Annotated in this window: 39 protein-coding genes and 1 tRNA gene; 14 read left to right on the top strand and 26 right to left on the bottom strand. The window is 73.9% G+C overall.

The annotated features are described in order from the left end of the window. Positions 1-202 precede the first annotated feature (202 nt). Positions 203-568, top strand: a complete 366-nt coding sequence (trxA, locus tag Q4C85_RS08925; protein WP_303141411.1) for a thioredoxin — start codon at positions 203-205, stop codon at positions 566-568. Positions 569-678: 110 nt separating this feature from the next. Next, entirely contained in the window at positions 679-1,170 is a 492-nt protein-coding gene (locus Q4C85_RS08920; protein ID WP_303141410.1) for a Dps family protein, read from the top strand. A 134-nt stretch (positions 1,171-1,304) separates the two neighbouring features. On the opposite strand, the gene Q4C85_RS08915 is transcribed toward Q4C85_RS08920, so the two are convergent. From Q4C85_RS08915 to Q4C85_RS08885, 7 genes are all read right to left on the bottom strand, one after another. Then, positions 1,305-1,550: a PspC domain-containing protein gene (locus Q4C85_RS08915; protein WP_303141409.1), complete on the bottom strand. Its 246-nt coding sequence runs from the start codon at positions 1,548-1,550 to the stop codon at positions 1,305-1,307. Positions 1,551-1,649: 99 nt separating this feature from the next. Further along, on the bottom strand, positions 1,650-3,074 hold the full coding sequence (locus tag Q4C85_RS08910) for a glutamate-1-semialdehyde 2,1-aminomutase (protein WP_303141407.1): 1,425 nt from the start codon (positions 3,072-3,074) through the stop codon (positions 1,650-1,652). Positions 3,075-3,283: 209 nt separating this feature from the next. Then, positions 3,284-4,429 (bottom strand): porphobilinogen synthase, encoded by a 1,146-nt coding sequence (gene hemB / locus Q4C85_RS08905; RefSeq protein ID WP_303141405.1) that lies wholly within the window; start codon positions 4,427-4,429, stop codon positions 3,284-3,286. Next, positions 4,426-5,268, bottom strand: a complete 843-nt coding sequence (locus Q4C85_RS08900; RefSeq protein ID WP_303141404.1) for a uroporphyrinogen-III synthase — start codon at positions 5,266-5,268, stop codon at positions 4,426-4,428. Before Q4C85_RS08900 ends, hemB begins: the two co-directional genes overlap by 4 nt. After that, positions 5,265-6,386: a hydroxymethylbilane synthase gene (gene hemC, locus Q4C85_RS08895; RefSeq protein ID WP_303141403.1), complete on the bottom strand. Its 1,122-nt coding sequence runs from the start codon at positions 6,384-6,386 to the stop codon at positions 5,265-5,267. The genes Q4C85_RS08900 and hemC overlap by 4 nt, the downstream gene beginning before the upstream one ends. Positions 6,387-6,428: 42 nt before the next feature. Beyond that, complete coding sequence (locus tag Q4C85_RS08890; protein ID WP_303141402.1) at positions 6,429-8,105, bottom strand: NAD(P)/FAD-dependent oxidoreductase; 1,677 nt, start codon at positions 8,103-8,105, stop codon at positions 6,429-6,431. Next, positions 8,102-9,448 carry a uroporphyrinogen decarboxylase gene (locus tag Q4C85_RS08885; RefSeq protein WP_303141401.1) on the bottom strand — a complete coding sequence of 449 codons (1,347 nt, stop codon included), beginning with the start codon at positions 9,446-9,448 and terminating at the stop codon, positions 8,102-8,104. Before Q4C85_RS08885 ends, Q4C85_RS08890 begins: the two co-directional genes overlap by 4 nt. A gap of 254 nt (positions 9,449-9,702) precedes the next feature. Between Q4C85_RS08885 and Q4C85_RS08880 the strand changes: the two genes are divergently transcribed. The 3 genes from Q4C85_RS08880 (at position 9,703) to hemQ (ending at position 13,395) form a co-directional block, all read left to right on the top strand. Then, complete coding sequence (locus tag Q4C85_RS08880) at positions 9,703-11,124, top strand: glutamyl-tRNA reductase (protein ID WP_303141400.1); 1,422 nt, start codon at positions 9,703-9,705, stop codon at positions 11,122-11,124. Further along, entirely contained in the window at positions 11,121-12,443 is a 1,323-nt protein-coding gene (locus Q4C85_RS08875; RefSeq protein WP_303141398.1) for a ferrochelatase, read from the top strand. Before Q4C85_RS08880 ends, Q4C85_RS08875 begins: the two co-directional genes overlap by 4 nt. Positions 12,444-12,597: 154 nt before the next feature. Then, positions 12,598-13,395, top strand: coding sequence for a hydrogen peroxide-dependent heme synthase (hemQ, locus tag Q4C85_RS08870; RefSeq protein WP_303141396.1), 798 nt, complete (start codon positions 12,598-12,600; stop codon positions 13,393-13,395). 188 nt (positions 13,396-13,583) lie between these two features. Here hemQ and Q4C85_RS08865 read toward each other — a convergent pair whose 3' ends face one another. The 7 genes from Q4C85_RS08865 to Q4C85_RS08835 all read right to left on the bottom strand — a co-directional run bounded on the left by Q4C85_RS08865 (position 13,584) and on the right by Q4C85_RS08835 (position 21,704). Then, positions 13,584-14,159 (bottom strand): NifU family protein, encoded by a 576-nt coding sequence (locus tag Q4C85_RS08865; protein ID WP_303141394.1) that lies wholly within the window; start codon positions 14,157-14,159, stop codon positions 13,584-13,586. A gap of 3 nt (positions 14,160-14,162) precedes the next feature. Continuing rightward, complete coding sequence (locus tag Q4C85_RS08860; protein ID WP_303141393.1) at positions 14,163-16,334, bottom strand: ferrous iron transporter B; 2,172 nt, start codon at positions 16,332-16,334, stop codon at positions 14,163-14,165. Beyond that, positions 16,331-16,612, bottom strand: a complete 282-nt coding sequence (locus tag Q4C85_RS08855) for a FeoA family protein (RefSeq protein WP_303141392.1) — start codon at positions 16,610-16,612, stop codon at positions 16,331-16,333. The genes Q4C85_RS08860 and Q4C85_RS08855 overlap by 4 nt, the downstream gene beginning before the upstream one ends. A gap of 366 nt (positions 16,613-16,978) precedes the next feature. Next, complete coding sequence (locus tag Q4C85_RS08850) at positions 16,979-17,473, bottom strand: NUDIX domain-containing protein (protein WP_303141390.1); 495 nt, start codon at positions 17,471-17,473, stop codon at positions 16,979-16,981. A gap of 358 nt (positions 17,474-17,831) precedes the next feature. After that, the gene (locus Q4C85_RS08845; RefSeq protein WP_303141388.1) at positions 17,832-18,653 is read right to left on the bottom strand and encodes a type 1 glutamine amidotransferase; all 822 of its coding nucleotides are present in this window, start codon (positions 18,651-18,653) and stop codon (positions 17,832-17,834) included. Beyond that, complete coding sequence (locus Q4C85_RS08840) at positions 18,650-19,996, bottom strand: Mur ligase family protein (protein WP_303141387.1); 1,347 nt, start codon at positions 19,994-19,996, stop codon at positions 18,650-18,652. The genes Q4C85_RS08845 and Q4C85_RS08840 overlap by 4 nt, the downstream gene beginning before the upstream one ends. 151 nt (positions 19,997-20,147) lie before the next feature. Continuing rightward, positions 20,148-21,704 (bottom strand): YegS/Rv2252/BmrU family lipid kinase, encoded by a 1,557-nt coding sequence (locus Q4C85_RS08835; RefSeq protein WP_303141386.1) that lies wholly within the window; start codon positions 21,702-21,704, stop codon positions 20,148-20,150. A 1,114-nt stretch (positions 21,705-22,818) separates the two neighbouring features. Between Q4C85_RS08835 and Q4C85_RS08830 the strand changes: the two genes are divergently transcribed. Beyond that, complete coding sequence (locus Q4C85_RS08830) at positions 22,819-23,046, top strand: AlpA family transcriptional regulator (protein WP_303141384.1); 228 nt, start codon at positions 22,819-22,821, stop codon at positions 23,044-23,046. Positions 23,047-23,488: 442 nt separating this feature from the next. On the opposite strand, the gene Q4C85_RS08825 is transcribed toward Q4C85_RS08830, so the two are convergent. The 3 genes from Q4C85_RS08825 to Q4C85_RS08815 all read right to left on the bottom strand — a co-directional run bounded on the left by Q4C85_RS08825 (position 23,489) and on the right by Q4C85_RS08815 (position 27,029). Then, positions 23,489-23,562: transfer RNA gene (locus tag Q4C85_RS08825), tRNA-Pro, on the bottom strand. Positions 23,563-23,677: 115 nt separating this feature from the next. Beyond that, the gene (locus Q4C85_RS08820; protein WP_303141382.1) at positions 23,678-24,730 is read right to left on the bottom strand and encodes a metallophosphoesterase; all 1,053 of its coding nucleotides are present in this window, start codon (positions 24,728-24,730) and stop codon (positions 23,678-23,680) included. A 1-nt stretch (position 24,731) separates the two neighbouring features. Beyond that, entirely contained in the window at positions 24,732-27,029 is a 2,298-nt protein-coding gene (locus tag Q4C85_RS08815) for a transglycosylase domain-containing protein (protein WP_303141381.1), read from the bottom strand. Between the two features lie 290 nt (positions 27,030-27,319). Between Q4C85_RS08815 and Q4C85_RS08810 the strand changes: the two genes are divergently transcribed. Together Q4C85_RS08810 and Q4C85_RS08805 are read left to right on the top strand one after the other, a co-directional pair. Continuing rightward, positions 27,320-27,646 carry a WhiB family transcriptional regulator gene (locus tag Q4C85_RS08810; protein ID WP_303141380.1) on the top strand — a complete coding sequence of 109 codons (327 nt, stop codon included), beginning with the start codon at positions 27,320-27,322 and terminating at the stop codon, positions 27,644-27,646. A gap of 132 nt (positions 27,647-27,778) precedes the next feature. Beyond that, entirely contained in the window at positions 27,779-27,937 is a 159-nt protein-coding gene (locus Q4C85_RS08805; RefSeq protein WP_303141379.1) for a DUF4177 domain-containing protein, read from the top strand. Positions 27,938-28,023: 86 nt separating this feature from the next. Here Q4C85_RS08805 and Q4C85_RS08800 read toward each other — a convergent pair whose 3' ends face one another. Then, a complete protein-coding gene (locus Q4C85_RS08800) occupies positions 28,024-28,701 on the bottom strand; it encodes a Crp/Fnr family transcriptional regulator (protein ID WP_303141377.1) in 678 nt (225 codons plus the stop codon). A gap of 242 nt (positions 28,702-28,943) precedes the next feature. On the opposite strand from Q4C85_RS08800, the gene nth reads away from it, so the two are divergent. After that, positions 28,944-29,603: an endonuclease III gene (gene nth / locus Q4C85_RS08795; RefSeq protein WP_303141375.1), complete on the top strand. Its 660-nt coding sequence runs from the start codon at positions 28,944-28,946 to the stop codon at positions 29,601-29,603. A 141-nt stretch (positions 29,604-29,744) separates the two neighbouring features. On the opposite strand, the gene Q4C85_RS08790 is transcribed toward nth, so the two are convergent. From Q4C85_RS08790 to Q4C85_RS08770, 5 genes are all read right to left on the bottom strand, one after another. Beyond that, the gene (locus Q4C85_RS08790; protein WP_303141374.1) at positions 29,745-30,665 is read right to left on the bottom strand and encodes an alpha/beta fold hydrolase; all 921 of its coding nucleotides are present in this window, start codon (positions 30,663-30,665) and stop codon (positions 29,745-29,747) included. Between the two features lie 96 nt (positions 30,666-30,761). After that, positions 30,762-31,085: a branched-chain amino acid transporter permease gene (locus Q4C85_RS08785; RefSeq protein ID WP_303141373.1), complete on the bottom strand. Its 324-nt coding sequence runs from the start codon at positions 31,083-31,085 to the stop codon at positions 30,762-30,764. Further along, entirely contained in the window at positions 31,079-31,891 is an 813-nt protein-coding gene (locus Q4C85_RS08780) for an AzlC family ABC transporter permease (RefSeq protein WP_303141412.1), read from the bottom strand. The genes Q4C85_RS08785 and Q4C85_RS08780 overlap by 7 nt, the downstream gene beginning before the upstream one ends. 113 nt (positions 31,892-32,004) lie before the next feature. Then, on the bottom strand, positions 32,005-33,603 hold the full coding sequence (locus tag Q4C85_RS08775; RefSeq protein WP_303141372.1) for a hypothetical protein: 1,599 nt from the start codon (positions 33,601-33,603) through the stop codon (positions 32,005-32,007). Between the two features lie 73 nt (positions 33,604-33,676). Continuing rightward, positions 33,677-34,669, bottom strand: a complete 993-nt coding sequence (locus tag Q4C85_RS08770; protein WP_303141371.1) for a hypothetical protein — start codon at positions 34,667-34,669, stop codon at positions 33,677-33,679. Positions 34,670-34,728: 59 nt separating this feature from the next. Between Q4C85_RS08770 and Q4C85_RS08765 the strand changes: the two genes are divergently transcribed. Further along, positions 34,729-35,688 (top strand): Fic family protein, encoded by a 960-nt coding sequence (locus Q4C85_RS08765; protein ID WP_303141369.1) that lies wholly within the window; start codon positions 34,729-34,731, stop codon positions 35,686-35,688. Positions 35,689-35,710: 22 nt separating this feature from the next. Here the strand turns inward: Q4C85_RS08765 and Q4C85_RS08760 are convergent, their stop codons facing one another. Beyond that, complete coding sequence (locus Q4C85_RS08760; RefSeq protein WP_303141368.1) at positions 35,711-36,595, bottom strand: HAD family phosphatase; 885 nt, start codon at positions 36,593-36,595, stop codon at positions 35,711-35,713. Positions 36,596-37,075: 480 nt separating this feature from the next. Between Q4C85_RS08760 and Q4C85_RS08755 the strand changes: the two genes are divergently transcribed. The 4 genes from Q4C85_RS08755 to Q4C85_RS08740 all read left to right on the top strand — a co-directional run bounded on the left by Q4C85_RS08755 (position 37,076) and on the right by Q4C85_RS08740 (position 41,525). Next, a complete protein-coding gene (locus Q4C85_RS08755) occupies positions 37,076-38,182 on the top strand; it encodes a cellulose synthase operon protein YhjQ/BcsQ (RefSeq protein ID WP_303141367.1) in 1,107 nt (368 codons plus the stop codon). Then, positions 38,179-39,468, top strand: a complete 1,290-nt coding sequence (locus Q4C85_RS08750; protein ID WP_303141366.1) for a TadA family conjugal transfer-associated ATPase — start codon at positions 38,179-38,181, stop codon at positions 39,466-39,468. The genes Q4C85_RS08755 and Q4C85_RS08750 overlap by 4 nt, the downstream gene beginning before the upstream one ends. Then, positions 39,465-40,796 (top strand): hypothetical protein, encoded by a 1,332-nt coding sequence (locus Q4C85_RS08745; RefSeq protein ID WP_303141365.1) that lies wholly within the window; start codon positions 39,465-39,467, stop codon positions 40,794-40,796. Before Q4C85_RS08750 ends, Q4C85_RS08745 begins: the two co-directional genes overlap by 4 nt. A 216-nt stretch (positions 40,797-41,012) precedes the next feature. Further along, a complete protein-coding gene (locus Q4C85_RS08740) occupies positions 41,013-41,525 on the top strand; it encodes a PH domain-containing protein (RefSeq protein WP_303141364.1) in 513 nt (170 codons plus the stop codon). A 100-nt stretch (positions 41,526-41,625) separates the two neighbouring features. Here Q4C85_RS08740 and Q4C85_RS08735 read toward each other — a convergent pair whose 3' ends face one another. Together Q4C85_RS08735 and Q4C85_RS08730 are read right to left on the bottom strand one after the other, a co-directional pair. Then, entirely contained in the window at positions 41,626-42,156 is a 531-nt protein-coding gene (locus Q4C85_RS08735; RefSeq protein WP_303141363.1) for a carboxymuconolactone decarboxylase family protein, read from the bottom strand. A 38-nt stretch (positions 42,157-42,194) separates the two neighbouring features. Beyond that, the gene (locus Q4C85_RS08730; protein WP_303141362.1) at positions 42,195-42,776 is read right to left on the bottom strand and encodes a peroxiredoxin; all 582 of its coding nucleotides are present in this window, start codon (positions 42,774-42,776) and stop codon (positions 42,195-42,197) included. Positions 42,777-43,299: the final 523 nt, after the last annotated feature.

Raw genomic sequence — 43,299 nt, 5'->3', positions numbered from 1 at the left:
CACCCATTCAGCTCCCCCTCCACCCGAGATCGGGACATATGGCACCGCGAGATCGCCGCATCTGGCACGTGCCGGGTGCCCCGCACCCAGGCAGCCGGGCCTCTGCCCGCCCCTGCGCCGATGAGCCGGCGCCAGTGGAATAGGTACCCTCGCCAGGCTGTTGCCTGGACGATCGGATCACCGTCTGAAAGGGACGTAGCAGATGGCCACCACGAACATCACCGGCGAGCAGTTCAACGAGACAGTGCGCGGCGAGGGCATCACCATCGTCGACTTCTGGGCCTCCTGGTGCGGGCCGTGCGTGCGCTTCGCGCCCGTGTTCGACAAGGCCTCCGAGGCCAACCCGGACATCACCTTCGCCAAGGTCAACACCGAGGAGGAGCAGGGGCTCGCCTCGGCCCTGGGGATCTCCTCCATCCCGACCCTCATGGTCTTCCGCGACGACGTCCTGGTCTACCGGGAGGCCGGCGCGCTGCCGGCCAAGGCCCTGGACTCCCTCATCGAGCAGGTCCGCGGCCTGGACATGGCCGAGATCAAGGCGCAGATCGACAAGGAGGCCCACTCCTGAGGCCCCGGGCCACGGCCCGGCTCCGCCCGTCGGCGGAGGGCCGCGGTGGGTGCGACGCACCCGGCTATAGGGGTAGATATTGAGTGGGTCCCGATCGTAAACTGGGGTCCATGAGCATCAAGGCTGTCAAGAACCCTGCCGTCATCCCCTCCTTCACCGCCTCCGAGACCCTTGCCGCCGACCTCCAGCGCGCGCTGGTCGACATCACCGCCCTGAGCCTGGTCGGCAAGCAGATCCACTGGAACGTCGTGGGTCCCAACTTCCGCGACCTCCACCTCAACCTCGACGAGGTCGTTGTCATCGCCCGTGAGGGCTCCGACACCCTGGCCGAGCGCATGCGCGCCATCAACGTCTTCCCCGACGGGCGCCCCGGCACCGTCGCGGCGCAGACAAGCGTGCCGGTGGCCCCCGAGGGCGCCGTCATCACCTCCGACGCCGTGGACTACATCGTCGCCGCGATCAACGCGGTGGTCACGACCCTGCGGGAGATCCACGACGCGGTCGACGAGGCCGACCCCTCGTCCTCGGGGATCCTGGAGGACTTCACCCAGCGCCTCGAGCAGCAGAGCTGGTTCCTGTCCGCCCAGAACTACAGCGCCTGAGCGGAAGGCACCTGACACGCGGCCCGCGCGGCTACCCGCGCGGGCTGGTGCATATGTGGCGCCCGGGGGTCGACAGGCGTCGTTCCCCCGGGCCGCAGGTTCGGGCCGGCACGGGGCGGCTCCGTGCCGGCGTCTTAGCGGCCGTCGGCGTCGGGCATGATGATCCAGCCCACGACATAGGCCACCCACATGGGGCCGGGCAGCAGGGCAAGACCGAGGCAGGCCAGGCGCACGAGGGTGAGGCTGACACCCCACTCCTGGGCCAGGCCGCCGCACACCCCGGCGATGAGGCGACGGCGCGAGCGGCGCGGCAGGCCGGCACGCCACGACTCGGTGCGGTTGGAGGCGGAGGACGGCGGGTACTGGTACTGCGTGCTCATGGCATGAGCATGCCGGACTCGCCGGTGACCCGGTATCCGGGCTTCCCCTGAACCTCCCCTGAACCGGTGCGGCTCGCCCGGACGCACCGGCGGGAGCCGTCATGCCGGGGGCGCGGCCTGCGCCGCCGCCCGGGCCGCTGCCCCGGCGGCCCGGGCGATGAGCTCGACCTCGTCCTCGCCGTGCGCGGCCGAGACGAACCATGCCTCGAAGACGCTGGGCGGCAGCGCGACGCCCGCCTCGCGGAAGGCGTGGAAGAACGGTGCGAAGCGCCAGGTCTCCTGGGCCTGGGCGTCCTCGTAGCTGTGCACCCCCCGCTCGGCGGCCCGCTCACCGAAGAACACCGAGAACAGGGAGCCCGCATGCTGCACCCGGTGGGGCACGCCCTGAGCCTCCAGCGCCTCGTCAACGAGTTGAGAGATCTGCCCGGCGCGCCGCACCACGGTCGCGTAGACCGCCTCGTCGGCCAGGGTCAGGGTGGCCAGCCCCGCCGCGGTGGCCAGGGGGCTGCCCGACAGGGTGCCCGCCTGGTAGACCGGCCCCAGGGGCGCCAGCAGCTCCATGAGCTCGGCGCGCCCCCCGAGGGCCGCCAGGGGAGCGCCCCCGCCGACGACCTTGCCGAAGGTGAGCAGGTCGGGCACCCAGGCGGCGCGCTCCCTCCACGCGGTGCCGGGCCAGGTGGGCCGGGCGCCGGCGCCCTCCTGCGTGCGGTCCCACCCGTCGAGGGCCTCCAGCCCCCAGAACCCCGCCGGGCCGACCCGGAAACCGGTGAGCACCTCATCGGTGATCATGAGGGCGCCGTGCGCGGCGGTCACCCGGCGGATCGCCTCGTTGAAGCCGGGGGCCGGCGGCACGACCCCCATGTTGGCCGGCGCGGCCTCGGTGATGACGGCGGCGATCCGCTCCCCGTGCGCCGAGAAGCAGGCCTCAAGGGCCTCGACGTTGTTGTAGGGCAGGACGATCGTCAGGCCGGCCACGGCGGCGGGCACGCCCGCCGAGCCGGGCAGGCCGCCAGTGGCCAGTCCCGAGCCGGCCTCGGCGAGCAGGCCGTCGCTGTGGCCGTGGTAGCAGCCGGAGAACTTGACGACGAGATCGCGCCCGGTGGCCCCCCGGGCCAGGCGCACGGCGGTCATCGTCGCCTCGGTGCCGGTGGACACGAAACGCAGCTGCTCGGCGGCGGGCACGCGGGAGCGCACCGCCTGGGCCAGCGCGGTCTCGGCCGCCGTGGGGGCGCCGAAGGACAGCCCCCTCCCAGCGGCCTGGCGCACGGCCTCGACCACTTCGGGGTGGGCGTGGCCGAGCAGCGCCGGGCCCCAGGACCCGACGAGGTCGACGTAATCGCGGCCCTCGGCATCACGCAGCCGTGCGCCGCCAGCGGACTCGATGAAGGCGGGCACCCCGCCGACCGACCCGAAGGCACGCACCGGGGAGTCCACGCCCCCGGGAATGACGGCGCGCGCCGCCTCGAAGAGCGCGGCGTTGGTCGCGGGGCCGGCGCGGTGCGCGGGGGAGGTTGTCGGTGTCATGGTGGCTCTCCTGGATGGTCGTCCTCGTGGCCAGCCTACGGGGCCGGGCGGGTGTCTCTGGGACGCGAACCGACTCCTCCGCGGGCCCGGCAGGGCGGGAGCCTTCCTGTGGGTGCCCGGGAGTGTGTGTTGCACATGATTGAGCCCCGGATCTGGGGCGGATCCGCAGAATTTCAGCGTTTAATGATCGTTTTGTCGCACCAGGCGCCTCAGCGCAGGCTGCCACGGCTCTCGGCGATCTCGCGCGCCCAGTAGGTCAGGACCGTGCTCGCCCCAGCGCGCACGATGCCCAGGACCGACTCGGCGATGACCCGCTCCCGGTCGATCCAGCCGCGTGCGGCGGCGGCCTCCACCATCGCGTACTCCCCGGAGACCTGGTAGGCGGCCACCGGCACCGGGCTGGCGGCGGCCACGTCCGCGATGACGTCGAGGTAGGGCCCGGCCGGTTTGACCATGACGATGTCGGCCCCCTCGGCGATGTCGAGCAGCGCCTCGCGCAGGCCCTCACGCCGGTTGGCCGGGTCCTGCTGGTAGGTGGACCGATCGCCGACGAGGGTCGAGCGCACCGCCTCCCGGAAGGGGCCGAAGTAGGCCGAGGCGTACTTGGCCGAGTAGGCCAGGATCGCGACGTCCTCGTGGCTGGTGGCATCCAGGGCCGCCCGGATCGCCGCGACCTGCCCGTCCATCATCCCCGAGGGTGAGACCATGTGGGCCCCGGCCTCCGCCTGCGACACCGCCATCGCCTGGTAGAGGGCCACGGTGGCGTCATTGTCGACCTCGCCGGCGCGCGGGCCCTCACCCCGCAGGACGCCGCAGTGGCCGTGGCTCGTGAACTCATCGAGGCAGGTGTCGGCGCACACGACGAGGGCGTCGCCCACCTCGGCTCGTACCGCCGCCAGCCCCCGGTTGAGGATCCCTGCCTCATCCCAGGCGCCCGAACCCACCGCGTCGCGGTGCTCGGGCACCCCGAACAGGACGATCCCCCCGACCCCCGCCTCGGCGCAGGCCGCTGCCTCCCGCCGCAGGGAGTCCAGGGTGTGCTGAACGACCCCGGGCATCGCCTCCACCGGGGCGGGCGACTCGATGCCCTCGCGCACGAAGACCGGCTGGGCGAGCTGGGCGGGCGCCAGTCGGGTCTGGGCGACCAGGCCGCGCAGCGCCGCCGTGGTGCGCAGCCGCCGGGGACGCGCGACGGGGGGTGCGGGGGTCGGGATGCCGCGCGCGGCCAGAAACCCGGCCGCGGGAGAGGCGGTGGGGGGCTCGGCCGCGGGGGAGCGGTGCGCCGGCCGAGCGGCGTGGTCGGCGGCGGCTCCCGCAGCGGTGGGCGCCTGGCTCAGGTCGTGAGCATTGGTCATGGGGTCTCCTGTCCTCCACAGTGGTTCAGCGCGGACACGACGGCCTCGCGCACCTGCGCGGGCAGCGGCGCCGCGGCCACTGCGTGCGGGCTCAGGCCGAGCCGGCGCGCCCGGGCGGCCGTCGAGGGGCCCAGGGCCACGACGCGTGTGCCCGGTGGGGGCGGTCCGAGCAGCTCGATCAGCGCCTGCGCGCTCGAGCCCGCGGTCAGGACGACGGCGTCGAACCGGCCGCCGCGCCATGCCCGGCGCAGCCCGGCGCTCACCTGCGCGGGATCGGCGGTGGCCGTCGTGTAGACGGGCAGGACCTCGACCCTCCAGCCCCGTTCGCGCAGGCCCCGGGCCAAGCGGTCCGGGGCGATGGCCGAGCACGGCAGGACCACCCTCCCGCGCCCCCGCGGCGCCGACAGGGCGGGCTCGGACAGGAGGGCTGCGGCGCTGCCGGCCGCGACAAGGTCGGGGCTCCGGCCGGTCAGCTCCCGCAAGGCCTCGGCGGTGGCCGGCCCGACGGCGGCCACCGGCATGGCGGCGGGCAGGTCGCCGGGGTCGAGCGCCTCGAGGGCGCGGGCGCTGGTGAGCACGAGCCAGGTGTCCTCGCCGTCCTCGCCCGCGCTGTCGCTGTCGGTGTCGGGGTGGCGCCCGGTGCTGTCCAGCGCCGCGGACAGGGCCGCCCGGGCGCCGGGCACGGGCACAGTCACGGCCAGTTCGGCGGTGAACACCTCGGCGCCGGCCTGCCGCAGCGCCCCGGCGAGCCCGTCACGCCGCCGGGTCCGGGGCAGGAGCACGCACCGTCCGGCCAGGGGGCTCGGCGAGTCCTCCGGGCTCTGGGCGCCGGGGCTCATCGGCGGCTCCTGCCGGGCCAGCCCGCACCGAGGTCGGCCAGCTCGGAGGCCCCGGCCGCGACGAGCTCGTCGGCCACCGCCTCCCCGAGCACCTGGGCAGCGCCGGGCAGCTGGTCGCCCGCGGCGAGATCCAGGGGGGCGTGGCCACTGCGGCGTACGAGGGCCGAGCCGTCCACCGCGGCAATGACCGCCTCGAGCCGCAGGCTCCTGCCCTCGACCGTCGCCAGCGCCCCCACCGGCGCGGCACAGCCCGCCTGGAGGCGGTGCAGGACGGCGCGCTCGGCGGTCACGGCCGTCCGCGTCGCGGCATCGTCGAGCGCGGCCAGCAGCGCGGCCACGTCGGGGTCGGTCTCGACCAGCTCGGTGCGCACCTCGACCGCCAGAGCCCCCTGACCCGGCGCCGGCACCATGACCGGGCCACCCGGCCCGCGCGGGACGGCCGGTCCGGCCTCCGGGTCCTGTGCCGGCGCCGCCCACGGGCCGTCCACGGCGGGCAGCACCTGGCTGACATGGTCCTCCAGGTCCAGCCGCCGCAGCCCGGCCAGCGCCAGGACGACCGCGTCGAGGTCGGCCTCGCGGGCCCCCATCGGGCCGTCGGGGCGGGCGCTCGCCCCGGTGACGCGTGCCAGGCGGGTGGGGACATTGCCCCGGATCTCGACGATCCGCAGGTCCGGGCGCGCGGCGAGCAGCTGGGCGGCGCGCCGCGGGGACCCCGTGCCCACACGCGCCCCTGGCGGCAGGTCGGCCACCGTCAGGCCCTCCGCCGCGCCCCCGGTGGCGCACAGCGCGTCACGGGGGTCCTGCCGCGTCGGCACCGCCACGAGGGTCAGCCCGGGGGCCGGCACCACCGGCAGGTCCTTGAGGGAGTGGACGGCCAGGTCGCACCGCCCCTGGAGCAGTGCCGTGCGCAGCGCCGCGGTGAAGACCCCCGCCCCGCCCAGGCGGGCCAGGGCGGTGGGGTCGACGTCGCCCTGGGTGCGCACGAGGGACCGGGAGACCTGGAGGTCGGCCCCGGCGCGCTCGGCGACTGCGGCCAAGGCCTGGGCGACATGCCCGGACTGCGCCCGGGCCAGGGTGGATCCGCGGGTTCCCAGGCGGAGTGTGCGGGTAACGGCCATGGTGCCCTCCGTTCTCGTGCCGCGAGCGGGTCGCGGGCTGTGTCAGCCTACCGGCGCCCCGGGGGCGGCGGTCAGTGCGGCGGCCCGCCTGCGGGCGTGGGTCAGCACCGCAGCGATCCCGGTGCCGGCCACCCACTCGCCGGTCACCGCCAGCCCCGGCACGGCTGCGACCGCGGACTCGAGGCGATCGAGGCCCTCGCGGCGCTCAGGGGTGGCCGGCGGCGGCCTGCCCTGCCAGATGACGCGCGTGGAGTCGATGACCTCATGCGCTGCGATCCGCACCCCCGTGAGCTTGTCAATGTCGGCCAGGGCCCGTGGCAGGTCGACAGGTGGCGCTCCGGCCCTGCCTGCCGCGCCCGCAGCGGCGCCGGCCCGCCCGTAGGACAGGCGCAGGGCGTGGACGTGCTCGCCGTGGGCCTCGCGCAGCGCCTGGGCGATCCACGGCCACTTGACCGACAGGTGGGTCAGCGCGGTGACCGCCGCCCGGTCCGGGTCGGCTGTCGGGGAGCCCCGGCGCCCATCGGCCACGAGCGCGCCCGGCCCCAGGGGCGCGTCGTCCAGTCCGGCGGCCCGCGCCACGACGATGAGGCGGGACACTGGCGTTCCCGCCCTGGCTGCGACCCCGGGGTCGAGGTCGACCACACCGGTCAGCAGCCGCAGCGCCTCGGCCATCGGGCAGGCCAGGACCACCGCGCCGGCGCTGACCGCGCGCCGGGGGGCCTCCTCCGCCGTGGGCGCCAGGCCCAGCGACCAGGAGTCCCCGCCCCCGCGGCGCAGCCACTGCACCGTGGTGCCGGTGGACACCCGCCCGCCCGCGGCCTCCACGGCGCGACGCAGCTCCTCGGCGAGGCGGAACATCCCGCCGCGCGGGGCCAGGGCCGCGGCCCCGCCGCCGCGGCGGGACCGGGTCGCGACGAGCTCGGCGACCGCCGCCTGGAGCGAGCCCAGGCGCGCGGTGGCCTCCCGCAGCCCCGGTGCGACGGCCTGGGTCGCCAGGACCGAGGCCGGCGAGCCGTGGATGCCCGTGACGATCGGGTCGACGAGCCGCTCAACGACCCCGGGCCCCATGCGTGCGCCGACGAAGGAGGCCAGGTCGGCCGGGTCGTGGGGGCCGGTGCCGACCTCGCCGGGCAGCTGTGCGTCCTGGGCGGCCCGGCGTGCGGCCTCCTGACCAATGATCGACACGACGTCCTCGGCCAGGGGGGCTGCCGGGATGCCGAGGTAGGAGTCGCGCGGGAAGGGGTGGGACCGCCAGCCCCGCTCGGGCGCCCCCGGCTCGGGCACCAGCAGGCAGGACCGGCCCCCCGCCGGTGCGAGGAGCTCGAGGCCGAGGTCGTCGACGGCCTGGGTGACTGCTTCCCCCCGCAGGACCAGGGACTCGGCGCCGAGGTCGACCCGCACTCCCGCGACGGTCCCGGCGCGCAGAAGCCCGCCGACCTCGGGACCGGCCTCGACCAGCAGGGGCCGCATGCCCGCGCGGGTCAGCTCCCAGGCGGCCGACAACCCGGCCGCCCCCGCGCCGACGACGACCGCGTCCCAGGCGCCCGGCCCCGACCCGGCCCGGTCGACCAGTGAGCCCGACCCCGACCCGGCCCGGTCGACCAGTGAGCCCGACACAGACTCGGCCTGGTCGGCCTGATCGGCCACAGCCCCGGCCACCGACCCTCCCGGGCCGGAGTGGTCGCCGGCCCCGCCGTGGCGAGCCTGCCGCCCGCTCACGCCGCGTCCTCCAGGTCCCGCCAGTCGTCCCACGACTCCCACCCGTCGACGGCCGTGCGCTCCCACCCCGGCGAGCCGTGCACCCGTGCCACGATCCGGGTCAGGACGTCCGGATCGGTTGACGGCGGCACCCCATGGCCGAGGTTGACCACGTGCCCCGGCGCGCGCCGCCCGGCCTCGAGGCAGGCGTCGACGGCCTCGCCCAGCACCTCCCACGGCGCGGCCAGGAGCGCGGGGTCGATGTTGCCCTGGACGGGGCAGGGACCCTCGGAGTCCTGGCTGAGGGCGGTGATCGCCTCGACCAGGTCGGTGCGGTTGTCGATCCCGACGGCCTGCGCGCCGGCCCGGCGCATCTCGGGCAGGATCCGCGCCGTCCCCGTGCCGAAGTGGATGACCGGCGCCGGCCTGCCGGTTGTGGGCGACATGGCCCGGCTCACGATCCGCAGGGTGAGGGCCGAGTAGGGCAGGACGCGCTCGCGGTAGTCCGCGGGCGACAGGGATCCGGCCCAGGAGTCGAAGAGCTGGACGGCGCTGGCGCCCGCGTGCACCTGGGCGGTCATGAAGGCCGCCGTCGTCCTCGCGCACCAGGTCATGAGCGCGTCCCAGGCGGCGGGGTCGGAGTGCATGAGCGTGCGCGCCGCCAGGTGGTCCCGGCTCGGCCGGCCCTCGACGAGGTAGGCGGCCAGGGTGAAGGGGGCGCCGCCGAAGCCGATGAGCGGGGTCCAGCCGGCGTCGCCACGGGACTCCCGGGCGCCCGCGAGCCGGCGCTCGGCGAAGGCGGGGTGCTCCTGCCCTGACCTGCCCGCGCCCCAGACCCCTGCGCCGGCGGCCCCCGGGCGTGGGGGGGCGGCCGGGGAGCCGAGCTCGTCGACCACCATCGACACGGCATCGCCGATGGCCTGGGCGCCCAGGGCCCCGGCCTCGTCGTCGCCGAAGGAGCGGGCCGTCAGCCCGGCCACCTCCCTGCCGCCACGGACCGGCTCGGCGATGACCGGCCCCGTGCCCGGCTCGATCCGCACCCCCACCCCGGCCAGCCGCAGCGGCACGACGATGTCGGAGAAGAGGACCGCGGCGTCGACGCCGTGGCGGTGGACGGGCTGGACCGTGGCCTGGGCGGCCAGCGCCGGGGTCAGGCAGGCGTCGAGCATGGAGACCCCCGCCCGCCGGCGCAGCGCCCTGTACTCGGGCAGCGAGCGCCCCGCCTGACGCATGAACCACACCGGCGTACGCCGGGGGCGGCGCCCGGCGAGGGCCTCGAGCAGCGCCGGCGCGGGCGGGTCCTGCCGGCTCGGGGCGTTCCGGCCAGTGTCCGGGCGCGGGTGCCTCCGGTTGTCGTCGATCATCGCGAATGCTCCTCATGTGCGTGCGACGCGCATTCCGTGCGTCGCACCGCGTGCAACCCCGTGCTATCGAGGACGCCGCTGTGCGCAGGCTTGGAAAAACCTGGTGGAATGCGGTGTTTGAGGCGATGGGAAGGTGATCGGAATAACAATGTTCCGCTTCCCGTCGCTTTTTCTGATGACGCGTCGTAATAAACTTCCGATGGGCTCATGCGCATTATGCCTCATTCGGTGGGCTGTGATTGACTGAGCCGGTTATGACGCTTCATCTGTTGTCCTGCGACCACCGGACGCATGGCCTGGACACCGTCGCGCGCCTGGGATCGGCCGCCGCGTCCTGCGCTCCCGACCTGCTCCGGGAGGTTGCGGGCCTGCGCGGCGCCCTGGTCCTGCGCACGTGCAACCGGCTGGCCCTCCTCCTCGACGCCCCGGACGGGGTGCCCGTCGAGGCCCTGCGCGAGGGGGTCGAGGACGTCCTCCTCTGCCGCCCAAGCGCCTCCGGCGGCCCGCTCGCCCCAGAGCCCGACGACGCCCGAGGACCCGGCGCGCTGGGCGGGGCGGCTGGGGAGCGGGTGCGTCTGCGCACCTGGTCGGGCACGCAGGCCCACCGCGAGCTCTTCGCCACCGCGGCGGGCCTGGAGTCGATGGTCGTCGGGGAGCGGGAGATCGCCGGCCAACTGCGCCGGGCCCTGGCTGTGGCCGCCCAGGAGGGGACCGTGACGGGGGGCATCGCCCGCGCCGTCGAGCACGCCTCCTCGGCCTCCCGGCGCGTGGCCCGCGAGACCGGGTTGGCGGGCGCGGGACGGTCGGTCGTCGACGTCGGCATCGCCCTGGCCTCCCCCTACCTGCCCGCCCTGCCCGACACGCGCGTCCTCGTGGCGGGCACCGGCGCATACGCCGGCGCCACGGTGTCCTCCCTGCGCAGGCACGGGGTCACCGACATCCGTGTCCACTCCCGCTCGGCGCGCGCCGAGTCCTTCGCCCGCAAGCGGGGGCTGCGGGCGGTCGCCCTTGAGGAGCTCCCCGGCGCCCTGGGTCAGGCCGATCTCGTCGTCACCTGCCGCGGCCTGGACGCCCCCGTGCTCAGCCGCGAGCTCGTCGCCGGCGTCCTGGCGGACCGGCCGCCGGCACGCGGGGACCTCGTCGTGCTCGACCTGGCCCTGACCCGCGATGTCGAGGAGTCGGCCGGGGACCTGCCCGGCATCGTGCTCATCGACCTGCCCGCCGTGCAGCGGGGCGTGCCCGAGGCGCAGGCCTCCCAGGTCGAGGCGGCGCGCGCGATCCTCGACGAGGAGCTCGAGCTCTACGAGCGGGTGCTCTCGGGGCGGCGGATGGACCCGGTCGTGCGCACCCTGCGCTCCCACGTCGAGGGCGTCGTCGAGGAGGAGATCGCCCGCCTGCCGGTCGACGGCCTCGTCGAGGTCGACGAGGCCGCGCGGGCCCTGCGCCGGGTGGCGGCGCGTCTGCTCCACCTGCCCACCGTCGCCGCCCGGACGGCGGGCGAGCAGGGGAGGGCCCAGGCCTATCTCGACGCCCTCGAGCTCGTCGTCGGATCGAGCGCGGCGGCGGCCCTCCACCACGAGGCGGCGCGACCCGACCCGCTGGGAACCGACTCCGGGCCGACCCGGCGCGCCCGGGCCGGCCATGGTGCCGCGACGGCCGGGACGGAGGGGGCGTGAACGACCCGCTGGCGCCCTACGACGCCATCCTCATCCTGTCCTACGGGGGGCCGGACGGGCCCGAGGCCGTCCTGCCCTTCATGCGCAACGCCACCGCGGGGCGGGGCGTACCGGACTCCCGCCTCGTCGAGGTCTCCGGGCACTACCGGCGCTTCGGTGGCGTCTCGCCGATCAACGCCCGCAACGCCGAGCTGCGCCGCGCCCTGCGGGCCGAGCTGGTCACCCGGGGCTCCCGGCTGCCGATCGTCGTGGGCAACCGCAACTGGCACCCCTTCGTCTCCGAGGCCCTGCGCTCCCTGGCCGACAGGGGAGCCCGCCGGGTCCTGGCGATGACGACGGCGGCCTACGCCTCCTACTCCGGCTGCCGGCAGTACCACGAGGACCTCGCGGGGGCCCTGGCCCTGCTGGCGGCCGGCGCTGACGGCCGGACCGGGCGCGGTCCCGAGGCCGACGCCGCCGCCCGCGTCGGCGGCCCCGGCGGCCCGCCCGTCGAACTCCTCGTCGACAAGACCAGGCCGCCCTTCAACACTCCCGGGATGCTCCAGGCCAACGCCGAGGCGATCGCCGAGGCCTTCGCCGCGCTCATGGCCCAGGGGGTCCAGGCCCGGGAGATCCGGCTCGTGTGCGTCACCCACTCCATCCCCGAGGCGATGGAGCGCCTCTCGTCGCCCGCTCCGGGAAGCAGCGGGACCTCGCCGGCCCTGCACGGCGGGGAGCCGGCCGCCCCGCAGGGCAGGCCGGCGCCGCCCGGGGAAGCCTACCGGCCCGACCCGGCGGCCTGCCCGGGCCTGGCCGTGGACCTGAGCACCGAGGTCTCCTATGTGACCCAGCACGAGCAGCTCATCGCCGCCCTCCTGCCGGTCCTCACCGAGATCCTCGGCCTGGCGGAGCCCCCCGCGACCGATCTCGTCTACTGCTCCCGCTCCGGCCCCCCGCAGGCCAGGTGGCTCGAGCCCGACGTCAACGACCACCTCACCGCCCTGGCGGCCGGAGAGCTGACCGACGGCCGACGGGTGTCCGTGCCCACCGGCGTCGTCCTGGCCCCCATCGGCTTCATCTCCGACCACATGGAGGTCGTCTTCGACCTCGACACCGAGGCCGCGGGCACGGCCGCCTCCCTCGGCCTGCCCTGCCACCGGGCCGCCACCGCCGGCACGCACCCCGCCTTCGTCGCCTCCCTGGCCGACCTGCTCCTCGAGCGGGCGGCCGCGGCCAGGGGCGAGGCAGTGACACCGGTGTCGACCACCGGCACCGGCCCCTTCCACACCGTCTGCCCACCGGGCTGCTGCCGGCCCGCCCCAGCACGCCCGCGGCACTGAGGCCGCGCACTGAGATGGCAGCACAGAGGCTGTGGCACCGAGGCCGCGGGCAGACACGGCGGCTGAGCGAGGCGGCGGCCCCGCCACCACCCACGACCTCCGGAACACCGACCGCAACGAACCTACCGAAACACGGCAGACAAGGAGCCGCATCATGACCGGAACGAAAGAGACGACGGGCACGGCCGGCGCGCCCGGCGGGCTGCACCGCTTCGAGGACGAGGAGCGCCGCCCGCACCGCGACCCGCGCGATGCCGTCGACGTCGACTTCGACGCCATCAACACGGGCACCCACTACGCCCTCTACGCCGTCCTGCGCCTGTCCTCGGCCCTGCCGGGCCGGGCCGAGGACAGGGACGCGCTCGTCGACGAGGCGGTCCGGGCGGTCGACGGCACCGGCGTGACCACCCGCGGCTGGTACGACGTTGCGGGTCTGCGCGCCGACGCCGACCTCATGGTCTGGTGGCTGGCCGAGGACCCGCTCGTGCTCCAGGAGGCCTTCCACCGCCTGCGGGCCTCGGCGCTGGGGCGCCACCTCGAGCCGGTGTGGTCCTGCATGGGCCTGCACACCCCGGCTGAGTTCAACCCCCGGCACGTCCCCGCCTGCCTGGCCGGGGTCGCCCCGCGCGACTGGTGCATGGTCTACCCCTTCGTGCGGTCCTACGAGTGGTACCTCCTCGACGCCCAGGAGCGCTCGCGGATCATGGCCGAGCACGGCCGCCACGGCTTCACCGCCTACCCCGACGTCAAGGGCTCGACCCTGGCCACCTTCGGGCTGAGCGACTACGAGTGGATCCTCGCCTTCGAGGCCGACTCCCTCGACCGGCTCGAAGGGGTCATCCACCACCAGCGCTACACCGAGGCGCGCCTCCACGTCCGCACTGACGTGCCCTTCTACACCGGGTGCAGGGTCGACCTGCACCAGTGGGCCGAGCGCCAGCCACAGGTCTGAGCCGTGGGGCGATGCTGCGGCGCCCGGGCCGGTGTCGGCGCGGGCGCCGCAGCATGACCGCGAGACGACACCGGCCGGGATCGGGGCCGGTACGGCCGGCGCCGTGGCGGCCCGCCCTCAGCCGACGACGGGTCAGCCACCGGTCGGTCTGTCGACCAGCAGCGGCCGCCGACATGAACGGCCCGCCCTCAGCCGACGGATACCGGTGGCCCGAGACTCGAGGCCGCCGCGCCGGCATGCTGGCGCACCTCGACCAGCCAGGGGCAGCGGCGTCGCAGGAGGTGGGCGAAACGGGCCTGCATCGTGACGACCGCTGCCGGGCAGTCGTGGCAGGCGCCCTCGAGCGCCACCTCGACGACGCCGTCGCGCACCTCGACGACGGTGAAGGACCCGCCGTGGCTCGCTGCCAGCTCACCCACGGTCCCCTGGGCGATCTGGCGGGCGGCCGCCGCCAGGACGTCGTCGGGCCCGGCCCCGACCGCCCCCGGGCCAGGGCTCCAGCCCTCGGGCAGGCTGAGGGCCTCGAGCAGGGCGCTGCGCACCCGGGGCCCTTGCCCCGACCACGTGTGGCCGTCGGCCAGGACCGTGAGCACCGCATCGGGCGCCACCTCGACCGACAGGAGGGTGCCGTCCTCGAGCAGTGCCTGGAGCGGGGCGGGGGCGCGCCCCACCGTCCCGGTGAAGGGAAGCAGGCCATCGGGCACCACCCACCTCAGGCTCGCCGGATCCGGTGTCGACACCGGGTGCATGGGGACGGGGCGCACGGCTCAGACCAGGGCGTCGACGACGGCGCGCACCGCGGCAGCCGCCACCCAGGCCAGGACGAAGAGGTAGGTGTAGGCGACCACGGGCCACTTCCACGTTCCGGTCTCGCGGCGGATCACCCCGGCCGTGGCCATGCACTGCATGGCGAAGACGAAGAAGGCGAGGACCGCGGCGATGGTCGCCGGGTTGAACAGGGGATCACCGGCCCGGTTGGTCAGCGTGTCCTCCTGGTAGGTCATCGCCGCCAGCTCGGCCGCCGGCTCCTCCGGGTCGCCCGCGGCCGCGATCTGGCCGAGAGTCGCCACGAAGGTCTCGCGCGCGGCCAGGGATGACAGGACGGCGACGTTGATCCGCCACTCGAAGCCCAGGGGCTCGAAGACCGGCTGGACGGCGCGGCCGATGGAGGCGGCCCACGAGTGGTCCATGATGTAGCCGGTGCGCTGGGCGTCGTAGAGGGTGGCGAGCTCCTCGGCGTCGGTGACCATGCCTCCGTCCAGGCCGACGACGGTCGAGGAGGCCGGATCCTCCACGGCCTGTGCAATCGAGGCGCACTCGGTGTCGGCGGCGCAGAAGGCGTCGAAGTCGGCCTGTGAGCGCGCCGGGACGTTGAGCAGCGCCCACACGACGATCGTGGCTACGAGGATGATCGTGCCGGCGTCCTTGAGGAAGCCCTTGCAGGCGTCCCACACCATCATCGCCACGGTGCGTGCGCGCGGCAGGCGGTAGGGGGGCATCTCCATGTAGAAGGGCAGGAGGATCCCGCCGCGGCCGGTCAGCCGCTTGACGATCCAGGCGGCGCCCACCGCTGAGCAGGCGCCCGTCAGGTACAGGACGAACATGATCGTGCCGCGCGCACCGAAGGGGCCGACGCGGGTGTCCTCGTCGACGAGCAGCGAGATCATGATGATGTAGACCGGCAGGCGGGCCGAGCAGGTCATCAGGGGTGCGGCGAGCATCGTGGCCAGGCGGTCCTTGGCGCTAGGCAGGGTGCGGGTGGCCATGATCCCGGGGATCGCGCAGGCGAAGGACGACAGCAGCGCGACGAAGGCCCTTCCCTCCAGGCCCGCCTTGCCCATGACCCGGTCCATGAGGAAGGCGGCGCGGGACATGTAACCCACGCCCTCCATGACGGCGATGAGCAGGAACATGATGGCGATCTGGGGCAGGAACACGAGGACGCCGCCGACGCCGCCGATGATGCCGTCGGCCAGGAGCCCCGCCAGCAGGGGGGCGGGCTCGTCGAGCCAGGTGTGGACGGCGTCCCCGAGCAGGCCGAAGAAGGACTCGATCGCGTCCTGGAAGGGGGCCGCCCAGGTGAAGATCGCCTGGAAGAAGACGAACATGGCGGCCAGGAAGGTGAGCGTGCCCAGCACGGGGTGCAGCAGAACGCGGTCGATGGCCGTGGTGACCGAGTCGCGCTCCGGGGGCTCGTAGTCCGCCGCGGCGAGGATCGACTCTGTCCAGCTGAGGCGCTCGGCGCCGTCGGTGGGCGGGGGCACGGGCACGCGCGACCAGTCCTGCCAGGAGCCCAGGGCGGCGCGCAGCTGGGGGATGCCGGTGCGACGGTTGCCGATGACCCGCACCGTGGGCACGCCGAGGGCGGTACTGAGGGCCTCGACGTCGAGCCGTCCGCCGCGGCGGACCAGCTCGTCGGTCATCGTCACCGCCAGGCAGGTCGGCAGCCCTAGGGCGAGGGTCTGGGCCACGAAGCCCAGGGAGCGCGACAGGGTCGTGGCGTCGACGACGACGACGAGGGCGTCGGGGGGCTCGATTTGCTGGGCCGAGCCGGTGAGCACATCGTGGACGACCTGCTCGTCGGGGCTCATGGGCTCCAGGGAGTAGGCGCCGGGCAGGTCCTCGACCGTGATCCGGCGGGACTGTCCCCCGGCCTCGTCGGCGCTCAGAGCGCAGGTTCCCATCGCTCGCGAGACGGTGACACCCGGGTAGTTGCCGGTTTTGGCGCGCAGGCCGGTCAGGGCGTTGTAGATGGAGGTCTTGCCGGAGTTGGGGGCGCCGGCCAGGGCGATCCGCTCGGCGCCGGGGTGGACCGGGCCCGAGGCCTGGCCGCAGTGGCATGAGCCCCCCTCCTCGTGACAGGTGCTGTGGGCGGCGCCGGTGTGGTGCTCCGGCGGAGCGCTCACCGCGGGCACGGCGGTTCCGGGTTCGGTGCTCATGCGACCACCTCGACCAGGACGAGGTCGGCCTCCTGACGGCGGAGGCCCAACTCGTAGTCGGCCACCCGGTAGATGGTGGGGTCGCCCAGTGGGGCCCGGCGGATGACCTCGATAGTCCGCCCGGGATCCAGACCCAGGTCCACCAGGCGGCGTGCGAGCCCGGTGCCGCGGGCGGTCGAGATCGAGCAGATGCGTGCACGTGCCCCCCTGCGCAGGGCGGACAGCTCGGTGACGGTGTCGTTGACCGCCGTGGCGGTCTGCTCCACTGCGGTGGTCACGGGGCTCCTCGGGTCGGTCGTGCTCGGTGGCGCGAGGCTTGGCTGGAATGGTTGCGAACCGATCACGGCTCGCGTCAAGATCAGGATAGCCTTAGTTCACTTATTGGCAAAAGCGGCGGGTGGCGCCGCACCACTCGGGTGTGCCGCGACCGCTCGCCGGGCGCGGCGGTCGCCGGGCCGCCCAGGCAGCCCAGGCGCGCGCCTGGGGGCCGCTCCTCGCGCGCGGCGGCCCCGCCGGCCCACTGGTCGCCGTTCGCTCTTTCCTGCCGGTCCGACGTCACGCCGGGCTGCCCCGGTGGCGCCGGTCCGCAGGCGGTCGTCGGCCCGGGTCGGCTGCGGTTCGGCTGCGGTGGTCCGGGGGAGGTCTCAGCGCACGAAGCGTGCCGCGCGGACCGGGTCGGCGAGCCAGTCCAGGGCGGCCTCGATGCGCGGGGGCGTCGTCGTCACGAGGGGCTCGGGCAGGTCGGTGAGCGCGAACCAGCCCACCGCGGTGGACTCCTCGTCCCCGACGTGGGCCCGGGCCGCGGCCTCGGGGCGGGCGCGCGCCACGAAGGTCGTGTCCATGAACACGCAGCGGTCGCCGTTGGGGAAGGTGAGGGGCTTCTCCGCGAGTACACGGCACACCCCGAGGATGTCCGGGTCGACGCCGGTCTCCTCGATGCACTCGCGCAGCGCCGCGGCTGCGGGCTGCTCACCCGGCTCCGGGATGCCCGAGATGACGCCCCATCGGCCGTTGTCCGCCCTTCTGCCAAGGAGCACCCGGTCGGTCTCGTCGAGGACGACGATGCTGACCCCGGGGAGCCACAGTTGGTCGCGACCGATCTTGGAGCGCAGGGACACGATGAAGTCGGGGATCGGCATGCAGTCAGCGTAGATGATCCCCGCGCCGTCGGCGCCTCCCACCCACCCCACCGACCTCTCTGCCGCCCCTCACCGCCGAGATCGGTAGATATGACACCTCGAGATCGGGGCTGAGAGACTGAGCCTTGCTCACCAGGCCCTCGGCCGCCGTGTTCGTACCTTGTGCCTCCAGACCGGAGGTTGATGGTGCGACTTGGGCACGCAAGGTACGAACGCGACGTCGTACGAACCGGCCCCGATGACGTGCAGACCCCCCGGGAACCATCCGTCCCGGGGGGTCTGCACGTCGTGCCAGATGCGGCGAACTCGAGGTGCCATATGTCCCGATCTCGAGGTGTCATATGTCCCGATCTCGCGGTTAGCGGGGGCGGGACATGGCGACGGCGCGCGCCTTGTCCGCCCAGGCGTCGACCGGGTCCTCGAGGGGAGCCGGGTCCCAGGCGCCGCCCGCGTGCTCGACCGCCCGGGCCAGCAGCCAGTCGGCGACCACCGGGTTCTTGGGCAGCAGGGAGCCGTGCAGATAGGTCCCGATGAGGTGGTGGACCCGCGCGCCCTCGGTGGAGTCGGTGCCGTTGTTGCCGTTGCCGCTCAGCACCCGGCCGAAGGGCTTGGCTCCCGGGCCCAGCGTCGTCAGCCCCGAGTGGTTCTCGTAGCCGACCACCTGACCAAGGGCGCCCGCATCGAGGGTGATGTTGCCGATGAGGCGACCGTCGCCCGCCACGGTCTCGGCGTCGATGACACCGATGCCGGGGATCACCGAGCCCGTGCCGGTGGCGAAGCGGTGCCCGAAGAGCTGGTAGAGGCCGCAGATGACGAGCATGGGCACGCCGTCGGCGGCCCAGGCCCGCAGCTCGCCGGCGCGGGAGCTGAGGTCGTCCTTGATCCGGCTCTGCCCCGAGTCCTGACCGCCGCCGCCCACGACGAGGTGGACGTCCCGGGGCAGCTCGTCACCGGGGTCATAGGACAGGAGCTCGACGTCGTAGCCCTGCCACTGCGCGCGCCGTACCAGGACGAGGGTGTTGCCCCAGTCCCCATAGATGTTCATGTCGCGCGGGTAGAGTTGGAGGACCCGCAGCCTCCCGCGTGCCGGGCCCTGGGTCGTGTGCTCCCACACGCCCCCATGCGTCTGACCGGTGCCGCCTGCGCCGCCCGTGCCGCCCGTGCCGTTCGTGCTGCTCATGCCATGGCCTCCTCGACGTCGGTGATCTGCCCCAGCCGTGCGCGCAGGGCCAGCATCGCGGTGTAGGTGGTGAACACGCGCATCGGGCGGCCCCGGCCGTCGTCGGCCGCGGCGGCGGCCGCCCGCAGCAGCTCGAGAGCCGCGTCCAGGTCCGGCTCGACGGCCCCGACCGGGACCTCCTCATAGCGCAGGCGCAGGGCCATGTCCCAGGCGCGCACACCGGTGACCACGGCCACGCCGTCGCGCAGCCCGGTGAAGTCGACGTCCCAGAGCCAGGACATGTCCCGTCCGTCGGCGTACTCGTCGTTGATGGCGATCATGACGACCTCGTCGGCGGTGGCTGTCGCCGCCGAGAGCAGGCTCATGCGGAATCCGGCGGGGTTCTTGACCAGGGCGAGCTGGATGCGGCGCCCGTCGAGCTCGAGGACCTCACCGCGGCCGAAAGCCGCCTCGACCGCGCTCAGAGTGGTCAGGAGCCGGGGCAGGTCGGCGCGGTCGCCGAGCACCTCGAGGCACAGGCCCAGCGCGGCGCAGGCGTTGAGCATGTTGTGGATCCCGGGGATGGCGAAGTCGATCGTGTGGGCCTGGCCGTCCACGGTGACGACGGCCCGCTGGTCCTCGATGGACTCCAGGAGCACCCGGGGGGCAGGGCAGGACTCGGGGCGGGGGGCCCGGGACCCCGTGTGACCAGTGCGCAGGTCGTCGTCGGACAGGAACAGCGAGCGCAGCTCCTCGCCGGCGCCGAAGGATGCGCTGCGGGCCGTCAGGCCGGTCAGGAAGTGGTCCGCGGCCAGGCGGGGGTCATCGGCGTTGACGACGACGACCCCGGTCGTGGCGGCGGCGACCTGGCGCAGGAGGGAGGCGGTGTAGTCGATCTCCCCGAAACGGTCGAGCTGGTCGCGCATGACGTTGAGCAGGAGGGCGGCGCGCGGTCGGACGAGCTCGACGAAGCGCACCGCGTGGGCCTCGTCGAGCTCCAGGACGGCGATGTCGGCGTCCAGGCGGCCGCCAGCGTCGACCTCGGTGAGCAGGGAGGCCAGCACGCCGCGCACGAAGTTGGACCCGGAGCGGTTGGTGAGCACTCGCAGGCCCTGGTCCCGCAGGAGCTGAACGACCATCTTCGTTGTGGTCGTCTTGCCGTTGGTTCCCGACACGACGATGACACCGTGGGGCAGCTGGCCGAGGGTGCGGGCCAGGAACCCCGGGTCGGTGCGCTCGACGACGAGGCCCGGCAGGGCGGTGCCACCCGAGCCCCCTCCGCGCAGGCGTGCCGCGGTGCGGGCGGCCCGGCCCAGGGCGATGGTCACGCGCGATCGCAGCGAGGCGGCGGGGGACAGGTCCATCAGTGGGGCTCCTGCGGGTCGACGACGGGGCGGCGTCAGTCTAGAGGAGCCCGTGACCCGGGGTGTCCGGGGCGTCTCCGGCGGGAGTCGGGCGGGACGGCGTGACTGCACGAGTCCGGTCCCGGGCAGGAGGGGGCGCGCGGGACCGGCCTCAGGCGTCGGGGGCGATGACACGCAGGGCCCCGGGCTCGACCTCCACTGTCAGGGACCGGGTGGTGCCGGCGGTGTCGCCGTCGAGTTCGAAGGGCACCGGCTCGTCGGTCTCGATGTGCAACCGGGCGGCTGAGAAGGTGGCGAAGCCCTCCATGTCCTTGCCGGTGAGGATCTGGGCACCCAGCCGGGCCCAGTCGATGACCTTGTCCGGGCTGGCGAGCATGAGGTCGATCCGGCCGTCGGAGGGCGAGGCCTGGGGGAAGAGCGTCATTCCTGCCGTGATCGTGCCCACGTTGCCCACAAGGACCATGACGACGTCCTGCTCGGTGGGCTCGCCGTCGTCGAGGGTGACCGTGGCCGGGAAGGGGTTGGGCACGGCGTTCTGGACGGCGGCCACGGCGTAGGCTCCCGCACGGATGACCTTTTTGAGCCCGTCGTTGGTTGCGTCCATGATCTGCGCGTCCAGGCCCAGCCCCGCCATGACGACGAAGCGCTCGTCGGCGTCGTCGGTGCGGGCGCGCACGACGTCGATGCTGCGGGCGGCGCCGGTCAGGGCCAGGCGCAGGGCGTCGTCGATGTCGAGGGGGATCCCGAGGTTACGGGCCAGGAGGTTGCCCGTGCCCGAGGGCAGGAGGGCCATCGGAGTGCCGGTGCCAGACAGCTCTGCAGACACGGCCCGTACAGTCCCGTCGCCCCCCGCGACCAGGACGACGTCGACCCCCGTGTCCAGTGCGCGGCGTGCGGCCTCATGGCCCGGGTCGTCCGGCGTGGTCTCCAACCACACGGTGGGCTGCCAGCCGGCGGCGAGAACCTCGGACTCGACGCGTCGGCGCAGCAGTGACAGGTCGTCGAACTTCGTGGGGTTGAAGACGATGGCTGCGCGTTTGTCGATGTCGCCCTCGGGCAGGCCCAGACGGGCCCAGTTGGACAGGATGGTGTCCACCCCGCCGACGAGCAGCGCGAGGTTGGCCACCGCCGCTCCCAGGAGGAGGCCGCCGATGACATCGGAGACGTAGGTCAGGCCCATCGTCCACTGGCAGACGGCGGTCAGCGTGACGGCGGTCGTGGCGAGGATCGCGGACCGGGCCATCGAGGACCCGGGGCGCCGGTGGGCCCGGGCGAGGGTCATGAGCACCCAGGCCCCGACAGTCACAGCCGTGACATGGCTGGCAGGGTAGGCACCGCCGACGTGGGAGATCGAGTCGGCGAAGGCCGTCGGCGGGCGGGGCCGGTCGATCCAGAAGGCGAGCAGTCCCTGCAGGGGGATTGCCAGCGCCGCGACCCCCAGGGCCACCGCCAGGCGGCGCATCCTGCGTTGGAAGGACAGATAGGCAGCCACGCCGATCGCCGGGAAGATGACGAAGGGGTGGGTGAGCAGCGAGAACGCCTCGGAGATCTGCCCCGGGGCCGAGCGCGGATCCAGCAGCGGCGGGCGCAGGTGGGTATCCAGAGTGCGGGCCCCGTCGGTGATGACCAGCACGGTCCAGACGACGAACAGCACCGACATGATCGGGAAAAGGCTGAGCTCGAGGCGGTGCAGGTGCGTGATGCGCATGTGTCTCCTCCGGGGGCCGGACGCCCCGATCCTATGCGCTGGAGGTCGGCACGGCGGTGCGGCAGGCGGGACCGGAGGGCGGAGAAGTCTGCACGGCGGGTATCGACGGGCAGGTGGGGCCCGGTGGTGGGCGGGCATGTCAGGCGGGACCTCGTGCCCTGCCCGAGATCGGGAGACATGGCACCTCGAGGTCGAGAGATGTGGCACCTCGAGATCGGTACATATGGCGCGGCCGGGCGCAGGCCCGACGGTTACGTCCATGGGTCTGGTGTGGGCAGCACGTGGACCCACACCGGGAACCCGGCGAGAATCGGTGACAGCCTGGACATTGCCCCAAAGGCCTTGCGCACGACACGCGTACCACTGGTGGTAGCCGGTGCCCGGGCGCCGGGGAGGGATCGTTACCTCACCCCCATGGTCGGGTGATGCACATAACAGTGGAGTGGTGGGTGGGATGTGTCGAGGGGGAACCGCGGAATCCCGCCGAATTCCTCCGCCGGCCATGGCTGCCGCGGCGGCGGTGGAGCCCAAAAATGTGCATCGAGGTGCCCGGTGCACATTTCAACGTGCGCCGGCTGCTACAAAACGATCATAAAACAGCGGGTTCTCAAGGATCCACCCCCACCGTCACGGGGTGATCATGTGCAAGGCACCCCTTCAGGCCCGCACCAGCACACCCGCCCGGGCGCCCCGGTGCGCATGACGGCGCCCGGTGGCGGTCATCTGGGCCGGCCACCACCCGCACGGCCCGACAGATCAAGGACACCGTGACCGCCCGCGCCGCCGCCCCGCCGCCAGCCACAACCCCACCCAGGCACCCGCCCTCCGCAAGCCCTCCGGCCTGAACCGATAACTGGATTGTCCTGGGTGTGGTGGAGGGTATGAGTCCACGGAGGGGTGGGGATCATGGCAGCACCGAGGAAGTGTCGAGGAGCTTAAGGAGCGAGTGGTCCGGTTGTGCCTGGAGGCGTTGAGGGCCCCTGAGCGCGCCGAGTGAACCTGTTTGCCGCGAACCGGACCGGTTTCCTGGGCTGCGCCGACCGCCTCCACAGGTGTTCCGACCACTACCGGGACATGACTCTTGCGTATGCGATCCTCGTGGGTAGGGGTGGCGATGACAGACAGCACGCAGATGGAGCGCCGGGAGAACATGCTTACCGTCAAGGAGCTGGCGGTGATGCTCTCGCTGTCGTCCCGGACGCTCGACAACTGGCGCTCCACCATCCGCGGTCCCGCCTACGTCCGGCTCAAGGGTGCGGTCCGCTCCCGTGTGAGCGATGTCGTCGCCTGGCTCGAGAGGCAACGGGTTCAGACCCTGGAGTCTGTGGGGCGCGGCCGGTGACCACCGGTGAGGTGCTGTCCCGGGTACGGGCGCTCGTGGGGATCGGCGGGGAACGAGAGGCCGACGCCGTCAGGCGGCGGGGTGTCCTGGTCTGTGAGGTAGGCCTCGAGGGCCGGATGACGGCACTGGCGGCGGTGGTGCTGTGCGACTTGGTGTAGGCGTCAAGGGCGGTGTTGGTGTGCTCGGGCGGGCGGACCTGGCGGGGGCGGGTGCCCGGCGATCGTGTTGTGGGTCATCGTTCCAACGAAAAGTGGCTGCCGTCTCAGACGGCAGCCACATGCTGACGGGTGTTCGGCCCGGGGGGCCTGCAACCCCTTCCTCCTCCGACGCCTCACGAGCAAGCTCGCGGGCGTCCTCGTCGTCGGGGTGTTCGGCCCGGGGGGGGCCTGCAACCCCTTCCTCCTCCGACGCCTCACGAGCAAGCTCGCGGGCGTCCTCGTCGTCGGGGTGGCGGGATTTGAACCCACGACCTCTTCGTCCCGAACGAAGCGCGCTACCAAACTGCGCCACACCCCGTGTGCAGCGCAGACACTATATCCATCGGCAGGTGGGGGAGGGAAATCGCCTTGCTGAGTCCTGCGTCACGTCCGCCCGAAGGGAGGTTGCGCCGCGCCTCCGGCGCACCGGCGGCTTAGGAGGCGGGCAGCAGCGTGAGCAGCGTGGCCTCGGGTCGGCAGGCGACGCGGACCGGGGTGTACGGGCTCGTGCCCAGGCCCGCGGAGACGTGCAGGTACATGTCCTGGGTGTCGCTGTCGCCTGTTCCCGGCCGGCCCGCACCGCCCCGGCTGCCGCTGGCACCCACGCGGTCACCTGTGGCACCCTCGTGGTCGCCGACGGCCGGCACGGGCCACCTCGACAGCCCGGAGGCGCGGCCGCGGTCCAGGTCGCAGTTGGTGACGAGGGCGCCGGCACCGGGCAGGCACAGCTGGCCGCCGTGGGTGTGCCCGGCCATGGCAAAGCCGACCCCCTCGGCCGCCATGGCGTCCAGGACCCGCCGGTAGGGGGCGTGAAGAAGACCCAGCCGCAGCGGCTCGCCGTCGCTGCCGAGCACCGCAGGTGCGGAGGATTCCGCCGGCGTTGGGCTGACCTGCGGTGCCGGGTAGACGTCGCGGTCGGCGTGGGGGTCATCGACGCCGACCAGGGCGATGCGGCGTCCACCGACCTCGAGCGAGCCGCGCGCATTGGTCAGGTCGACCCAGCCGCCGTCGGCCTGGAGGTTACGCAACTCCTCCCAGGGCAGCTCCTCGATCGCCGCCTCCCGCGCGGGGTCGTTCGCCGTGCGCGGGTCGCGCAGCAGGTAGCGCGTCGGCAGCTTGAAGACCGTCGTGCGGTAGTCGTGGTCGCCCAGGACGAAGGCGCCCGGCAGGCCCGTGAAGGGCTCCAGGGCGTGGCGCAGGGGCTCCAGCCCGGAGGCGAAGGACAGGTTGTCGCCGGTGTTGACGACGACGTCGGGGCGCAGACGGGCAAGATCGCGCACCCAGGCCACCCTGGCCTCGGTGCGGTCGGTGAGGTGGAGGTCGGACAGGTGCAGGATGGTCAGCGGCTGCTCACCGCGGGCCAGGACCGGCACGTCGACGCGCCGCAGAACCGGCCATCGGGCCTCCAGCAGGGCGTAACCGAGCAGTCCCGCCCCGGCCAGGCCGACCGTGCCCAGCGCGGTCGGCACCGTCAGGCGTGGCGCCATCTCAGTCGTCCTCCGTGATGGCCTGCTCCTCGGGCGCCCTGGCGCCCTCCTGCTCCTCAACGACCACCGGCTCCTCGGGCTGCGCGGGCTCCTGCGCCTCCTGTGTCGCCTGACCGTCAGAGGTGTTCCCCTCCCGGTTGGACTGGAAGGATGTGGAGGACGATGACGAGGAGGAGGACGACGATGAGCCGGCGCCCAGGCTCACCTGGGGGAAGCCCTCGACCGCCGCCGAGCCGAGGGCGGCGTCCATGTACATCTTCCACAGGGGGGCCGGAGCGTCCGAGCCGTACATCGTGGAGTAGTAGCGCCCGCCGATCCACTGGTCGTCCATCGGCGAGTAGCCCTCGGAGTGGCCGAGCCACACCGCTGCGGCCAGCTGCGGAGTGTAGCCGACGAACCAGGCGTTGTCCATCCTCTCCGTCGTCCCGGTCTTGCCCGCTGCGGGGCGTCCGCCGGCAAGGATGGCGTTGCGTCCGGTGCCTTGGGAGGTGAGCACCTGTTGGAGCGTGGCCGTTGTGCGGTTGGCCGCGGTGGCATCCATCGCCTGGGTGCACTCGGCCGAGGGCACGGGCATCTCGTTGCCGTCGGTGTCGACGATCTTGTCGATGGCGATCGGCTTGCAGTACAGGCCGCTGGCGGCGAAGGTCGCGTAGGCGTTGGCCATCTGCAGGGGCGTGACCTCCTGGGATCCCAGTGCGATCGAGGGCGAGGGGGACAGGGCCTCACCGCCGTTGTTGGTCACCCCCATCTTGGCGGCCAGCCCCGTGATGTCGCAGATGTCGAGCTTGGAGGTCATCCTGGCGTAACCGACGTTGATCGACATGGCGGTGTTCTGGATGACGTTGTGCGTCCCGCCCTCGGAGGAGTTGGCGTTGCCGACCTTCCAGGAGTCGGCCTTGGACGGGTCGCACGAGATCGTCCAGGTCGAGGCCGGGAAGGTGGTGGGGTCGGTGTTCATCGTCTCGTAGCCTGATCGCCCCGAGGCGTACCACTGGGCCAGGACGAAGGCCTTGAAGGTCGATCCGGGCTGGAAGCCGCTCGTGCCGTCACTGTTCTCCATGCCGCCGTGGGAGGCGTCGACGTTGAGGGAGATCTGCGTCGTCGAGGAGTCCCCGGAGGTCGCCTCGCCGTAGGTGGTGTTCTGGCTCAGTGCCAGGATCCTGCCGGTCCCCGGTTCGACCGAGGCCAGCGCGGCCTTGACCCCGGAGGCGTCGCCCGTGGGCACGTACTCCTGGACGGCGGCGTCCGCCGCCGCCTGCTTGTCCAGGTCGATCGTGGTCGTGATGTCGAGCCCTCCGCGCAGGAGCAGCTGGCGGCGCTCGGCCTCCGAGGCGCCGTAGAGCTCGGAGTTCTCGATCTCAGAGACGACGTACTCGCAGAAGTAGGCCGCGCTCCCGGCCGCGGCGCAGCCGCCGGGAGTCGAGGTGATCCGGAGCATGTCGGAGATCTGGGTCGCCAGGCCCGCCTGGTAGTCCTCCTCGGTGATGAACTGCTCCTCGTACATCTTCTTGAGGACCCAGTCCATCCGGGACTTGGCTTTGTCCGGGTAGGTCTCCGGGTCGTAGGCGCCCGGGGCGTTGGTGATGCCGGCCAGCAGGGCCGCCTCGGGGATCGTCAGCTCGGCGGCCGAGTGCGAGAAGTAGTAGCGCGAGGAGGCCTCGACGCCGTAGGTCGAGGGGCCGAAGGCGGCGATGTTGAGGTAGCCCTCGAGGACCTGCTGCTTGGTGTACTTCTGCTCCAGGGTCAGGGCGTACTTGATCTCGCGGAGCTTGCGGGCGACGGTGGGAGCCTTCGCCGCGGCGATCGCGGCGGAGTCGTCGCTGCGCAGGCCGGCCTCGATGAGCACGTTGCGCACGTACTGCTGGGTCAGGGTTGAGGCGCCCTGGGTGTCACCGGAGTTGGCGTTGGACACGACGGCGCGCACGATGCCCGCCGGGTCGACCCCCTTGTGCTGGTAGAAGCGCTGGTCCTCCACCGCGATGATCGCGTTCTGGATGTTGACCGACATCTCCGACAGTGGCACCACGATGCGGTTCTCGGCATAGAACTGGGTGATCTGCTGCCCGTTGGAGGCGCGGATCACCGAGATCTCGGAGGGTTCGAGGACGTTGAAGTCGTCGGGCAGCTCGTCGAACAGCTGCGCGGAGGCGTTGGTCAGCGCCGAGGCGGCGCCCACGAAGGGCATCGCGAAGCCCGCGGTGAGCAGGCCGCCGGCGCTCGACAGCAGCAGGAAGACCAGCAGCATCGAGACGACCTGGGCGGGTGACAGTGACCGGCCGCGGGGAGGAGACGTCGACATGGTCACCACGATACGGCCTGACGCCCGGTTGGCGCTGTGGGCCACGACGCCCTCAATGGGCCTGCCGGTGCGCGCGGGGGCGCTGCGCTGAGCGCTGAACCTGGGACGTAGATCCCAGGCTGGACCGGCGGCCGCGCCGTGCCGGGCTTTGGTCGCACCTGCAGCGCCGCGGTCGGGGCGGGGGCCTCGGGGCAAGGATTTGGTCAATGAATGACGATTGGCATACGGTCGGAGATGTGACGCGGCTGACATGGGGGTCGGCCACCCTGGCTTGCGCATGGGAGTGAGAGATGACGACGAGCGACCAGACCTGGGCGGCTCGCGCCGCCTGTTCGGGGGGCGAGCCTGACCAGCTCTTCGGCAAGGGGGCGGAGCAGCGCGACGCCCGTTCACTGTGCTTCTCCTGCCCGGTGCGCATGGAGTGCCTGGCGGAGGCTCTGGACACCGAGTCCTCCTTCGGCGTGTGGGGCGGCCTGACCGAGCGGGAGCGTCGGGCGCTGCTGCGCCGCTTCCCCGAGGTGACGGACTGGACGGCCTGGCTGCGGCGCGAGGACGACGAGCTGGTGGCGGAGATCCACGCCCGCCGTGCCCCCAGGATCCTGGCCCGCGTCCGCTGAGCACCTTGCCCGCGTCCGCTGACGGCGTCGTCGACTCCGTGACGCCGAAGGGTGCCGTCGACGCCGTGGCCAGGCCCCGGCCGCCTACCGGACTGCTCGCCCGTGCCCGGTCAGTGCCCGTAGGCTCGGGCCATGACTACATGGGAATACGCCACCGTCCCGCTGCTCACCCACGCCACCAAGCAGATCCTCGACCAGTGGGGGGCTGACGGCTGGGAGCTGGTCCAGGTCGTCCCCGGCCCGGCCGGATCGGAGAACCTCGTCGCCTACCTCAAGCGCCCCCGCGCCTGAACGCGGCCCGCCCCGGCGCCATGTGCGGCGCCGGGGCGGGCCTGTCCGGGTGGAGGCCGTGTCGGCCCCCGGGAAGACGCTGGGCCTCAACGTGCGCGGCGGCGCAGGCGGTCGACGTCGAGCAGCGTGACCGCCCGTCCCTCCAGGCGGATCCAGCCGCGGGAGACGAACTCGGCCAGCGACTTGTTGACCGTCTCGCGGGAGGCGCCCACGAGCTGGGCGAGCTCCTCCTGGGTGAGGTCGTGGGGGACGTGCACGCCGTCCTCGGTCGGCGAGCCGAAGCGGTCGGCCAGGTCGAGCAGCGCCTTGGCCACCCGGCCCGGGACATCGGAGAAGACCAGGTCCGCCAGCGCCGTGTTCGTCCGGCGCAGGCGCTGGGCGAGGGCGCGCAGCATGTCCTTGGCCAAGGCCGGGTGGGACTCGATGAAGCCCATCAGTTGGCCGTGCTCGAGGGCGAGCAGGTCGGTGGGGGCCACGGCGGTGGCCGTGGTCGACCGCGGGCCCGGGTCGAACAGGGTCAGCTCGCCGACGACCTCGCCGGGGCCGAGCACGGCGAGGAGGTTCTCGCGGCCGTCGGCCGAGGCGTGGCCGAGCTTCACCTTGCCCGACAGCAGGATGTAGAGGCGGTCCCCCTGCTCGCCCTCGTTGAAGAGGATCTCGCCGCGCCGCAGGGTCGTCTGCGCCATCATGGCGCGCAGCTCGTCCTGCTCCTCGGAGCTCATTCCCTCGAAGAGCGGGATTCTGGAGATGATGCTGTCTTCCACGACGGTCCTCCTGTGGTGTCGTCTGCTGGGGGCCCGGTAGGCGGGCTTTCGTCTGTCCGTGTGTTCCTGACCTGCCCCATCCTGCCATGGCTTGTGACCTGTGGCACGCCGTCGAGCATTGTAGTCTTCGCGTGTCTCGGGTCAAATGAGGTCGCTGGCGCGTCGTTGCGCGAATGCGGACCGTATCACGAGCGAGGTGCCCGAGGTGCGGGTGGGGCGCCGCCGCGGATCAGGGAGGCATGATGGCGGGGAACAGGGCTGCGATGACACCCGGGCAGCGGGCGGCCGCGGTGGATGACGAGCTGATCCGCCTCTACCCCGACGCCCGCTGCGCGCTGCTCCACAGCAACGCCTTCCAGCTGCTCGTGGCCACGGTCCTGTCGGCGCAGACCACCGACGCGCGGGTCAACACGATCACCCCGGAGCTCTTCGACCGGTGGCCCGACCCGGTGGCGCTGGCCGGGGCCGACCGCGCCGAGCTCGAGGCGCTGCTGCGGCCCCTGGGGATGCAGCGCACCCGTGCCGAGCGGCTCATTGGCCTGGGCGCCGAGCTCGTGGCCGACGACGGCGGTCGGGTCCCCGCCGATGCCGCGGCCCTCCAGGCGCTGCCGGGTGTGGGGCGCAAGACCGCCAACGTCGTTCTGGGCAACGCCTTCGGTGTCCCCGCGATCACCGTCGACACCCACGTCGGGCGCCTGTCCCGGAGGCTCGGGTGGACGACGGCGACCGACCCGCGCGCCGTCGAGCGCGACATCGCCTCCCTGTGGGAGCCGTGGCGGTGGACCGACGGCTGCCACCGCCTCATCGAGCACGGGCGCGCGGTGTGCCGGGCCCGCTCCCCGCGGTGCGGCGACTGCGCCCTGGCCTCGCAGGACCTGTGTCCACGGGTGGGCGTCGCCTGAGCCAGGGGAGCGGTCGCCAGACGGGAGCCGGGAGCAGGGCCGGATGAGACGTGCCGGGCTGCCGGCGCGGGCCGGCCGAGGGGTGGCCGAGGGGCGGCCGTCCACCGGTCGCCGGAGGGGCGGCCGGGTCGGACCGGGTGCTCAGGCGGCCTCGGCCAGGAAGGGCAGGAGGACTGTGAGGAGTTCGGCGGGCGCCTCGACCTGAGGGAAGTGGCCGACCCCGCGGATCGTCGCCTGGTGAAGCCTGCCGGCCACGTGGTGGGTGTCGCGGGCGTAGGCCTGGGCGGGCTGGACGGGGTCGAGCTCGCCCTGGACGGAGAGCACGGGGACGCCGACCGGCGCGCCGAGCGCGACGGCCTCGGAGCGCGACAGGCGGGTGCGACGCACGGTCTCCAGCGCCGAGCGTGCCGCACCGGGGCGCGCCATGAGTGCGGCGTAATAGCCGGCGGACTCGGCGACCTCCGACTTCGTGCGCGGACCGGCCCAGGAGCGCAGGAGCCCCTCGACCCCCGCCGTCGTGCTCAAGGAGCGTTCCGGCAGGACGGGGAGCTTGAAGGACAGGTACTGCAGCGCCGACCCGGAGAAGGACCGGCCCCTGAGCGAGCGGACCGCGACCGGGTGCGGCGCCCCGACCGGGACGATGGCCGCCGTCGTCGACGGGGACAGCCCGGCCAGCACCCAGGCGACCTGCCCGCCCAGTCCAGAGCCCACGACGACCACCCGCTCGTGCCCCAGGGCCCGGACGACGGCCATGACGTCCTGGGCGAGGGTCACCAGGTCGTAGCCCGAGGGCGGCCGGTCCGAGCCGCCGAAGCCGCGCAGGTCCATGGCCGCCACGCGGTGCCCGGCGTCGGCCAGGCCGGGGATGATCTCCCGCCAGGTCCACCAGCACTCGGGGAAGCCGTGCAGGAGCAGAATGAGCGGGGCAGGCGGGTCGTTGGCCGCGTCGGAGGAGTCGACCACGGGGGCCTCGGGCCCGGCGAGGGCCACATGGAAACGGGTACCGCCGGCGCTCAGGTCGCGGTGGGTCCAGGGGCCGGGTCGATTGACGGTCACAGGCACGAAGGACAGCCTAGATGATCGTCTCCTCGGGGCCGGGGCCGGTCGGGGCGGTGGCGAGGAGGACGCTCCTGCGCCGGGCGGCCTCCTCAGGGTGCCTCAGGTCATGAGGAGGGAGACGGCGACGTAGACGGCCGTGCCCCCGATGAGGGACAGGGCGATGGAGCGGCGCCACAGGTGCAGGCCCGCCGTCGCACCGATCCCGGTGGCCGGGGGCAACCATGTGGCCGGGTCGAGGCTCACCTGGCCCACGGTGTAGGCCACGAGCACGATCATGACGCCCAGGGGCATCGCCGTGGACAGGAAGGAGAGCAGGGGGCTGCGGCCCCGTCCGCGCAGGAGGGCGAAGGGGGCGATCCTGCAGGCGTAGGTGATGGCCGCGACGACGACGAGGGCGATGAGGACCTGGGCCGGGTTCAGCATGGGCGGTCTGCCGGCTCGAGGGTTGCGCTTCGTCCGTCGGCGGGACCGGCCGGCGGGCCGGAGGCTCCGGGAGGCCCGGATGTCTGGGGTGGCTCGGACGCCCCGGGAGGTGCCGCTCCCCGACTCTCACGCCTCCGCCAGGCGTAGAGGGCGACCAGCCCGGCGGCCAGGATCCCGAGCCCACTGAGCAGCGCGGCGGAGCCTCCGACGGCGATGGCCACGCCCCCGGAGCACACCCCCAGGATGAGGACCGTGGGATCGGGGTGGGTCCGCCAGTTCTCAATGGCCAGGACGACGAAGAGCGCCGTCAGGACGAAGCCGAGCAGTTCGATGCGCTCCCCGACCAGGGAGGCCAGGCCTGCGCCGGCCAGCGCCCCCGCCGTCGTCCCCGTGATCCAGGCGGAGTGGCTGAGCGCCTCGACGGTCAGGATGTAGCGGCCGCTCATGGCGAGGCGGTCCTTGGAGGCCAGGAGCGCGTAGACCTCGTCGGTGATCGCGTGCACGGCGTAGAGCCGCGCCAGCCTGCCCCCGCGCACCCGGTCCAGGGGGAACCCCAGCCCGTAGAACACGTGCCTGCCCGAGACGAACACCGCCGATGCGGTGATGGCGGCCAGCGGCTCCCCGGCCGCGGCCAGGGGGACCAGGAGCATCTGCATCGTCCCGGAGTAGATGACGAGGCTCCACACCGGCGCCCACCACCAGGCCAGCCCGGAAGCGCTGAGAAGCATCCCGGCGGCCAGGCCGAGGGTGGTGTATCCGATGACGACGGGCACGGCGTCGCGGGCGCCGTCCCTCGAGCTGGTCATCGGCGCGGTGTGGGAAGAGGCGGGCACCGCCCCAGGGTACGGACCGGTGCCCGCGTGCGCGTGCTGTTCCGAGTCGTGGTGGTCGTTGACGGCGGCCGTTGACGGCCGTCGGCTCAGGCGGCGTGCCGCCCCCGGATGATGACCTCCTGCTCGCGGCGTCCGGCCCGCCGGGCCGAGTGGGACACCCACCCCACCATGAGCATGAACAGGCCGAAGGCGAGGAACTTGCCGGTGACCGCGTCGGTCCACAGGTAGGCGGCGAGGTCGGCCCCGAGGTCGGAGTGGATGGTGAGACGCTCCAGCGTCGGGGTGAGCGCACTGCTGAGCACGCTGGGGAGCGCGACGGCGACCACCCCGATGAGGGTCGACAGCACACCGACGACGGTGACACCGAGGCTGGAGCGCCGCGCCGTCCACAGGGCCACGACCAGGGCGCAGGCGCCGATGGCGAGGGCCGTCAGCGCGCCGGCGTGGATGGAGAAGCGCAGCGGGTCCCCCGCCTCGACCGCCCGGGCGGCGCCCAGGTGGAGGAAGTACCAGGACACGGGCAGTGCGACGATCGACACGAGGACGCCGGCCCAGTGCGACCCGGCGCGCGACTGCGGCTGCCCCAGGGTCACCGAGCCGTCGAGCAGGACCTCGTCCTCGCTGCGCTCGGTGCTCACGTGCCGGCCGTGTCCGACGGCGCGGTGCGACCGCGCTGCGGCCTCGGGCTGGTCGGGCTCGGTGGGCTCGAGGGGGGTGCCGGGTGCGACGGGTTGGCCGGGTTTGACGGAGCTGGGGGGCTCTGCCGGCTTGAGGGGGGTGCCGGGTGCGACGGGTTGGCCGGGTTCGGCGGGCTTGACAGCGCCGGCGGGCCGGCGGGATGGCGTGTCCGCGGCCCGCCGGCCATCGGCCGCCGTCGGGGAGGCTGAGGCAGCAGGCGGCACCGGGCTCCTCGCGGTGTCCCGGGCCTCGCGCTGGGATACGGGCTGGGTGACCGCCTCGGATGCGGCCCCGGTGGAGGGCCCCGTGGCCTCGGGGGGTTCGGAGGGCAGCAGCGACCGGCGGCGCACGGCGGTGTCTCCGGTCTCCCGGTGCGGGGCGAGGTGCTGGGGGCGTGCCGGGGACGCGGCGTCGGTGAGGTCAGTGGGCTCGCGCGGCTCGGCGGCGGGCTCGCGCGGTTCAGTGGAGCCAGTGGTTCCACGTGCCTGGGCGGCGTCGGCAGCTCCACGTGCCTGGGCGGCGTCAGGGGACTGGCCGGAGTCACGGGCCTGAGCGGCGTCGGCGGTCTCAGTAGTGGCGGCGGCCGACGGCACCGGCTGGGCCTTGCCGACCGGGGCCGGAGCGACCGGTGCGGCGGAGGCGCGGGGTGGTGCGACCGACTCGGGGGCGGCCTGCTGGGTCGTGGGTGCCGCGGTCGGGTCCTGGTCCTCCCGCGGTGCCGTCGAGGGCACGGGCCGGGCGGAGCCGACCGGGGCCGGAGCGACCGGCTCGGGTGCGGCCTGCGGTGCGGACTCCTCGGGGGTCGTCGCATCGACCGCGGCGCCCATGGGCCCGTCCAGGGGAGTCGTGGCGGCGCTGTCCCAGTCGGCCCGGGCGGCAGCGGACGCAGCCTCTTGCTGGGCGGAGCCGGCCCCGGTGCCGAGTTCCTCGGAGTCCTCGGGATCCGGCGAGCCAGGGACGGCTCCCTCGGGGGCGTCAGTGGGGGTGGTGGTGCTCTCGGTACTCACATGACCTCCTTCAGGCTGTCCCACGGTAGCGGTATGCCGTACCCATGGCGTGCAGGCGTGCCGGTCCGGGGGCTCAGGTGCCCGGTCGGGCCAGGCCGAGGGGCGGCGTCGTCGGGTCCTGGGGCCGGCGCTCGGCAAGCACCTCGGTCCGGCCCTGACGACGTGCCAAGTGGGCTCCCCAGCCCAGCGCCATGAGCAGCAGGCCCGAGCAGATCAGTGTGAGGGCCCTGGGGTCGCCGGGCAGCCAGTCGGCGACCGCCCCCTGGCCGGGCAGGCCGGGGCGCGCCACCGTCAGGAGGGCCGGCAGCCCCGCGAGGACGAGCAACGGTCCGATCGCCCGGGCCCCGAGGCTCGACCGGCCGGTGATCGCCGTGCCCGCCGCCACCGCGCCCCACGTGCACACTGCGCCCGCCCAGGTGCCCGGGCCCGCGGTGCCCGCAAGCACCTGGGCATTGTCCTCGCGCAGCACGACCACGGCGATGAGAGCAGCGGCGAGAGTCAGTGGCAGAGAGACGATGTGATCCCGGCGTCGTGAGGGCGGGGCCGCCGGGGTCCTGCCCACGGTCCGGTCGTGCGCCGCCAGACGTGCCGCAAGGCGGGCCTCGGCCCTGCCCGCCCGCCGGGCGTGGCGCATTCCCCACGCGCCCCCGATGAGGAGAGCGGAGAGGACGGGGACGACGCCCGTGTGGACCAGATCGAGGAGCCAGGCGGCCGTGTTGGAGGAGCCGGCCTGAGAGCGGGCCGCCAGCACAGGTAGAGCGATGAGGGCGAGGGCCCCCGCCACGAGCCCTCCCAGGGAGGAACGCGCCGCGAACAGTGCCTGCGCGCAGGCCGACACGACGAGCATGAGCACGACAGGTGCGGTAGCCAGGAGGAGGCGGCCCTCGTTCGCGCCCTGGAGAGCCAGGGCGATGAGGACGAGCACGAGGGGGGTCAGGGCGAGCCCGGCCACGGCAGACACGATGTGGTCGCCCCGACGCGAGCGGGGTGCCAGGGGCAGGCCGCCGGCCGGGGTGGGGGACGCGGCGCCGGCGGCGGGAGGGCTCGACGTGGTTCGGGGGCTCACGGCTGCGAGCCTAGATGATTGATTCCCAGGGGTGGGGTGGGCGGTTCGCTACAGTGGGCATGGTGACAAGGATGGTGGTGGGTCTGGGAGCACGGCCCGGTGGCGGGCCTCGGCGGGGACGGTCCGGGTCTGGCGGGCTCGTCGCCGCCCTGCGGGCGCTGGCCGCCGATCCGCAGGTGGTCCGGGCCGAGGAGGCGTTGCGGGACGCCTCCGCCGAACTGCGGTGGAACGAGGCCCTGCGGCGCCGGTGGCGGGAGGCGCGGGCGGAGGCAGCGGTGCGCTCGGCGGTCGCCTCGGCCGCTGTCGAGGGCGCCGTCGTGCCTGTCGAGACCCTGCGCGAGGCCGTCGCGGGACGGGGCCTGGGCCATGCCCTCACCGGTGACCCCGCCCTCGATGCCGCCGCCGGCCTGTGGCGCGCCGGCGTGCGCCTGACGACCTGGATGCCCGACCTGCGCGGGGCGGGGCGGCCCGTCCCACCCGGGGCTCGGGCGCTGCTGGCCTCCCTCCACCGCGACGTCGTCGGCCCGTTGGCGGCCTCCGGACGGATCGGATGGGACGAGGTGGCCGTGCCTCGGGAGCCGGGGACGGCCCCCCGCGAGGCCGGCCCGCTCGCCTCTCCCGACGCCTCTGCCGACGACGCCGGCCTGCGCGACCGGCTGGCGGGGCTGCTGGCGCTCCTCGAGGCCGAGGAGGCGCCCGCGCTGGTGCGGGCCGCGGTCGTCCACGGCGAGATGCTCACGGTGCGGCCCTTCACGGCAGGCAATGCGGCGGTCGGCCGGCTACTGGCGCGCCACCTCGTGACCCGCGACGGCCTCGAGCCCACGGGCACGGCGGTGCCCGACCTTTACGCCGCCCGCGCACCGGGGGCCTACGCCCAGGCGGCCGCCGCCTACGCCTCGGGTGCTCCGGAGGGAGTGACGGCCTGGGTCGTGTGGCAGGCCGAGGCGCTGCTCATGGGGATCGAGGAGGCCCGCTCGGTGTGCCGGGCCGTCCAGGCGGGCACGACGCGCGGCGCCTGAGCGACCGGGCGAGCGCCTCCGGTCACCGGTGCCCGGCTGGCCGGTAGACGAGGTAGGCGGCGGTGCCGACCGCGGCGGAGACCGTGAGCACGATGCCCACGCCCAGGGCCACGGCCGTGGCCGAGGGGCGGGGGAGTGCTCGCTCCCGGTCGCCGGCCCACGGTCGGGGCGGCTGGAAGGGGTGGCGCAGGTCGACCGGGCGGGTGAAGTCCTGGACGGGCCACCCTGCGTCCATGGCCAGGCGTCGCAGCTCGCGGTCGGGGTTGACGGCCACCGGGTGCCCGACCGCCTCGAGCATCGGCCGGTCGGAGATCGAGTCCGAGTAGGCCCAGGAGCGCTCCAGGCTGATGCCATGCGCCGCGGCGTCGGCGGCGAGCGCGTCGACCTTGGCGCCGTGCAGCAGGCAGTGGGCGATCCGTCCGGTGAACCGGCCCTCCTCGTCGACCTCCATGCGCGTGGCCACGGCCCGGTCGGCCCCGACGAGCTCGGCGATCGGCTCGACCATCTCGGCCCCCGAGGCGGAGACGACGACGATGTCGTGACCGGCGCGGCGGTGCGCCTCGATGAGGTCGAGGGCCTCGGCGTAGACCGCGGGCGCGATGGCGGTCGCCAGGGCCTCGCGGACGACCTCCTGGAACCGGGAGCGCTCGACGCCGGCCGACATGCGGGCGAGCCGGGTCATGAGGCGCGCCGTGTGGCCCTCGTCGGCGCCCACGAGGAGGTAGGGCAGCTGGGCGACGACACCACGGGCCAGGGAGGCCGTCGAGATGATGCCGCTGCGGCGCATCGGCGTGCCCAGGGCCAGGGTGGTCGAGGTCGCCAGGATGGTCTTGTCCAGGTCGAAGTAGGCGGCTGTGCGCCTCCCGGTGCGCTCGGCGCGGGTCCGGGGTGTGGTCGGTTCGTCCATGAGCGCTCCTGTCTGCGGCTCTCTGCAGCGGCCATGCCCTGACGTCACAGAGCCTAGATGATGGGCGCAACGGGTGAGGTGCCGGACAGCGGGCCTGGGAGGCGTCCTGGGCCGGCGGCGTGACAGCAAACGCGTGAGGTCGACAGGAAACGCCTGAGGTCGCACGCCAGGCGTGCGACCTCACCGGTTAGCAGACGACCTCACAGTCCTGGTGTGGGACTTGACCGTTATCAGCTCCTCCGGGACGACAGGCGCCGGGTGCTGGGCACCGGGCTGCGCGAGATCGCCGATGGGCGCAGGGCGCGGGAGATCTCTGGAGCGCTCGCAACTTGGTTGCTAGTGCCGCTGCGGGGTGCACAGAGGGGTCGTTCGGCCTCGCCATCCACAGGTCGGAGCCGGCTCTCGTGCGCGGGGGTGCCCGGCGCCTCACGCTGGTGGGAACCGCCCCGCAGCCGGCGGGCAGCGACCCAGGAGCGCCTCATGGACGACCTCAGGCCCGACACACCACCTGCCCTGGCACCCGGTGTACGGGTGCTGCTCCCCGCCGGCCCGGCCGGGTCCTCCCACGCCGACGGCGGCGCCGACCCCGACATCGACCAGCTCGTGCGTGCCTGCACCGCGCACGCTCCCCATTCCTGCCCGCTCGGCGCCGATCCGCTGGCCGAGGCACACCGCCTCCTCGAGGGCATCGGGGTGGAGGCGGTCGTCGTCCTCCAGCCGCCGGGATCGACCCCGATCGACCAGGTGCCGACGGGCGAGCGCATCGTCGTCGGCAGCCTGGAGCAGTGCACCGGACCGGAGGGGGCCGACGCGCTCGTCGCCCTGCTCCTGGCCGCCCAGGACCCGCCCCGCGCCCGTGTCGTGGTCCTGATCGGAGCCCGCGGGGGCCTGGGGACGAGCACCTTCCTGCTCCACGTGGCGCGGTCCTGCTCCGCCCGGGGGCCACGGGTCGCCCTCCTGGACTGCGATCCCGCGGGTGGTCTTGGCCTGCTCATCGGCTCGGACCTCCTGCCGGGTCTGCACTGGGCCGACCTGCCCGACCGGGAGGCCGCCTTCAGGCCCGAGAGGCTGGTCAGCGTCCTGCCCACCTGGATCGGCATGCCCGTGCTGACCGGAGACGGGCGTGGCGGTCCGGCCGCGCCCGAGGCGGTGGCCCCCGCGCTCGAGGCCCTGCGCGCCCGGCACGACCTCGTCATCGTCGATCTTCCCCGCGGCGCCCCCGTGCCCCCGGGATCCACCGTCCTGCTCGTGTCGGCCCTCGACCTGCGCTCGGCCGTCGCCGCCGAGGCGCTGGCCGCCCGCCTCCGGCGGGCCGGCGGCCCCGGTGAGCTCCATCTCCTTGTGCGCCTCGACGGCGAGGACGTCTCGGCCGAGGAGCTGAGCGCCATGGTCGGCGCCCCGGTGCTGGCCACCTTCGTGCGTGAGCGCTCGATCGCCCAGCGCATCGCCCACGGCGATGACCCCACCCGCGGTCGGGGTCGCCTACGCGTCCAGGCCAGGCGCGTGGCCGCCCGGGTCCTCGAGACCGTCGGCGCTCTGGAGCCCCCGGCTCAGGCCGACGGCGCAGGCCCCGGGAGCACGTCATGACCACCGTGAACGGCCCGGGAGGGCCGGCGCCCCACGGCACGGCCCTCGAGGCCGAGCGGCGGGGCGTCGAGGTGGCGCGCGTGCGTCGGGCGCTGGCCCGCGGCGCCTCCCTCGATGCGGCGCTCGGGGCCGGGGCCGAGCCGACCACCGGCGCGGGCGGGCTGGCCCGCCTGAGCAGGACGGTGCGGGCCGAGGTCGAGGGCGCCGGTCCGGTCCTCCAGCCGCTGCTCGACACCGACGGGGTCACCGACGTGCTCGTCGGGGGCGGGCGCATATGGATCGACCGCGGCCAGGGGCTCGAGGAGGTCGAGGAGGCCGCCCTGGGCGAGCCGGAGGCGCGGGCCCTGGCCGTGCGGATGGCCGCCGCCTGCGGGCGCCGCCTTGACGACGCCTGCGCCGTGGTCGACGCCACCCTGCCCGACGGCACCCGGCTCAACGCCGTCCTGCCGCCACTGAGCGCCGACGGCACCCTGATCTGCCTGCGCACCTCGCGGCGTCGGGCCTTCACCCTGGCCGAGCTCGTCGAGGCCGGCACGCTCGCCCCGGGGCTCGACCTCGTCCTGGCCGCCCTGGTCTCGGCCCGCGCCTCCTGCCTGGTGACCGGAGCCACCGGGACGGGCAAGACGACGCTCCTGGCGGCCCTGCTCGGGCTGGTGCCTGCCACCGAACGGATCGTGTGCATCGAGGAGGCCAGCGAGCTGCGCCCCGCCCACCCCCACGTCATCCACCTCCAGGAGCGCGGTGACAACGTGCAGAACGTCGGCGCCGTCCCCATGACCGCCCTCGTGCGCACCGCCCTGCGCATGCGCCCGGACCGGATCGTGCTCGGAGAGTGCCGCGGCCCGGAGGTCCGCGACGTGCTGACCGCCCTCAACACCGGCCACGAGGGCGGGTGGGCGACCCTGCACGCCAACTCCCCCGGTGACGTCCCGGCGCGCTTGACAGCGCTGGGAGCCCTGGCCGGCCTGAGCGAGCAGGCGGTGGCCGCCCAGGCCGCCAGCGCCCTCGACGCCGTCGTTCACCTGCGCCGGACCGCCTCCGGTCCCGGCCCGGCCCGGGCGCGACGGTACGTCTCCGCGGTCGGGGTGCTGCGGCGCGCCGGTTCTGGCGCCCTGCTGTGCGACGACGCGATCCTCATCGACCCCGGCGGGCGCATGAGCGCGGGACCGGCGGTGGACCGGCTCATCGACCGCCTGGGCGCGGCCGCGGTCGGGGCCGCCGTGCCCGGGCCTGTCGATCCGGAGCGGGGCGGGCGCGCGAGCCCAGGCGGGCAGGGGGAGCCGTGAGCGCAGAGTCCCTTCTCGTCGGTGTCCTCGTCGCCCTGGCGGTGGCCGTTCTGCTCATGCCCGCACGCCGGCCCGGGCCGCAGCCGCGCGGGCCGGACCGGCCGCCGGAGCGCCGGCCCGGTCCGCGTGAACCGGTCGACATCGGGCTGCTGCTCATCGAGGTTGCGACCCTGCTGCGCGCCGGCGCCACGCCCCAGCGGGCCTGGTCCCGGGCCCTGGGTCGCGCCGGGATCCACGAGGGCGCCGAACCGGGCGAGGACGGCGTCCCGCCCGCGCTCCGTGCGCTCGGGGTGCCGGCTGGTCCCTGGTGGACCCGGCCACCGGCCGGCCGTGTGGGTGTGCCGGGCCACCGGGCGGGGCGGCGACGGCGCGCCGAGCTGCAGCGCGCCGCCCGCGCCGCCGTGCCCGGGGCGGTGGCGGCCTGCCGCCTGACCGCCGCCCTCGGCGCGCCCTTGGCGGGGGTCCTCGAGGAGGTCGCTGGTGGTGTGGCGGAGTCGGGCAGGGCCGAGTCCTCGCGGCGCGTCGCCCTGGCGGGGCCCTGTGCCACCGCCCGGCTGCTCGCAGCGCTGCCGCTGGCCGGCCTGGGCTTGGGGGCGCTCGTGGGGGCTCGCCCCCACGAGGTGCCTCTCGACGGCGGCCGGGGGAGCACCCTGGGGGTGCTCGGGCTCGTGCTCGTCGCGGTCGGGCACGTGCTGACCAGGCGCCTGGTCGCCGCAGCGGTCGCACAGGCGGCCGTTGTCGATGAGGCACTGGTCATCGACCTCGCCTCGGCGGCGCTCGAGGCCGGCGCCTCCCTCCCGGGAACCCTGCAGGCCCTCGGGTCGGCCCTGGGGGATGATGACCTTGTCGTCGTGGGCCGGGCGCTGCTGCTCGGCGCCTCCTGGGATGAGGCGTGGCGGGCGGCCGACCCCGGGGAGCAGGAGGTGGCGGCCGTCAGCCGCCCGAGGCGCGGTGACCGCAGCGCCGCGGCGCCGCGAGGCCGGACCCGGAGCGGCACGGCACGGGGCGCGGCGCCCGGGAGGTCCCGGCCGGCCCGACGCGTCGGCGGGCCGCTGCGGGGACCGGTTCCCCCGCCCTGCCGGGAGCGCTGGTCCCGCCTCGAGGGCTGCCTGCGGCCCGGGTGGGAGGACGGCGCCTCCCCCGGCCCGCTGCTGGCCGGCACAGCCGCCGCCCTGCGGGCCAGTCGCCGCGCCCAGGACGAGGAGGCGGCTGAGCGCCTGGCCGTGCGCCTCGTCCTGCCCCTGGGGGCCTGCTCCCTGCCTGCCTTCATCATCCTGGGCATCGTGCCGGTGGTCCTCAGCGTCGGAGCGGACATGCTGGCCCGCTGACGGGTCCTGGCTCGCCGGCCGGGGGGCTGAGTCAGCTCGGGGGTGCGCTCCCGTCCGAAGGCTCCGGTCAACCGCCCGGTCGGCGACCGGACGCGACCCCCGGATGCGCGGCGTCGTCGTAGGTGGCCGGATCCGCGCTGTCGGGCACTGGGCGCCGGGGACAGGTGCCCTGCCGCCGGGTGCCGTAGAGGCGCGGGGCCATGGCACGATGGGCCCATGGCTCTGTCGAACAAGCTGCTCAGCCGCGACGAGGTCGTGGTGCGGCACATGCACACCCACCCCAAGGTGCTCCTGTGGAGGATCGTGGGGTGGGTCGTCCTGCTCGCCGCCGCCACAGCGGTCTCGGTCCTCGTGCCCGAGTCCTGGTCGCCGTGGGGGCTCGTCGCGCTGTGGGTCGCCGTGCTCGTGGTCTCGGTGCCTCTGCTGGCCCTGCCGTGGCTGCGTTGGGTGACCACCACCTACACCGTGACCTCCAAGCGGGTCATCACCCGCTCGGGCATCCTCAACAAGTCGGGGCACGACCTGCCGCTGACCCGGATCAGCGACGTCCAGCAGGACCGCACGGTCACCGACCGGATCTTCGGCTGCGGCACGCTGAGCCTGCAGACCAGCTCGGACGACCCCCTGCTCCTTGTCGACGTCCCCAGGGTCCAGATGGTTCAGCTCGAGATCTCCAACCTCCTGTTCAACGACGTCCAGGGCGCCGTCGACGCCGATCCCGAGAACTGACGGCCCACCCCGTACGAGTCCCCATACGAGCCGGGGCCCGGCGAGCGCTCATGTCGCGCTCGCCGGGCCCCGTGGACGTGGGCGGAGGTGGGCCGTCGGCTCAGCCGAGGGCCTCGACGGCCTCCACGGCCTGGGCCACCCCGGCCAGCGTGCCGGCGATGCGCAGCGACTCCCAGACCTGCTCGGTGGACAGACCCTCGGCGCGGACGGTGGCCTCGTGGGAGGCCACGCACTTCTCGCAGCCGTTGATGCTGGACACCGCCAGGCTCCACAGCTCGAAGTCGACCTTGTCGACCCCGCCGGAGGTGCCGATGATGTTCATGCGCAGGCCCATGCGCTCGTTGTCGTAGGCGCCGGCCAGGAAGTGGCGGGCCCGGTAGACGACGTTGTTCATCGCCATGATGGAGGCCGCGCCGAGAGCGGCGTCGTAGGCGGCCTCGCTCAGGTGCTCCTTGGCCTCCTCGGCCACCTGGACGAGGACCGACTCGTTGCGGGTCGCGGCCGCAGTGGCCAGGAAGGTCCCCCACTGCTGCTGCTCGGTCAGGGTTGTGGAGCGGGTGAGCGTCGACAGGTTGAGGGACAGGTCCTTGGCCCACTCGGGCAGGGCGGCGCGCAGCGTCGCGATCGTCATGGTGTCTCCTTGGTCGTCGGTGGTGCTGGCGGGTCCGCTCAGCGGGTCATCTCGTCCAGCACGTCGATGGTGGCGGCGCCGGCCTTCCAGTTGCAGGCGCACAGCTCGTCGGACTGCAGGGCGTCGAGCTGGCGGAGCACCTCCTCGGTGTTGCGGCCCACGGACTCGGCGGTCACCGACACCGACTGGATGACGTTGTTCGGGTCGACGATGAAGGTGGCCCGGTCGGCCTCGCCGGTGACCCGCTTGATGCCGAGGGCCTCAACGAGCTCGCGGCCGAGGTCGCTGGCCATGGGGAAGGGCAGGTCCTGGAGCTTGTCGTGGCTGCGGCGCCAGGCGTAGTGGGTGAACTCGTTGTCCACCGACACGCCCAGGACCTCGCAGTCGCGGTCCTTGAACTCCTCGTAGAGGTCGCCGAAGGCAGCGATCTCGGTGGGGCACACGAAGGTCAAGTCCTTGGGCCAGAAGAACACGACGCGCCAGGTTCCCTCGGGGACCTCCGAGGACACGGTCGTGAAGTAGTCCTCGGGGCGTGCGGCGTCGACGTCCTTGAGGTTGCCGGGGATGACGGCGGTCAGGTTATAGCTGGGGAACTGGTCACCGATGGTGAGGACAGGCATGCTGAAGGCTCCTGGTCGTGGTTGGTGTCGAGCGTGGTCGTGGTTCGTGTGGAACGTGCTCGGGGCCCGGCGGCGGTTCGTGGTCGGCTCCGCAGCGGGCGGGTCAGGGTGGACAGCAGCAACGCTAGAGAGCCCCACGCAAGAGGGGCAACCATCGTTCAACCTATTAGATGATAGATAGTCCTTAAATCAAGTGGTGGTGCGCTCTTGTGCTCGAATGTCGGACGGCGGCTTCGCCAGGCGCTGAAAGGGTGTGCTCCGTCCCGTGCACGGCGGTGTCGTCCTCGGTCGTCTCCCGGCGGTTCCCCAGGACGCCCGGGGAGCGATGGACGGTATCCGGGGCAAGCGCCCGGCGGTGCATCGGGGGCGCATGGCGGAGCCGGGAAGGAGTGGTCACCGGGTCGAGAGTCGTTGGTTGAGTCCGGGGCTCGGTAGGTGAGTCCGGGGATCCGCGGTGATTCCGGGGGTGTCGGCCCCGGAATCACCGCAGATCCCCGCTTTGACCGACGCAGCCCCGGACTCA

It is taken from the genome of Actinomyces sp. (assembly GCF_030524025.1).
GTDB lineage: Bacteria > Actinomycetota > Actinomycetes > Actinomycetales > Actinomycetaceae > Actinomyces.
The sequence above is the reverse complement of the archived record's forward strand: the minus strand, read 5'-3'. Positions and strand labels throughout refer to the sequence as shown.

Bases quoted from the DNA above. Each gene is read 5' to 3' on its own strand.
- Q4C85_RS08730 (WP_303141362.1), bottom strand. From the start codon at position 42,776: ATGCCTGTCCTCACCATCGGTGACCAGTTCCCCAGCTATAACCTGACC.
- Q4C85_RS08860 (WP_303141393.1), bottom strand. From the start codon at position 16,334: ATGAGCACCGAACCCGGAACCGCCGTGCCCGCGGTGAGCGCTCCGCCG.
- Q4C85_RS08750 (WP_303141366.1), top strand. From the start codon at position 38,179: ATGACCACCGTGAACGGCCCGGGAGGGCCGGCGCCCCACGGCACGGCC.
- Q4C85_RS08760 (WP_303141368.1), bottom strand. From the start codon at position 36,595: ATGGACGAACCGACCACACCCCGGACCCGCGCCGAGCGCACCGGGAGG.
- Q4C85_RS08755 (WP_303141367.1), top strand. From the start codon at position 37,076: ATGGACGACCTCAGGCCCGACACACCACCTGCCCTGGCACCCGGTGTA.
- Q4C85_RS08765 (WP_303141369.1), top strand. From the start codon at position 34,729: ATGGTGACAAGGATGGTGGTGGGTCTGGGAGCACGGCCCGGTGGCGGG.
- Q4C85_RS08780 (WP_303141412.1), bottom strand. From the start codon at position 31,891: ATGACCAGCTCGAGGGACGGCGCCCGCGACGCCGTGCCCGTCGTCATC.
- Q4C85_RS08820 (WP_303141382.1), bottom strand. From the start codon at position 24,730: ATGGCGCCACGCCTGACGGTGCCGACCGCGCTGGGCACGGTCGGCCTG.
- hemQ (WP_303141396.1), top strand. From the start codon at position 12,598: ATGACCGGAACGAAAGAGACGACGGGCACGGCCGGCGCGCCCGGCGGG.
- Q4C85_RS08845 (WP_303141388.1), bottom strand. From the start codon at position 18,653: ATGAGCAGCACGAACGGCACGGGCGGCACGGGCGGCGCAGGCGGCACC.
- Q4C85_RS08735 (WP_303141363.1), bottom strand. From the start codon at position 42,156: ATGACGATCGCGACGCTGCGCGCCGCCCTGCCCGAGTGGGCCAAGGAC.
- Q4C85_RS08915 (WP_303141409.1), bottom strand. From the start codon at position 1,550: ATGAGCACGCAGTACCAGTACCCGCCGTCCTCCGCCTCCAACCGCACC.
- Q4C85_RS08830 (WP_303141384.1), top strand. From the start codon at position 22,819: ATGACAGACAGCACGCAGATGGAGCGCCGGGAGAACATGCTTACCGTC.
- hemC (WP_303141403.1), bottom strand. From the start codon at position 6,386: ATGGCCGTTACCCGCACACTCCGCCTGGGAACCCGCGGATCCACCCTG.
- Q4C85_RS08880 (WP_303141400.1), top strand. From the start codon at position 9,703: ATGACGCTTCATCTGTTGTCCTGCGACCACCGGACGCATGGCCTGGAC.
- Q4C85_RS08920 (WP_303141410.1), top strand. From the start codon at position 679: ATGAGCATCAAGGCTGTCAAGAACCCTGCCGTCATCCCCTCCTTCACC.
- Q4C85_RS08910 (WP_303141407.1), bottom strand. From the start codon at position 3,074: ATGACACCGACAACCTCCCCCGCGCACCGCGCCGGCCCCGCGACCAAC.
- Q4C85_RS08840 (WP_303141387.1), bottom strand. From the start codon at position 19,996: ATGGACCTGTCCCCCGCCGCCTCGCTGCGATCGCGCGTGACCATCGCC.
- Q4C85_RS08835 (WP_303141386.1), bottom strand. From the start codon at position 21,704: ATGCGCATCACGCACCTGCACCGCCTCGAGCTCAGCCTTTTCCCGATC.
- Q4C85_RS08810 (WP_303141380.1), top strand. From the start codon at position 27,320: ATGACGACGAGCGACCAGACCTGGGCGGCTCGCGCCGCCTGTTCGGGG.
- Q4C85_RS08740 (WP_303141364.1), top strand. From the start codon at position 41,013: ATGGCTCTGTCGAACAAGCTGCTCAGCCGCGACGAGGTCGTGGTGCGG.
- nth (WP_303141375.1), top strand. From the start codon at position 28,944: ATGGCGGGGAACAGGGCTGCGATGACACCCGGGCAGCGGGCGGCCGCG.
- Q4C85_RS08850 (WP_303141390.1), bottom strand. From the start codon at position 17,473: ATGCCGATCCCCGACTTCATCGTGTCCCTGCGCTCCAAGATCGGTCGC.
- Q4C85_RS08815 (WP_303141381.1), bottom strand. From the start codon at position 27,029: ATGTCGACGTCTCCTCCCCGCGGCCGGTCACTGTCACCCGCCCAGGTC.
- Q4C85_RS08885 (WP_303141401.1), bottom strand. From the start codon at position 9,448: ATGATCGACGACAACCGGAGGCACCCGCGCCCGGACACTGGCCGGAAC.
- Q4C85_RS08900 (WP_303141404.1), bottom strand. From the start codon at position 5,268: ATGAGCCCCGGCGCCCAGAGCCCGGAGGACTCGCCGAGCCCCCTGGCC.
- trxA (WP_303141411.1), top strand. From the start codon at position 203: ATGGCCACCACGAACATCACCGGCGAGCAGTTCAACGAGACAGTGCGC.
- Q4C85_RS08785 (WP_303141373.1), bottom strand. From the start codon at position 31,085: ATGCTGAACCCGGCCCAGGTCCTCATCGCCCTCGTCGTCGTCGCGGCC.
- Q4C85_RS08805 (WP_303141379.1), top strand. From the start codon at position 27,779: ATGACTACATGGGAATACGCCACCGTCCCGCTGCTCACCCACGCCACC.
- hemB (WP_303141405.1), bottom strand. From the start codon at position 4,429: ATGACCAATGCTCACGACCTGAGCCAGGCGCCCACCGCTGCGGGAGCC.